The 56789-nt window shown below is 56.1% G+C and carries 58 protein-coding genes (1 of these 58 running past the window's edge); 23 read left to right on the top strand and 35 right to left on the bottom strand.

Annotated features, from left to right (window positions below; translation table 11 throughout):
- From K9B37_RS22055 to K9B37_RS21940, 24 genes are all read right to left on the bottom strand, one after another.
- Positions 1 to 1516, bottom strand: the 5' portion of a protein-coding gene (locus tag K9B37_RS22055; protein WP_224315698.1) for a secretion/conjugation apparatus DotM-related subunit. Its footprint begins 35 nt before the window's first position; 1516 of the gene's 1551 nt are visible here — the first part of the coding sequence; the start codon lies at positions 1514 to 1516; its stop codon lies off the left edge, out of view.
- 3 nt (positions 1517 to 1519) lie between these two features.
- Positions 1520 to 4240: a P-loop NTPase family protein gene (locus K9B37_RS22050; RefSeq protein WP_224315697.1), complete on the bottom strand. Its 2721-nt coding sequence runs from the start codon at positions 4238 to 4240 to the stop codon at positions 1520 to 1522.
- A 59-nt stretch (positions 4241 to 4299) separates the two neighbouring features.
- Positions 4300 to 4686, bottom strand: a complete 387-nt coding sequence (locus K9B37_RS22045) for a hypothetical protein (protein WP_224315696.1) — start codon at positions 4684 to 4686, stop codon at positions 4300 to 4302.
- Entirely contained in the window at positions 4683 to 7658 is a 2976-nt protein-coding gene (locus K9B37_RS22040; protein ID WP_224315695.1) for a putative type IV secretion/conjugal transfer ATPase, read from the bottom strand. The genes K9B37_RS22045 and K9B37_RS22040 overlap by 4 nt, the downstream gene beginning before the upstream one ends.
- The gene (locus tag K9B37_RS22035) at positions 7651 to 7986 is read right to left on the bottom strand and encodes a hypothetical protein (RefSeq protein WP_224315694.1); all 336 of its coding nucleotides are present in this window, start codon (positions 7984 to 7986) and stop codon (positions 7651 to 7653) included. The genes K9B37_RS22040 and K9B37_RS22035 overlap by 8 nt, the downstream gene beginning before the upstream one ends.
- Positions 7986 to 8252 carry a hypothetical protein gene (locus tag K9B37_RS22030; RefSeq protein ID WP_224315693.1) on the bottom strand — a complete coding sequence of 89 codons (267 nt, stop codon included), beginning with the start codon at positions 8250 to 8252 and terminating at the stop codon, positions 7986 to 7988. The genes K9B37_RS22035 and K9B37_RS22030 overlap by 1 nt, the downstream gene beginning before the upstream one ends.
- The gene (locus K9B37_RS22025; protein WP_224315692.1) at positions 8249 to 9415 is read right to left on the bottom strand and encodes a DotG/IcmE/VirB10 family type IV secretion system protein; all 1167 of its coding nucleotides are present in this window, start codon (positions 9413 to 9415) and stop codon (positions 8249 to 8251) included. Before K9B37_RS22025 ends, K9B37_RS22030 begins: the two co-directional genes overlap by 4 nt.
- Positions 9416 to 9425: 10 nt before the next feature.
- Positions 9426 to 10436, bottom strand: a complete 1011-nt coding sequence (locus K9B37_RS22020; protein ID WP_224315716.1) for a DotH/IcmK family type IV secretion protein — start codon at positions 10434 to 10436, stop codon at positions 9426 to 9428.
- A gap of 5 nt (positions 10437 to 10441) precedes the next feature.
- Positions 10442 to 11098, bottom strand: a complete 657-nt coding sequence (locus tag K9B37_RS22015; RefSeq protein WP_224315691.1) for a DotI/IcmL family type IV secretion protein — start codon at positions 11096 to 11098, stop codon at positions 10442 to 10444.
- Positions 11095 to 11394 carry a hypothetical protein gene (locus K9B37_RS22010; protein WP_224315690.1) on the bottom strand — a complete coding sequence of 100 codons (300 nt, stop codon included), beginning with the start codon at positions 11392 to 11394 and terminating at the stop codon, positions 11095 to 11097. Before K9B37_RS22010 ends, K9B37_RS22015 begins: the two co-directional genes overlap by 4 nt.
- Positions 11391 to 11882: a thioredoxin domain-containing protein gene (locus tag K9B37_RS22005; RefSeq protein WP_224315689.1), complete on the bottom strand. Its 492-nt coding sequence runs from the start codon at positions 11880 to 11882 to the stop codon at positions 11391 to 11393. Before K9B37_RS22005 ends, K9B37_RS22010 begins: the two co-directional genes overlap by 4 nt.
- Before the next feature lie 375 nt (positions 11883 to 12257).
- On the bottom strand, positions 12258 to 12926 hold the full coding sequence (locus tag K9B37_RS22000) for a nucleotidyl transferase AbiEii/AbiGii toxin family protein (protein WP_224315688.1): 669 nt from the start codon (positions 12924 to 12926) through the stop codon (positions 12258 to 12260).
- Positions 12905 to 13420: a hypothetical protein gene (locus K9B37_RS21995; RefSeq protein ID WP_224315687.1), complete on the bottom strand. Its 516-nt coding sequence runs from the start codon at positions 13418 to 13420 to the stop codon at positions 12905 to 12907. Before K9B37_RS21995 ends, K9B37_RS22000 begins: the two co-directional genes overlap by 22 nt.
- Before the next feature lie 44 nt (positions 13421 to 13464).
- Positions 13465 to 15690: a DotA/TraY family protein gene (locus K9B37_RS21990; RefSeq protein ID WP_224315686.1), complete on the bottom strand. Its 2226-nt coding sequence runs from the start codon at positions 15688 to 15690 to the stop codon at positions 13465 to 13467.
- 3 nt (positions 15691 to 15693) lie between these two features.
- Positions 15694 to 16161, bottom strand: coding sequence for a hypothetical protein (locus K9B37_RS21985; RefSeq protein WP_224315685.1), 468 nt, complete (start codon positions 16159 to 16161; stop codon positions 15694 to 15696).
- The gene (locus K9B37_RS21980; protein WP_224315684.1) at positions 16145 to 16645 is read right to left on the bottom strand and encodes a hypothetical protein; all 501 of its coding nucleotides are present in this window, start codon (positions 16643 to 16645) and stop codon (positions 16145 to 16147) included. Before K9B37_RS21980 ends, K9B37_RS21985 begins: the two co-directional genes overlap by 17 nt.
- Entirely contained in the window at positions 16632 to 17663 is a 1032-nt protein-coding gene (locus tag K9B37_RS21975) for a hypothetical protein (protein WP_224315683.1), read from the bottom strand. Before K9B37_RS21975 ends, K9B37_RS21980 begins: the two co-directional genes overlap by 14 nt.
- Positions 17660 to 18628, bottom strand: coding sequence for a hypothetical protein (locus tag K9B37_RS21970; RefSeq protein WP_224315682.1), 969 nt, complete (start codon positions 18626 to 18628; stop codon positions 17660 to 17662). The genes K9B37_RS21975 and K9B37_RS21970 overlap by 4 nt, the downstream gene beginning before the upstream one ends.
- Positions 18618 to 19397, bottom strand: a complete 780-nt coding sequence (locus K9B37_RS21965) for a hypothetical protein (RefSeq protein ID WP_224315681.1) — start codon at positions 19395 to 19397, stop codon at positions 18618 to 18620. The genes K9B37_RS21970 and K9B37_RS21965 overlap by 11 nt, the downstream gene beginning before the upstream one ends.
- Positions 19398 to 19403: 6 nt before the next feature.
- A complete protein-coding gene (locus K9B37_RS21960) occupies positions 19404 to 20075 on the bottom strand; it encodes a hypothetical protein (RefSeq protein WP_224315680.1) in 672 nt (223 codons plus the stop codon).
- Positions 20075 to 20293, bottom strand: a complete 219-nt coding sequence (locus K9B37_RS21955) for a hypothetical protein (protein WP_224315679.1) — start codon at positions 20291 to 20293, stop codon at positions 20075 to 20077. Before K9B37_RS21955 ends, K9B37_RS21960 begins: the two co-directional genes overlap by 1 nt.
- A 77-nt stretch (positions 20294 to 20370) precedes the next feature.
- Positions 20371 to 21321: a helix-turn-helix domain-containing protein gene (locus K9B37_RS21950; RefSeq protein WP_224315678.1), complete on the bottom strand. Its 951-nt coding sequence runs from the start codon at positions 21319 to 21321 to the stop codon at positions 20371 to 20373.
- A 346-nt stretch (positions 21322 to 21667) separates the two neighbouring features.
- A complete protein-coding gene (locus tag K9B37_RS21945) occupies positions 21668 to 27409 on the bottom strand; it encodes a strawberry notch C-terminal domain-containing protein (RefSeq protein ID WP_224315677.1) in 5742 nt (1913 codons plus the stop codon).
- A gap of 273 nt (positions 27410 to 27682) precedes the next feature.
- Complete coding sequence (locus K9B37_RS21940; protein ID WP_224315676.1) at positions 27683 to 28930, bottom strand: hypothetical protein; 1248 nt, start codon at positions 28928 to 28930, stop codon at positions 27683 to 27685.
- Between the two features lie 519 nt (positions 28931 to 29449).
- On the opposite strand from K9B37_RS21940, the gene K9B37_RS21935 reads away from it, so the two are divergent.
- Together K9B37_RS21935 and K9B37_RS21930 are read left to right on the top strand one after the other, a co-directional pair.
- Entirely contained in the window at positions 29450 to 30151 is a 702-nt protein-coding gene (locus tag K9B37_RS21935) for a ParA family protein (protein WP_224315675.1), read from the top strand.
- Positions 30141 to 30485, top strand: a complete 345-nt coding sequence (locus K9B37_RS21930; RefSeq protein ID WP_224315674.1) for a hypothetical protein — start codon at positions 30141 to 30143, stop codon at positions 30483 to 30485. The genes K9B37_RS21935 and K9B37_RS21930 overlap by 11 nt, the downstream gene beginning before the upstream one ends.
- Before the next feature lie 65 nt (positions 30486 to 30550).
- Here the strand turns inward: K9B37_RS21930 and K9B37_RS21925 are convergent, their stop codons facing one another.
- On the bottom strand, positions 30551 to 31780 hold the full coding sequence (locus K9B37_RS21925) for a site-specific integrase (RefSeq protein WP_224315673.1): 1230 nt from the start codon (positions 31778 to 31780) through the stop codon (positions 30551 to 30553).
- A 454-nt stretch (positions 31781 to 32234) separates the two neighbouring features.
- On the opposite strand from K9B37_RS21925, the gene K9B37_RS21920 reads away from it, so the two are divergent.
- The 9 genes from K9B37_RS21920 to K9B37_RS21880 all read left to right on the top strand — a co-directional run bounded on the left by K9B37_RS21920 (position 32235) and on the right by K9B37_RS21880 (position 38429).
- Positions 32235 to 32762, top strand: coding sequence for a hypothetical protein (locus K9B37_RS21920; RefSeq protein ID WP_224315672.1), 528 nt, complete (start codon positions 32235 to 32237; stop codon positions 32760 to 32762).
- Entirely contained in the window at positions 32750 to 34120 is a 1371-nt protein-coding gene (locus K9B37_RS21915; RefSeq protein ID WP_224315671.1) for a type IV secretory system conjugative DNA transfer family protein, read from the top strand. The genes K9B37_RS21920 and K9B37_RS21915 overlap by 13 nt, the downstream gene beginning before the upstream one ends.
- 122 nt (positions 34121 to 34242) lie before the next feature.
- Positions 34243 to 34713, top strand: coding sequence for a single-stranded DNA-binding protein (gene ssb / locus K9B37_RS21910; RefSeq protein WP_224315670.1), 471 nt, complete (start codon positions 34243 to 34245; stop codon positions 34711 to 34713).
- Between the two features lie 231 nt (positions 34714 to 34944).
- Complete coding sequence (locus K9B37_RS21905) at positions 34945 to 36129, top strand: type IV pilus twitching motility protein PilT (protein WP_224315669.1); 1185 nt, start codon at positions 34945 to 34947, stop codon at positions 36127 to 36129.
- Positions 36126 to 36656: a YcbK family protein gene (locus K9B37_RS21900; RefSeq protein ID WP_224315668.1), complete on the top strand. Its 531-nt coding sequence runs from the start codon at positions 36126 to 36128 to the stop codon at positions 36654 to 36656. Before K9B37_RS21905 ends, K9B37_RS21900 begins: the two co-directional genes overlap by 4 nt.
- A 24-nt stretch (positions 36657 to 36680) precedes the next feature.
- Positions 36681 to 36950 (top strand): hypothetical protein, encoded by a 270-nt coding sequence (locus K9B37_RS21895; protein WP_224315667.1) that lies wholly within the window; start codon positions 36681 to 36683, stop codon positions 36948 to 36950.
- Positions 36925 to 37395, top strand: a complete 471-nt coding sequence (locus K9B37_RS21890) for a hypothetical protein (RefSeq protein WP_224315666.1) — start codon at positions 36925 to 36927, stop codon at positions 37393 to 37395. The genes K9B37_RS21895 and K9B37_RS21890 overlap by 26 nt, the downstream gene beginning before the upstream one ends.
- A 96-nt stretch (positions 37396 to 37491) precedes the next feature.
- Positions 37492 to 38082, top strand: coding sequence for a hypothetical protein (locus tag K9B37_RS21885; RefSeq protein WP_224315665.1), 591 nt, complete (start codon positions 37492 to 37494; stop codon positions 38080 to 38082).
- Between the two features lie 77 nt (positions 38083 to 38159).
- Complete coding sequence (locus K9B37_RS21880) at positions 38160 to 38429, top strand: hypothetical protein (protein ID WP_224315664.1); 270 nt, start codon at positions 38160 to 38162, stop codon at positions 38427 to 38429.
- 3 nt (positions 38430 to 38432) lie between these two features.
- Here the strand turns inward: K9B37_RS21880 and K9B37_RS21875 are convergent, their stop codons facing one another.
- Positions 38433 to 40580 carry a type IA DNA topoisomerase gene (locus tag K9B37_RS21875; protein ID WP_224315663.1) on the bottom strand — a complete coding sequence of 716 codons (2148 nt, stop codon included), beginning with the start codon at positions 40578 to 40580 and terminating at the stop codon, positions 38433 to 38435.
- 181 nt (positions 40581 to 40761) lie between these two features.
- Here K9B37_RS21875 and K9B37_RS21870 point away from each other — a divergent pair, with 181 nt between their 5' ends.
- Complete coding sequence (locus tag K9B37_RS21870; RefSeq protein ID WP_224315662.1) at positions 40762 to 41376, top strand: hypothetical protein; 615 nt, start codon at positions 40762 to 40764, stop codon at positions 41374 to 41376.
- A 12-nt stretch (positions 41377 to 41388) separates the two neighbouring features.
- On the opposite strand, the gene K9B37_RS21865 is transcribed toward K9B37_RS21870, so the two are convergent.
- The 5 genes from K9B37_RS21865 to K9B37_RS21845 form a co-directional block, all read right to left on the bottom strand.
- A complete protein-coding gene (locus tag K9B37_RS21865) occupies positions 41389 to 42624 on the bottom strand; it encodes a type II toxin-antitoxin system HipA family toxin (protein ID WP_224315661.1) in 1236 nt (411 codons plus the stop codon).
- Complete coding sequence (locus tag K9B37_RS25000; protein ID WP_224315715.1) at positions 42617 to 43000, bottom strand: helix-turn-helix domain-containing protein; 384 nt, start codon at positions 42998 to 43000, stop codon at positions 42617 to 42619. Before K9B37_RS25000 ends, K9B37_RS21865 begins: the two co-directional genes overlap by 8 nt.
- A 167-nt stretch (positions 43001 to 43167) precedes the next feature.
- Complete coding sequence (locus K9B37_RS21855; protein WP_224315660.1) at positions 43168 to 43638, bottom strand: HigA family addiction module antitoxin; 471 nt, start codon at positions 43636 to 43638, stop codon at positions 43168 to 43170.
- A 39-nt stretch (positions 43639 to 43677) separates the two neighbouring features.
- Complete coding sequence (locus K9B37_RS21850) at positions 43678 to 44043, bottom strand: hypothetical protein (RefSeq protein WP_224315659.1); 366 nt, start codon at positions 44041 to 44043, stop codon at positions 43678 to 43680.
- A 147-nt stretch (positions 44044 to 44190) separates the two neighbouring features.
- A complete protein-coding gene (locus tag K9B37_RS21845) occupies positions 44191 to 44562 on the bottom strand; it encodes a hypothetical protein (RefSeq protein WP_224315658.1) in 372 nt (123 codons plus the stop codon).
- A 127-nt stretch (positions 44563 to 44689) separates the two neighbouring features.
- Here K9B37_RS21845 and K9B37_RS21840 point away from each other — a divergent pair, with 127 nt between their 5' ends.
- The 9 genes from K9B37_RS21840 to K9B37_RS21800 all read left to right on the top strand — a co-directional run bounded on the left by K9B37_RS21840 (position 44690) and on the right by K9B37_RS21800 (position 49758).
- Positions 44690 to 45706: a M23 family metallopeptidase gene (locus tag K9B37_RS21840; protein ID WP_224315657.1), complete on the top strand. Its 1017-nt coding sequence runs from the start codon at positions 44690 to 44692 to the stop codon at positions 45704 to 45706.
- Entirely contained in the window at positions 45703 to 46149 is a 447-nt protein-coding gene (locus K9B37_RS21835) for a hypothetical protein (RefSeq protein ID WP_224315656.1), read from the top strand. Before K9B37_RS21840 ends, K9B37_RS21835 begins: the two co-directional genes overlap by 4 nt.
- On the top strand, positions 46146 to 46466 hold the full coding sequence (locus K9B37_RS21830; RefSeq protein WP_224315655.1) for a hypothetical protein: 321 nt from the start codon (positions 46146 to 46148) through the stop codon (positions 46464 to 46466). The genes K9B37_RS21835 and K9B37_RS21830 overlap by 4 nt, the downstream gene beginning before the upstream one ends.
- A gap of 4 nt (positions 46467 to 46470) precedes the next feature.
- Positions 46471 to 47025 (top strand): hypothetical protein, encoded by a 555-nt coding sequence (locus K9B37_RS21825; protein ID WP_224315654.1) that lies wholly within the window; start codon positions 46471 to 46473, stop codon positions 47023 to 47025.
- 22 nt (positions 47026 to 47047) lie between these two features.
- Positions 47048 to 47407 (top strand): helix-turn-helix domain-containing protein, encoded by a 360-nt coding sequence (locus K9B37_RS21820; RefSeq protein WP_224315653.1) that lies wholly within the window; start codon positions 47048 to 47050, stop codon positions 47405 to 47407.
- Positions 47404 to 47682 (top strand): hypothetical protein, encoded by a 279-nt coding sequence (locus K9B37_RS21815; RefSeq protein WP_224315652.1) that lies wholly within the window; start codon positions 47404 to 47406, stop codon positions 47680 to 47682. Before K9B37_RS21820 ends, K9B37_RS21815 begins: the two co-directional genes overlap by 4 nt.
- 64 nt (positions 47683 to 47746) lie before the next feature.
- On the top strand, positions 47747 to 48520 hold the full coding sequence (locus K9B37_RS21810) for a hypothetical protein (RefSeq protein ID WP_224315651.1): 774 nt from the start codon (positions 47747 to 47749) through the stop codon (positions 48518 to 48520).
- A 66-nt stretch (positions 48521 to 48586) separates the two neighbouring features.
- Positions 48587 to 48937, top strand: coding sequence for a hypothetical protein (locus K9B37_RS21805; RefSeq protein WP_224315650.1), 351 nt, complete (start codon positions 48587 to 48589; stop codon positions 48935 to 48937).
- Positions 48938 to 48969: 32 nt separating this feature from the next.
- Positions 48970 to 49758 carry a DUF5131 family protein gene (locus K9B37_RS21800; protein ID WP_224315649.1) on the top strand — a complete coding sequence of 263 codons (789 nt, stop codon included), beginning with the start codon at positions 48970 to 48972 and terminating at the stop codon, positions 49756 to 49758.
- Positions 49759 to 49771: 13 nt separating this feature from the next.
- On the opposite strand, the gene K9B37_RS21795 is transcribed toward K9B37_RS21800, so the two are convergent.
- Positions 49772 to 51217 (bottom strand): protelomerase family protein, encoded by a 1446-nt coding sequence (locus K9B37_RS21795; RefSeq protein WP_224315648.1) that lies wholly within the window; start codon positions 51215 to 51217, stop codon positions 49772 to 49774.
- Positions 51218 to 51310: 93 nt separating this feature from the next.
- Between K9B37_RS21795 and K9B37_RS21790 the strand changes: the two genes are divergently transcribed.
- Positions 51311 to 51487: a hypothetical protein gene (locus tag K9B37_RS21790; RefSeq protein WP_224315647.1), complete on the top strand. Its 177-nt coding sequence runs from the start codon at positions 51311 to 51313 to the stop codon at positions 51485 to 51487.
- A gap of 21 nt (positions 51488 to 51508) precedes the next feature.
- On the opposite strand, the gene K9B37_RS21785 is transcribed toward K9B37_RS21790, so the two are convergent.
- From K9B37_RS21785 to K9B37_RS21775, 3 genes are read right to left on the bottom strand one after another with little or no spacing between them, the layout of a single operon-like run.
- On the bottom strand, positions 51509 to 53461 hold the full coding sequence (locus K9B37_RS21785; RefSeq protein ID WP_224315646.1) for a DUF3732 domain-containing protein: 1953 nt from the start codon (positions 53459 to 53461) through the stop codon (positions 51509 to 51511).
- Positions 53462 to 53463: 2 nt separating this feature from the next.
- Positions 53464 to 53952, bottom strand: coding sequence for a three component ABC system middle component (locus K9B37_RS21780; protein ID WP_224315645.1), 489 nt, complete (start codon positions 53950 to 53952; stop codon positions 53464 to 53466).
- On the bottom strand, positions 53949 to 55112 hold the full coding sequence (locus K9B37_RS21775) for an ABC-three component system protein (RefSeq protein ID WP_224315644.1): 1164 nt from the start codon (positions 55110 to 55112) through the stop codon (positions 53949 to 53951). The genes K9B37_RS21780 and K9B37_RS21775 overlap by 4 nt, the downstream gene beginning before the upstream one ends.
- Before the next feature lie 1271 nt (positions 55113 to 56383).
- Between K9B37_RS21775 and K9B37_RS21770 the strand changes: the two genes are divergently transcribed.
- Positions 56384 to 56593, top strand: coding sequence for a hypothetical protein (locus K9B37_RS21770; RefSeq protein WP_224315643.1), 210 nt, complete (start codon positions 56384 to 56386; stop codon positions 56591 to 56593).
- Positions 56594 to 56789: the final 196 nt, after the last annotated feature.

Raw genomic sequence — 56789 nt, 5'->3', positions numbered from 1 at the left:
CAATGACTGCTTCCCTGGCCGGATCGTGCATGCCCTTCTCTCGGAGCTGCTCGATCGTGCGCTCTGTCGCATAGAGGCTTGCTTCGGCTTCGATCGCTTCGGCAACCCCCTCGAAGTACGGGTCCCTGATTGCCCGCTTGACCGCGAGCTCGGTGTGATAGTGCTTCCAGATGCCGGCAGCATCAGGGACCGGCAAATTGCCACCAACGCAACGAAGGAAGGTCCACAGCGGATAGTCATAGAAGCGGATCCAGCGAAAGCTAGCTGGAGTGAGAACGCCGAGACGGCGAGCTCCATTCGCCTTCTCGTCGATGGCAGCCGCAATCACGCAATGAAGATAAGCATGCCGTAGGAATAAGGGGGCGATGGTGGCGATAAACGCCCGTCGCTCTCCAGCAAGCTTCAGATTTTTAAGACGCTCAGCCTCGGTCTTTCCCTTGGGAGGTGTCCTATGGCAGGTCAGGAGCTCCAAGAGGCCCTTCCTCGCCTTGATGACGCTGGGCAGGGTATCACCGATGGTCTTTGAAGCATCAGTCCCGGCCTTTCCAGCCGGACGGTTGAGATAGTCCTTCAGGGTAAAAAGCTCTTTACCCTTGTACTTCTCAGCGAACTGCGCACGCTCGATGCGCTCCATCGCATCGTTCGCGAAGCCAATCACCAGGCTGGGACCCATCTTGCGCTTGAGGGCATTCAGATCCCGCCAAACGTCTCGGAGGAACCGATCCGTTTCCTTGATGACCACATCGAACTCGGTACCGGTATCGACGACCGCCTCATAGATCCGTCGCATGGCCGGATAGACGATAATGACCTGGTGAAACCCAAGCTCCTCCTCGACAAAGCGCTTCAGCCTCTCGGTATTAGGGATGGGATCGCCATCACCGACAGGCTCTTCGTCGACGAGACCATTGCGAGGACCTAAGAACGACAGGAGCCAGGCCTGGATCCGCTCGTGGTCGGTCCTGATCACCGTGTCGCCTTTCACGATCTCAGTTCCGACGAAGGCCTTTGCATCACGGATCAGCTCCACGGCCGTGCGCGGCATCCGTGCGATCCCCTCATCGAGAGGCAGATCCAAGAGATCATAGTCAAGAAAGAATTGGTTCGCTGGGTAGTTGACCGCCTGCCGTTTCATGACATCGCGATGGTTCGGGATCTTTCTGTCCTTGTGTCCGATATAGTGATCGAGATGGTTGTTCCGAATCTGGTCTGCGCCGGCGAGCCCCAGAATGAGTATGATGCTTGCGAAGACGATCCCGAAGGGAATGGACGACACGTAGATCGATAGAAAAGGCAGCGTGTCGGCCGTATGAGTTTCGATCGCAACCTTGAAAGTCTCCCCCCAATAGCTGAAATCATCCCAAAGCGATGCGGTCTCGGCCCAGCGGATCCAATAATAGATCGGTGCGATCTGCCGTTTCAGAATGAGCCAGGCGACCCCAAGGAAGATGACCAATACGCCCAGAAGAAGGGCGATCAGCATCTTATCGTTCGCTTTGTTCGGAGCTTGGGCCATTGCTTACTCCACTGAGCTCAAAAGGCGTCGTGCCTGGCCGTCGAGCTCCGCAGCCCGACGCCGGTTTCTCCATTCGCCCTTTTCCTTGGTCGCGCGAACCTCTCCGAGCTCTTCGAGGAGAACGCCGGCATTTCGTATGTAGTCGGCCGGAAAACCCCGCTCCTGCATCCACGTGATAATCTGCCGTTTCTCGGACGCAATGCGATGTTCGATTCGAGCCGACTCGTGCAGATCCGCAGCCATCTTGGCGAGCCTGCTCACGATCGGCCCTCTGGCCTCTGGTGTCAGCTGGCTTGGGTCCCGTTCTGCGATGTTCGTCGAGAACCGGAGAAATACGTTGTTCTGGATGTACCAGCGCTGCTCTTCGGAAAACCCGGCCTTGTCTTTGTGGCGCTCAGCGATGACGGCTTCTAGGCGGCGGAGATTGATGCGTAGGCGTTCACGGAACTCGCTCGCATCCACGCGGCCCCACTTCCGCAGATATTCGAGTTCGGCGGATTGATGCTCAAGCCTTCTCGAAATCTCGTCACGTTTCGTCGACGGCACCGGAGGGACCATGACGAAGTGGTTGAGACGCATGGTCGAAAGTTTTTTAATCGCTCCCGTGTAGTAGGCGAGGTAACGGACGACACGGACGCTACCTGATCGAATCCCGCTTCCTTGATCTTTCGTACCGATAATGAGCGTGAACTCGCCGTCTCTCTGGCCTGCCAGATCGTTGTAATTGAGCCGAAGGGCGGATTGCAGCTGGACGGATTCATTGCGCACGAAGCTACCGTCGATGTTCCCGCGACGATAATCCATACTCCCCACGTTGAAGAAGTATGCGTTCCCAGCTGCTCCCGATAGCTTCTCCCAGGTTGGAGACTTCTCGCCACCGGTGGTGCGTCCAATGTGACGCAGATTGGTGTTCTCGAAGGTCGCCTCCCCCTCGGCCTGATTCGCTTTGATGAGCGATGAGTAGTCCTGAACACCGAAGGTCATCGAGAAGCCGTAGGACCGGGCCTGTGCCGGCGCGACCGCGAAGCCCTCGACGACGTAATACCCGTACTCATCGAGAATGACGGGCAGCGGGATCTCGGCATTGGAGGCGCGGGCATCGATGGTTTCCCGAACCACGCCCTCGAACGGCACGTTTAGCATCTCACCCATCAAGGCTTTGATGCCGGTCACGGCCATCTTGCCAAGCTGTTCCATCGACTGCTTGGAACGCTCAAGGGCAGGAAGCGTCACATAGAGGATGCGCCGGTTCAGAGCGATATCCCTAAAATTGATCTCGCCAACCTCCACGTTGTAGATGTGACCATAGGAGAACGTCAGGTTTCCGGTGGCACGCACGAGCTGCATGGTGATGTAGCCATGCTGTTCCAACACCTTGTCTCGGGCACCCCCACCTGGTGCCTTCTGCTCCTTCGGTGCATTCAACTCATTGAGTTTCTGGGTCACCAGGGACGCGTTGATCTTCTCGGAAAACCGCTCTTCTGCCGTCTCCTCGAGATGAAGGATCTCCTGCCTGATTTCTTCGAGCTCAGAGGGTGTCCGATTGCCCGCCTGCAGAGCCCTCCGCAGCCGTTCAATCTGTTCAAGTTCGGTCTGTGCCGATTTCCAGTATTCGGTCTCAGCGCGCCTCATATCCTCGACGGTGAACTGTCGCACAGGATGAGGCTGTGCAGGCGTCGCAGCTGCATACCCCGGCAAGTTGTCGAGATAGAGCAAGAGTGGCTGAAGGTACCGCTCCCTCAATAGGTCCCAATCCCGGCGCTTCACGGGATTGGGATGGCGCTTCAGATTCACGATCTCCCCTGAGGCATCGACGAAGATCCCGAAATGGACGAAATTCTCGATGTTCTCCAAGAGGTAGAAGTCACAGAGCAGCTTCGGCGAGAAGAGCACATAGCCCCTCTCGGCCAAGAATGTCAGCGGCTGCATGATCGCTTCCAGGAACGATATCGCTCGCCCCTGCCACATGTCTGAACCACTCCCGCCGCCCGCGGAATCGAGAAGCGAAATCATCAGCTCGGCCTTGGCAGCCGGAGCGCCGCTAGCAAGGGGATTATAAGTGTTGGAGGCTCTGGTCTCGCTGGCGCCAAAGGCGTTCCGGCCTGCCATCAGGTAATTGAGGGTGTAGAAGTCCTCCTCCCGGCCCATCAGGCGAGCGATGCGCAGCATCTGCTCGAAGGTCTTGGGATCTGCCTTGCCGTCGACGAGGATAGTGCCGGAATCGAGGGTCAGGGCATTGTGAAAGAGGCCCAACATCTCCTCGGTCTTACCCGAACCGGTCGTGCCGATCACAAGCCGATGGGTTTTCAGGTCGTTGGCTTCAGCCCAGACCTCCCGACGAATGCCCCGACGATCGGGAAACTCGCTGCCGAGATAAAACATTCCATTGCCGGGCTTGCTACCGCCTATGGTCGCATCCCGAAACGTCCTCTTTGTCCAGGTAGAGACGAAAGCGGGAACCCGGAGTGGAGCTGACCAGCGCCGAGTTGCAAGTCGCATATAAACCAGAAGGAGCACAATCCAGACGACGAGGATCAGTTCTGGCACGAAAGGCAGTGGAGAGGTGAGCAATGCGACGCCGGCGAGAAAAGCCGCAGCCTTTGCAAGGCTTGTATGGGAATCGAAGGTGCGCTCAACCCGCTGCCAGAATGGAAGGATCTCCTCCCGATACCTGGTTGGATTGACTTCCTCTCGGCGATCGAGGCCAGCGGTATTTTTCAGCATGGCAGCTCACAGCAATAGCCGGCCGCGATGAGGCGGCCGGCAAAGAAGGTCCTGGCTGTTTAGTTCCCGCCTGTTGCCGTCGTGGTGATCAAGCCGACGACGACAGCGAGCATGGTGATGATAGCGCCGATCACGATGCCCGCGACGGACCGCCCCACATGCTCTCTGCTCTGCTCGTCCTGCGAGGCCTGATAGAGCTTGTAGAGGGAAACACCTGTGAGGGCGGTACCGCATACGCCGGCGATGATAAGAATGATATCGAACAGGCTTTCAGAGCCCGTTTTGATCTGAGACACCTGAAGGTTGGAGCTCTTGGCCTTGTCCCTGGCACTCTGGAGCTGTTGCAAAGGGGCGGTGACATCGACCTGTGCAAACGCCCGATAGGGGATCAATACAATAATCCCGATATAACCTTTCAATAGAAGGTCAAAAAAATACTTCCTCATGCTGCTCTCTCCCGTGCTTGTTGAGGTTGTGAACGTTGAAAATACTCATCGAGAAGGATACGGCCGACGCGTTCGACTAGGGCTTCCTCGCCGTCGTCGCGTTCCTTTTCGATTCTCCGCCAGAACGACAGTGCCGAGGCATCGGGGAAACGCCACGCCAGGAATTCCAGAGCCTCTTTCACGCCGATTTTGTCGTAGAGATAATCTCGAATGAGGCGGTCCTGGCTCTTGGTCGTGAGTGCCCAAAGCTGGACGGGGCCTAGGAGGTTGGTCAGCGTGACCCAGCGCTCTTCATCCGACAGCTTGAAGCGTGCCACGAAGTTCGCGCCCTGCCCTGGTCTCGGACCATGGAGCTCGGTCTGGAGCTCGCGTTTCACCGCATCACTGTAACCGAAGATCTCCTGTGCCTGTTCACGAACTGCACCGGTCTCTGCGTTCAGAATGATGACCGTTGAAGCCATCTTCTCCAGGCCTTTGAAATCCTCCAGGCGCTGTGAGGCGAGAATGATGTCAAGGCCCCACTTTCGGCCTTCTCTCGCATCGGCATCAACCTGCTTTAGAATAGTCTGCTGACCGCCAGTGATATGGAATTCGTCCATGCAGAGACGCTTGGGTGCTTCCTGCATGGAGGCGTAGGCCCTGCGCCAGTATTCTTCATAGTGCTGACGGACATCTCTCGGGATCTCCATGTCGGCGATCTCTTCGGATCGTCCAGCGATCTTGCTGACGATCGCCTGACGCGCCAGCATATACATGATGGTGTTGTTCCTCTTCGCATCCTGATTATCGCCACGGTCAACAACGTCGTTCAAATCAATGGAGACAATCCGTGTCTCTCCAAGATCCAGCCGGGTTGAAAACGCGAAGATCGGATAGCGCTCGATGGCCTCAAGCACGACGGTGCGAACAAAGTCGCAGAAGTCCTTTGTAAAGTCAGCAGCCGTTGCCTGCTCTGAGAGAACTCGGGCCACGTCTTCCATGCGGGGACTCGCATGACGCTGGGCTCGTATCGCCGCCACGAAGTCGCCGGCAGCAACCAGCCTGTCGACGATCGACCACCAGGTAGTCTTGGGGGTGAGCAAGCCCCTCTGAGTATCGTCCAGGCGTTCAAGGGCCTCGTCGATCCTCGGATCGAGACCCTTTTCATATCTGTTCGGGGAGGCTGAAGCCTCCATATCGCTCTTCAGGCGATAGATTCGGGAAACGATGTGGCCCACAAGGGCACTGACCCGCTTGTCCTCCACACCGAACAATTCCAGGAGGAAATTTGCGATGAAGCTCCTCTCGCGCGCCAAAGGGGCTCGACGGCCAAGTCCGAGATCAAACGGATTGATGGCATGGTCTCGATCATTGAGCAGTCGAACATATCGAACTTCGTGGCTTCTCTTCTGAGGGAGAGCATTGCGGATCAGATTGATGAATCCGCTCGACGAAACACCCACATCGATAATGCCAATGAAAGGCAGCTCGCGCCCACCGGCATAAGCCGCCATATCAAAGTTCATCCGGTTGAGAAGGACTGACTTTCCAGATCCCGGCGTGGCATAAATGATCATTAGCCAGAAATTCTGACGCGCCGAGAACACCTCGAAGGGGAAGAGGCGGCCCTCTGGCGTAATAAAGAGGGTTTGACCACTTTCGAACGCTGTCGCCGGCCGATGGAACGGCATCATGTACGAGAACGCCGAGATGGGGATCGTCGTCTCGGGAGCGACCGTAGCCCGCGTCGTCATGCCCGCGACACTTTCGGTCAGTGCCCTCATCGGTGACGATGGGATATCGGTGACGAGAGGATCACCCCATGAGCCCAAGGAGCGCACAAGGAGCGATCGACGGCTCTCCAGGACCTCTGCTGACTCGTGAGGCTCCGTCCAGGTCGCAGCAATGACCCGTCCGAGGACAAAGGTTTCTTTGTCCCCCTTGGCCAGCTCCTCCATCGCTTTTATGTTCTTGAAGTAGTTTTTGTTGACGGGACTTGCCCAGGCTAGAAGGCCAGCCAGGACCTGCTTGAGACCCGCTTTGAATTCTCCGCCCTCCCAATGAAACGTTACTCGGAAGGGGATCTTCGATTCGTTGCGATTTCTGAGGAATGCCAATAATTCAGCGAAGGCCCTCGGCTCGCGAGGGAACATTCTAAATATGGCGAGAGCGTACTTGCGAGACCCGATCTCGATCGTTCTCAAATCGCGTGAGGACCTGGCGACGACCGGAAGAATCTGCCGGCTGGCTGGGGGAGCGAACAAACCGGAGAGATCATCGTCAGAGACCACCGTGGGGAACCGCTTCTCACCGGTAGCATGCGGGCGCCAGGATTTGGGCGTCTCGTGATACATGACGCCGCGCCTGATCAGCGCCAGGTCTTCACGCACGCCCTTGTCATCGGGTCCAAGGACCGTCGCCTGGACCTTTGCGGCGCTGAGGGCATCCACAACCCTTGCCACGAATGCCCCATGAACTGCCGTAAGGGATTTCAGGCGAAGGAATGGGCTCATCGCACTAGGTGCTTTGGCAAATGCCGCAGCATCAAGGCTCTTCATCTCCCTCCGCTCTTGCTCGACCTCATCGGGGAAGCCGGCCTTCGGCTGGGTCCAGCAGGCGATCGTGATGGTTTCCTCTACGACCTTGTTGGTTAGCGTCCGCTGGTATTCGTCGGTCACGACATTGACGGACAATGCCTTCAGATCTGCGCTATCGCGCAGAAGATCGATAGCCTCGGAGATCTGTTCTCGATTGTTATACGACCGCTCAAATGAGACGGCCATGGTGTGGCCGGCCTTTCGGAAGACCGAAGCGATATCGGCACCGAAGATCTGGACGAAATTCTCAACGGCCTCGTCAGGTGACAGGATCGTCGTGACCCCATCGACACGGATCAGGGTGCACATCGACCCATCGTGACCAAAGAAAACCGGGTCCGAGTTGGTATTGTCGATGGCCGCAACATCACAGAATTGGTCAACAAATTTAGGCATTGGAAGCGCCTACCTGCTTGTTAAAATACAGGTGAAGAAAGGGGAATCTGTCACGAAGCATGCGCTCGCCGGCCGGGCTCAGAAGCGCCTCCATGGCTTCCTTGGAAGCCAGGCCCTCGAGTCCCATCTCACCGAGCGTGACCTCGATCGCAGTTTGGAGATGCGCCGCGTCATTCCAAAGGATGTCGTTGAGGGATTGCATCCCGATCCGCTCGATATCGGCGAGGTATTCTCGCTGAGCTTGGGTAGCCGTGAGATCATCGACGGTGTGATCCGCTTCGCGAGACGGCAACGAGGTTACGAGGAAAAATTCCCGTTGTTCGATCATCAGTCACCCGTAAAGATGAAGGAGACGCGTGCAATGATGATCGTCGCGATGGTGATCAGTGCTCCGATGATCACCTTGAGAACATTGCCCCAAGTCTCGCCGGATTCGCCAAGCTGTGTGTCCCGATACAGCTTGAGCGCTCCATGCCCAGACATGGCGATACCGATCAGCCCGAGCAGAATGATAATGCTATCAGCCCAAATGCTTGTGAGCTGAATGATATCCTTGAGAACATCTACAAGGGTGCGATCTCCGACCTCGTTCAAAGCTTCACCTCGCTGGTGAAGACGACGCCAACACCCATTCCACCGGGCGTGGAGATCGTCGGCGGCCGGTTCATGCCCTGGCGGACCTGTGAGACAAGCTCCTGCCCCATCGGTTGCACCACAGCCATTCCGGCCTGGGTGTAGTTCACCGGGTTGTTGTTGGAGGTTACGGTCCCGTAATAGGGCATATACGAGATCGAGCGATTGCCACTGAGAAGCGTCTGTCCTACCTGCCCGACACCCTGTAACAGGCTCGACAAGGCGAGCGCCCCATAGCGCTCCAAGGTGTGCATATCGACGTTTCGGGCGATGCCCGTCCGCGCTGAGTTCTCGTCGATGGCAAAGGCATTGATCTGAGCGATGCGCCCAGAAGGCGAGATCAGCTTCGTGAACTTGATCGATGCCTGGTTCTGCGAATAGGTCACCTGACCTTCGACCCTGGATCCGTGCAGCGGCCCGTTGGTTCCATTCTCCCGATTGTCGAAGATGGTCGCATAGACGACGGCCTGGGGATCATCCGAGTTGAAACCCAGCATTAGGCGCGCATAGACGATATCTCCAGGCTTCGCGAGCACGGCAACGCCAAAATCGCCTGGAATCGATGCGCCGGCATTGGAGCTCACCTGGACCGGCTTCGGTTCGGGCTTTGCAAAGCGGACGACAACGAAGTTTGCCTGCGGCACCTTCTGTGCGTTCTCGATCTGAGACTGGATCTTCTTCGCAATCTCGTCTGAGATTGTGGGATCAGTGACCGGTGGATCGCGATACACGATGCGCTCACGGTATTCGATCCTCGGCTCGGCGGCGGTGGCCGGCTGGACAGCGCTCGCTGCGGCAATCTTCAAGGGGTCCTTGTCGTCGCCGGCCTTGAACGTCTCAGTGATGACGGTCTGGGCAACGAAGGACTTTCCCTGTCCGGCTGCATCGGCCTGTTGCTTGTTGACCGTTGATCTCCGATCGCCCTCGTCCTTGCCCACGGCCTTCATATTGTCGTCTTTAACGGTAGGGACCCGTGGGATTTCGCTGCGAGCTTGCCCGCCGCGATCGATCCCTCCGCGTGCTCCGTTCACCGCATAGAACAGACCGCCCACCAGAAGGACGATGGTGATGCCTACAATGGTCCAGAGCGACCGGCCGAAGAGTGACTTCTTTTCGTCTTCCATGGTCTTGCCCTCAGAAGTCCACGACGACGACGCGCTGCGCCCCGTCGCTGGTACGAGCCAGGATGCGTGGTATCGGATGATCGAAGCGCCAAACGCTGACCCCACCGTAGCTGGCGCGAGCATCGTGGGCGGGGTTCATGACGACGAGTGGGCCTTTAAGGTACAGGGCTCCGCCGAAGAGCCAGGCATTGGCCGATGGATCTCCCGAAACACGAAGCTCTCGCGCGCCAGGAGGTGGCGTCCCGTTTAGAAAGTCGTCCAACGACGAGTCCGGCCGGAAACCTGCCTCTCGGGGCTGCCGATCACTGGCTGCCGCAAGGCCGGTGGCGCTGCCACGTGACGGCGCTGCGCCCTTGACGCGCACGTCGATCGCCATGTCGACTGTGGCGCCCTCTTCATCCGATCCGCTCTCGACCTGAAATGTCAGCGGGGAAGCGGAACGTTCCAGCTTCACGACCAGGTTAGCCCAGGTCCAGAACCGGCAGGGCATCAGATACAGAACGTGAGGACGGCCCTCCTTATCCGCCTGAGGGGGCTTTTCGGCACTTGAGCACCCAATCCCGTTCACGGAAAGCATCTGAGGATCGTAGGCGAGATCCTCGATCGGCCAAGGATTCCCCTTCTGATCCAGAATGGTCACCGCACTCACGATGCCTTGCGCCAAAGAAAGCCGGCTGGGAACGCTTCCGTCCGGAGCTTGAGATATCAAGAGCTCCTTACGACGTGGGGTCGGTGGCTTTTTGCCGGAATACCCCGGACGCCTCAGCGAATACTCAGAATCCAGGCTTCGATCGCGAAGCTGCCCGACCTCGCTTCTGTTGAGGATCAGGGAGCTGTTTTGCTGCGTCAGGGCACCTCTGAGGCGATTGATGTCCTCTGGCGTCACCGGGCGAACGGCACGTGGGGGTGGCTCCGCTCCCCCTGTCTGGGCTGCTGCCTGGTTCTGAGCAAGAACGTGTTGAGGCAGAACGGACCATGCAAAGACAACAAACGCAGCGGCCAAATATTTGCGGTGGCGCATGAGCATCACAGCTCTCCGTCCTTGAGGAGCTGCTGACGCGAAATCACGCCGGCAGCGGCAATACCGTTCGGGTTGAGGGGAGAAGGTTCGATACGGACGATGGTGAAGATCAGGACCCGGTTCTCGGGTTTCACCTCGATGTTCGTCCGGTAATAAATCGTGACCGGAACCTCGACCTCCCAAAAGTACCTGCCATCGCGAAGGCCTTCCTGAGAGATTACGGGTTCAGCGCTGGAGACGGCGCTGACGACGTAATAATCCTTCCTCACGCGCTGGAGGATGCCGGATGCTTCGAAAGCCGAGGTGTAGTTCGAGCGACCGCTGGGCGTGAAATAGCCTTCCAGCGCAGAGTCGAGTGAACGACGCCAGTTGATGTAATCATATGAATTCAGCGCGAGAGCAGCACGGAGGGCGAAATCCTTCACGCGCGCTGCGCTGATATTGGGCTCAGTCAGCGGGATCGCAGTGCAGACGGATTGCGCATCCGAAGTCCATAGAAACTGCTTGACCGGATATCGATATGTCACTGCGTAGAGCAGAAGAAAGCACATTAAGATGGCGAGGATCAGCGATGCACCAAGGAAATAGATGATCCTCCACTGATTGCGCCCTATCAGCTCGGCAACCTGGTTCTCGGCATGGACTTGGCTGATCGTCTTCACAGCAGACCCTCCGGTTCGACTGTCCGAACAACAATCGGCTGACACCCGAAGACAGAGCCGTCGGCAACGTAGGGCGTGATATCGAAGCGGCGGGTTCGATCCGCAGCGATGAAGACAACCCCGAAGGCAAGAAGAGAGAACGTGAGAGCTGCGCTAAGCATCCAGATGATGCGTGTCTGCGCTGCAAAACGTACCTCGTAATGGTACGGGGTACGACGGTTCACCGGAACCTGCGAGGCATTGATGGGAGGAGAAGCGCGCCCTTGTGCGAATGCTCGGGAGAACGCTCCGCTCACGGCTTCCCCTCCCTGAACGTGGCGATGATCTTAGGACCATCACCCCGTTCAATCCCAGACTGGAAGTAGATGGTTCCATCGGGTCGCGGCACGAACATCAACGGTACGCCGGCCTGCAACCCAAGGGTCTCGTACATCGTCTTGAAGGCGCTAATTGTCTCGAGAAGCTTTGCCCTGATCTCGGGGGACGGGGTAATTCCAGGGAGCCGTCCTGCGAAGGCCTCAGGCAGGCGTGGACCGCTATTCTCATCCTTCAAAAGCTCTGCAACGATGCGTTCGCCGCCTGCGGCCGGCTCCAAGACCGCCATCGGGAGCCATTTGATAGGGATCTGCTGATCGAGCTCGTCGAAGGCCTGATGGCAATAGGGGCATCGGGGGTCGAAGAAGATATAGGCGGTTCGGGCCGCACCTTGAGCCCGGCTTCCGGGAACCCAGGACAATCGTTCGAACAGGTCGAGGACCTGCTTCGCTGTCGCTGGGTTCTGCATTGCCGTCTTCGCGATCTCAGCGCCGCTTGCCGACGGCTGCTGAGGCAGAGGCTGACGCATCGGTTGCGGTGGCGGCAGTTCAGGCCGTTGTGCCGGCGTTGAAGGAATCTGCTGCGCTGGTGCTGCTGGATAGTATGCAGGTGGGGCTTCTGCGATGCGTTCAGGTTGGCGATGCGTCAGTACGTATGACACCGCTGTGATCCCGGCCAAGCCAAGGATCGTACCCGACCAAATTACCTGTTTTCCAAGACCTGACATCCGCAATCCTCTCCCGTGGACATGCAACGGAGAATTGCCGCGTCAGACTTAGAATGTCAACTTTTTTAGGATACAGATTTTATGCTACTTTCCTTGCGGAAGGATGCTTCTGGGACCTCATAACCCAGGCTCTGGGGAGCGAGTTGGGGCCGGCCCTCCCCGATCGAGCCAATCCAGGAAATCAGCTCTTGCCTCTTCGAATGAGATGCTAAGCGAACGGTCCTGAACCTGCTCGAAGCCGAGGCGACATAGGTCGGTACTGACGCTGTGCTGGAGAGCGGCGCGCTTAGCCATCGCGACAGTTCTCAGGCCTTCATCGTGTTTGAGCATCGGAGAGGCATGCATTACCGCCGAGAAGTCGTAGAGATCACGGCCTTTGAAGCCGGCAGCACGATAATGCAGCTTCTGCCCCAGGATCTCCTTGTCTGGCATCGCCAAGAATGGGCCTTCGATGACACCCGGCAGGGTCATTTCCAAGGGCTTGAGATCCGGGAACACCGGGGCGACCAACAGAAAATCGATTTCCCCAGCGGCGAGCTCCAGGCGGAGATGGTTCGGAGATTCAACGTAGTCACGGAGGCCATGCAAATGCCTATCGTGAAGGCGCGGAGTGAGCAGGGATAGGTGCTGCAGATCGTTCAGGAACAGATCTATATCTCTGCTCGATCGATGGCCGTAACGCAGCATCAGCATCGTGCCGCCGCCCCACACCCATTCTCTGCGCTCGATCCCGGCGTTGACCAACAACGCCTCGGCGCTGCGGATCAATTCCTGCCAGGCTGCCACGCGGTCAATTCCTCAAGGGACTCTCCAAAGAGGTCACGCGCCCGTGCGTCCAGGTCCTGGACAGACAGGCCAATCTCGGCTGCAAGTTCCAAGAGGCGCGCAAGCGGGGTTTCCGACAATCCTTGGTGGACGCGAATTCTTTCCGGGTCTGAGGGCACGGCTCCTTTGAGGACAGCCTCAAGACGCGCGGCTGTCAGCGGCCCGTAAGAAGTGCTTCCGTGCGAGGCGACGGACTGAAGGGCACTGCTCAAGCCCTGACCCAGCTGGGACTTCGGGCGGATTGCCCGTGCAGCGAAGACCGTCAGTTGCTCATCGTCCTCAAAAACCTGAGCCTCATCGAGCCGACCCTGCCCGACCAAGGCCTTAACAGATCGATCAATCAGGTCGTCCACGACGTAAGCAAGCCCGAAGGCGCGCGAAGCGATGTCGGCTGCCGTCGGCATTATGCCGGCCGCATTAAACCGCCAGACCGCTCTATAGACGCGCTCGTCCATGTCATCCACCGATGCCGTCACAATATTATAACCAATCTATGCCACTACGATAACCGTGACGCTCGGTCTTGAATGAGTTTTCGAATCCCCTGACCTTGCTCCTCCCCGCTTCGGCCTGCCCCACGGAGCGCTGCTCGTGTTGCCAGGGTGCCGAGGGCGGTCACACCGAAACCACCGCCCGGCAATTGTCCCATCGGATTGATCCGATTGGTAATGGCCTCTGTCGGGTTCGCTTTGACCATGCTCGACATGCCAACCCCGATCCAGCCAAGCGCATAGTCACCAAGGCCTGGAATGAGGCCACAGATGTGCAGCATCGTCACGACCATAACGGCGAGATAAATGAAGATGCTTCCGAGGAAGATGAAGACGCTTGCCACGTTAGCCGTCGGTGCCACCATGTTCATAATCCCCGAGAAGATCACATTGATGAAGTCCACCGAGACCCGCATCAAGATATAGGCGGTGATCAATCCTATGACGATGAATATTGGACGCAGCAAGACACCAAAAAGAGTGAGTAGAACGTTGTGATTCGACCCAATGAACGAGCTCTGGCGTGCCGGTGCAAACCAAATGATGACAGCAACGGGAATGGCGAAGATCGCCTCAACAGCCAAAATCGCCCAGCCGACCACTGCTCCAATGAAGTAGAGCAAGGGTATGTAGGGGATAACAACTGTGAAGGCGACGCCTAGCAGAAGAAGGGCCGTTGAGATGGGGTCCAAGAACTTATCGAGAGTGGCATTGAGCACTGCAACAGCCTTGTTGGGAATGAAGCTGGCGAGAGCAGTTGCACCCTTGATCGCAGACCCCGCCGTGAGGAACCAGCTACCGACCTCTTGGAAATCAAGCATGGGATCGCGCCAAGCATTCGTCGCCGGCCCACCACCCATGATGCGAACGAACTTGTTGTAAACGGTCGAAAGGATCTGACTTCCGTTGCTGAAATCCTCTTGCCCGATGGTCTTCACATCGCGCGCTGCCGAGGCCACCCCGGCGAAAGTGGAATCGAACGTCGAAAGGTAGAGCAAGTCGGCCTTGAGCCCGAGGAAGGTTGCCTCGTTCACTGTCGATCCACCCCACCAGGAACGGCCGAAAATCCGGTCATACCGTGCCGGCATCGCGGCATCGAGCTCGGTCGCGTTGGTCCCAGAGGAAAGGCGAACATAGACCTGGCTGAGCAGACGCTGCCAGTTGCCAGCAAACACCCAGCCGTTGCGCTTGGCCTGGTCAAGGAGCTCAACTCCCAGCTGATCAGTCCTTACAGAGGATCTGAAGCTCTCGATATGCTGCTGAGAATAGGCCCGTTCGGCTTCATCAACTGCCGTGGAAATCATGTCACGGATCTTCGACTCGTTCCGCTGCTCGGAAAAGATTGATTGCGCGATCGTTTCAGCGTCGCCATCGAGCTTCGTGATCGCTGACTGCATGGCCTGGCCTGCCGATGCTATCGTCGCTTGATCTAGGAGCTCCGAGAAGCTTTTGGCCGACATGATGGCCCCATTGGACTTGGCGGCGTCGATCAGGTTCGTAAGGGTAACAGTCCCACAGGCCGAATCTGCGCCCGAGAGTCCCCCACGGCTGCCAGAAAAGGACCAAGCCCTGGTTTCATAGACATCCCTGGTATTGAGGATATCGATCGATCTCTTAGTGACCTGGTCGCGAACGGGGCTCAACTGCCCGCTGACGCCCAAGGTGGTAGCAACCTTGTTCACGTGAAGTTGGCAGAGGTAGCCTGCTGTTCTCGATTGCAGAGCTCTCGCGAAATCCTGCCTCACCTGCACCATGAGTGGAGATGCACCGATCTTCTGACTTTCGGCTGTATAGTTGATGCCAGACAGGGCGGATTCCGCCACTCTGGTCCAGGCCGTATCTCCAAGACCTGAGCCCAACACAAGAAGCCAGATCACAATCAATTGGGCGATGGAAAATCCACCACTCACGGGAATGAGAAGAAACGCGCCGACGGCTGACCTGATAAGCGTGTATTTGGTATCGGCAGAATTTCCCAAGACCTCGCCATCTGAAGCGGTGTCAGCGATCATCGAATAGGTTGTGTAGAGAGCAACTATCGCTCCGAAGATCATGACCGCAAGGTTTAGAACTCCGATAAGCTGGGAAAGCATTGTCGTCGAAGACTGAGATAGTCCAGTCCCGTCGGCAACCGCTCGCACGACTGAGCCGAAGATCCGTTCCAGGATCGTGACGGCGTAGTCGTCCTGGACGGGCTTGAAGATCCCCGTGTCGAAGGCGGTCTCGGAGCTCATAGGTTAATCCGCCTCACGCTTCATCTGATACAGCGATACGTTATCGAGATTCCTCACCTCGGCGATCTCTCCAAACAATTCTTGCTCTTCGAGCGGGAATTGACCTGTTTCTGAGAACCGCGAGCCGCTCTGGTACTTTGCGTCCCCATCATCACAGATGAGGCCCACGCCGGCGCATGCAATCGACAGGTCGGCTGCCGGCCCTAGAAATCCTTTCATCACGACGATCTTGCCATCGTGTTCGCCGGCATAAGCCCACCGTGCAGGAGCGCCTGGCTCATCTGCCATTTCAAGGAAGACATGGTACTGGCAGTATTCGTCCGCGCCCTTGAATTCCAAGGTCTCCAACGCAGTCGCGAACGTCTGTGTGGCGGGATCAATGAACAGCTGGTGAGCCCGGCCATCGATCATCCGCGCAATGACGGAGCCCGTGCTTCCATTCTGAGCGGCGGTTTCAGCGCGTTGCGTCATAACGATTCTCCTCCAAATCATTGATGAGTCCTGGAGCTGTCTGTCCCGATGGGCCGAAGCCGGTCGCCTGTCCATCAGCGGAGACCGTGAGCCCCAGGCTTCGAACGCGCTCTTCCGTTTGCGCATCGAGCTCCAGAAGGCTTGGATCAAGGTCGAGTGCAGCACCCGTCAGGCGCAATGCCTCGGCTCCAAGCCCTGTGTCCTTTTCTACCGCCCCATCAGCCGAGAAGGCCCCATCTGCCGACAAGCGGCGGGCGTCTCGGAGGAGATCCGGCAGTTCCTCTTCACGCTCAAGCCCTTCCGCGAAGAACTTGGTGGCAACAGCTTCAACCTGTTCCTCTGTGTCACGCATGCGCTGGTCTTCCCGGAAAGAAAGATCTGGCATGTCCAACAGGTGGTCCGACTGGCCCGCGAAGGCATCGTCATCATCGACCGTGACACCGGCTTGGAAAAGATTTTTCAGGATATGGTCAGTGTTGCTCATCCGTCGCCTCCTCCGTTCGCTGCGATGTTTCGCCGGCGAGAAGTACGGCCATGACAGCCGACACGCGGTCGTCGATCTCCGTGTCGATCCTTTGAAGCCTTAAGGATAGCGCTCGCAGTTTGGTGAATTCCTGGAGCAGGCCGCGCTCATGCTTGGTTGCGAGCTCCTTCTGCCAGGCCTCGAATTTCGGGCCACCGCCATAGACTTCCAGTAGCTTGTCGATGGCCTCGACCGCAGATCCGGCGCTACCCCCATGGCTGGCACCATGGTAGGCGGCCCTGACGGCTGCCAGTGACATGAGCGCCGGCGACCGTAGGGCTTCGGCCCGCCTCGCCTCCAACAGGCGGAGACGCGCTTCCAAAGGCCGATCAGTCGCGAGTGATTTACGAAGGGGAAGTCCGGCTGCATGGGACAGGAAGCGCCCGGCGTCCTCGTCGCTCCCAGACAGCAGGCTTTCCACATCGACCTGTGCCGGCGAGTAGCTCGAGATCCTGGCCTTGATCACCTGGTCAACATCCTGTGCCTTGCCAGGCCCAACATCAACGCTGTCCAACTTGAGCAGATCGGCAGCGCCTTTCGAGATGTTCTCGATCGAATCCAAGGAGGCACCGATAAGGTCTGCCGATCCGCACGGATCGACCGACTGCCCACGGGGTCCGAACCTCTCTTGAGCTGTGAGGATCGCTTCTCGCTGGTTTTGTTCGACGTACACTGACGCGGACGCCTCCTGAGCCTTACGCGTCACTGTCACCTGCCGCTCGCTGTTGACATCCCCGTTCTTCGTGAGGACTTTCACGGCCGAGATGATTTTCTCGATGTTCAAGCGGTTCTGCTCAGTGATCACATAGCCCGCTTGATCCACTCTCTGATTCAGAAGCTGGTTCGCCTGGTCGAAACGAGTGAGCCAGAGATTGTCATCGACCGCGATGAGACAGAATTCCGCATGGGCTTGACCGCCCCAGACGAGGCCTGCTGCCAAAATAACGGAACGAAGACGATGCATCGCTCGATTGCTCATGGTTCCGTTCCTTCCGAGCCCTTCTTGATGGTCAAGAGGTTGTCGGTACGGGCAAGGGCATATCCGGCGATGGCGAGCTCGGTGTTTATCCTTTTCTTAATTCTGACGAGCGTTGAAGCGATGGTGGCAGCCTCGATCCGCACGGCATCGAGGAGTATTCCGCGCTCGTGGGATGCGGCCATTTCGCTAGCCCACCGCTGACCGCCATCGTCCCCGATCCAGGTTTTGTTGAGCTCTTTCAGCTTATCGTCGACCTCCTTATAGGAAGCGACGTTAGCCATCGTTCGTGCCGCGATCGACTGAAGCGCTGCCTCACGCATATCTCCGAGTCGACTGACCTGTTCGCCGAGCGTGTTGCTTGTGCTCGTAGTACGCTCTCTGGGAGGCCCGATCACGAAGTTGATATAGTTCGCGGCCTGGGTGCCGCCCTCGAAGAGAACCGCGGCTGATTGCGCATCACCATCCGCGCGTGAAATCCAATCCTGCGTCGTCCCTCCGCCAGGTCGCGCCACGTATGACGATGCCAATGTCTTCGCCTTGGTGCCGGCATTCCGCGCGGCTGACGCAAAGTCCTCGGCTTTCGAAATGGTCGTACAGGCGCTGTACCCGACTGACTTGTATCGCTGGGTCGCGTCCAGGACCTGCATGTTCGTCCGGTGGCTGGACCAGGCCGAAGCCGAAGCCTCTGTGCCCTTCTGTGTTGCCGTCGCATTCTGCTCACCTGAAATGCTGTCCTGTTTCGTCGCCACCTTAAGAGCCGACAGAAGTCGCTCCGTTTGAAGATTGGCCTCCGTGACGACCTGCGACTCAACGCCTCCGATTTTCGAGAGCACGTCGGCTTCAACGGCAGCAGTCTTCCCGGTCACGCGAAGCTCTACCCCAAGGCAGAACTCGGCCGAGGCCTGGTGCGATATGAGCGCCGAGGAGAGCAGAGCGGCGACGCCAACGATATACCTATTGACCATCAAGCTGCCCCTCCATGCCGGATAGCAATATTCCGAACAAAGCTTGGCGTGCTCCTGAAACGAGCGCTGCCCGTCTGCGGTCATTGAGCAATGCTGCTCGACCAGCGAGATCTTGAGCTTGAACATTCACCGTCGGCATCGGCGCTACGACATCGATGTAGTCCGCTCCGGTGAGGACTTCCTCAGAACCGTAGGAGCGCCGTGCAAGGAACACTGACGCATCCGAATCCCCTGCCGCATACCCTCCGGGACGCTCCGACTGGCAAATTCCAGCCGCCATCTCTTCGCGACTGCAATAGTAGGTGAGCCGATTGTCGATCGAATCCGCCAACCGGCCGGCGAGATCGCCACCGGATTTGATCCATGTATCGTCGACCAATCCTGTTTTCTGGCGAACCGTCTCAAGGGTTTCGTCCACTCGCGCCAAGGCCCGAGCCGAGCCCGTAACTCGGCATGCGTTGTACCCTTGCCCTGTGTCATAACTCTGCCGCTGACGGGCCTCGTTGATCTTCGCCGACAAGTCCGACTGCACCTGGGCGGACACTGAGGCCTCCGCGCTCTTGCGCCATGCGATCGATTGTTGATCGCTGGCGGTCTGTGAACCTTTGGTCTCGACCTTCACGGCTGAGACCAGCTTTTCGAAAGCAACTCTCCAGTCCAAGAGACCATCAGCGAGCGTGAGGGGTGATGTTGCAGTCTGCGCCTGGGCGATACTGGCCCAGCCGGCGATGATAGCTGCGGTGAGCATCACGGAAGCCGACGAACCCATGGAATGCTACCTAGTCCCAAAGATGCTATCGGCAAAGCCGGAGCCAGACTTCGGAGCGACGGACGTAGCCGTCGGCGTTTGCTTTGTCTGACCTTGAATCGTGAACTGACTCGACGGCGGCGTTTGTTCAACCGGTGTTTGATTGGTCGTCTGCCCCCCATTGCTGGGGACTTCGGAGATCCGCGAGAAGTCGTATTGGCCGACATTCGGAATGTTAGGAAGCTGAAGCCCACCGGTGGACCCGCCAAGGATCGATGATAGCTCACTGCCGATGGAGCTCGAAAAGTCGGTGATGGTGGATCTCAACCGACCGAGGAGCTTATTCATCTGCTCATTCAGGACGCCACATAGCTGTGTCTTGGCCTGATTAAGGAGATTTTCAGCCGTGCCAGCGAGGCCTCCCTGAAGAAAGCCGGCAGCGTCAGGGATCAGGCTCGACAGGTCGAACGATTTGAAGAGGTTCGGGTTGATGCACGAATTGGCGCCGGTGAAGAATTCCGGAACGTTTACCTTCGCCGCATCGATCAACGCGATCTGCTGCTGAAGCGCTGCGTCCGAGGCTTGCTGGATGGAGCACCCACTGGACTGTTGGCTCGATTGGGCTGCCCCCTCCCCGACCATCGCGATGAAGACCATGGCTGCGGTGGTCGCCAGGATGGCTAGATACCGTATCGTCATCAGAAGTCCCTCCCACGACGCTGGATGACTTCGTCGACGAGCTGCACGCGCTGCGGGTCAAAGAAGAGACTGGCAACGTGACGCGCGGCATTGATTGTCTCGGTGGTCGCCGCCGTGAGGCCATTCTTGCGACCGTTCGATAAGAACCTCGTTAGCTCGGGGAGCGGCGGTGCCGTCACCGTCCGAGCTGGAGGAGCATTGAGGGTCTGGTCGGACATTACGCAATGTCGCCTTTTGTTTGAAAACGACATTCATTAACATTCCCCCAGCCTTCGGGCAATCCGGCGAGAAGCCCTTAGATCTCGGTGTTTTCGTCAGGAAGCCTCGATGGAAAATACCAACCTCGGCCGCCTGGCTGGCTGCGTAGGTCGGTGGCTTGCCGGGGAACCTTTCCATGATCCCGGTAGAACTTCGCCCATGCCTCCCATTCCGGCGTATCTTCAAGCACCCAAACCCTCTCTTTGGCGCGTTCACTAGCCTGGATCGTCTTCTGATCCATTTCCTGGAATCCAACCCATCCCCGATCTCTCAGCCAGTTCTTGGGGGCCTGGAGCTTCCGATTGATGTTTTGGCAGTAGCGGACGTAACGATCTGCAGTGTCTGCGGCGGCAAGCCGGTCTGGCTCTTTCAGCTTGTCGAAGATGGTTCTGATGTTCTGCCAGTTGTTCGTCGGGTCTGAGGGCCATGCGCTTCTGAAGCGGTGAAAGGCTTCGTCCGAATTCTTCAAATCTGAAATCGAATCCCCACCCAAAGCCCCCTGGGGGGTAAGGGGGGAAGAATCTTTGATAGGTTCTAATAATAGGTTCGGGCCGCAATCTGCGGCGGGGGGAGCCGCAACCTGCGGCGGGGAGGACCGCAATTTACGGCTGGGGGGAGCCGCAATTTGCGGCGGGGGGGACATCCCCTCGTTTTCAGATGCAACCTCGGTGTCAGCAGGTGAGCGATTTGCCTTCAGATCGCTAGTCATTTTCGCCTGGTCGAACATCAGGCGAATGAGCTTGCTTTGCTCTCCGCCGTCGGCGCGTGGAGGCCTCGGGGTCCGCTTGATGAAACCCATCTCCTCAAGGGCTTTGAGATGACGATCGACGCTATCGACTGATTGCTCCGACTCCTCGGCGATGGTCTCACGACCGGGCCAGCAATAGCCGTTCTCGTCGGCGTAGTTCGCGATCGACATCAGGATGGCTTTTCGAGCCGGTGAGCCTGTCTTTTGGTTGAGTGCCCACGTCATAGCCTGGAAACTCATAGGCTGGCCCCCGGCAATATGCTGGGGACAACTCCCTCAAACCCTTTATTTGGAACAAATCGGACCATGATTTTCCCTTGAAATTTGGGCGCAGAAAATCGTGGCGCGAAGAGCGCAGTTTCCTCTTGAACTGTGCGGGGGGAGTGCTACATTGCCGTTAGGTTTTACGTCGGCAGCGGAACTGGTAATTCCGTTGTAGCAATCACCCCAGAGAGGCCGGCCTTCGCGCCGGCTTTTCTATTTTTCCACCCTCATTCCTTCCTCCATTCGAATCGTCATTAGCGGCACCTAGCCTCTGCTTTTTCGCCCAAAAGGATAGGTGCGTCAATTTTTACACCATCTCTGATTAAGGAGACATTCTCAAACTGGCATGCTCGATGACCAGCGGCTCCGGGTCCGGTTGGCTGATGAGCCGTCTCCGTAGCTCGGTACCCACCGATTCGAGCGCGTTAAGCATATCACACATGCCCCCATAGGCTCTTAAGCCGCCAAAGCGTTCGTTCCCCCGTTTGATCAGGTCTGCAACGTTTGCACTGAAACTCTCCGCGTAGATCGCTCCACCCTTCAGCACAGTATTTTCGCGGCCAGACGGCGTGGGCATCCGATTTGAAGCGTGGCTCGTGAGATCCGGCATTTCTTTGAGGAGTTCGCATTTCCGCGAGACAATGACTCCCACTCCCATCCGGTTCATGTTTCCATGCGGCCGGATAACGATGCTTCCTCCACCAAGGCCTTTACCAATCCTTGCAAGGGCATCGTTCTCTTCCTGAGAGCGTCCCCAGAGCTGCCGGGACGTGATCGAATCGTTGGGAGCGAACGGCATCTTCCCATCCTCAAGTGCTGGTGGATCTGCACCAACGATCAGCATTCCAGGCATTGGTGATCGAATCTCTCCCTGAAGTCGCGCGAAGATCTGTTCGAGATCTTGGTCGACTGCCGTGACCAGGCGGTCCGATGGATCGCCGTCGGCGATCACTTTGGAGATCAATGAGGAAATGACAGATCGCTCGCGTCCAAAATAGCTCTGATATCGGTAGCTATCAGGTGGGGACACTAGGTACCCGTAGAGCTCCGTGGCATCATGTGCGAACAGCACCGGATCAGTTGCTTTGATGTCCTTCGCGATCAAGGCCACCGATGAGCGTAGTCCTGCCAACAGGTCCTTCTCCTTGCCTTGCTTAAGCAGAATCGCGTGCTGAATGTTGCCGGCGTCATCGGTGAAAATTGCCTTCTCACCAAAATGTCGCCCAGCAACGCGAACCGCCATGAAGAGGTTCCCTTGGAGGGCCAGCCTTGATCTACGGAGATCCCCAGCCGGCGCACGATCGAACATCGGCTCGATGGCTTTCGAAACCAACTCCGGTGCCGGCAGCGACCGATCGAGATCCGCAAATGTGTCCGCGAGCCACTTGGCACCCATAACCTGTGCAAAGGGTGACGCTGTATTGTCGAGAGAAGCAAAACCGGTGCTGATAAAAGCCTCGGCCATCTGGGGCCGATCAAGGCTAGCTCTTTTGACCCATTGAACAGGATCGAGAGACGACTCTTGAGCAGCCAATGATCGGGAGCTTTCCTCGAGAGCGGCTTGGATGCTGGAGAGTGTAAATGTGATCTGATGCTGCTCACCAGGAACCATCGCGCGAATCTCCCATTTGGCGATGGATAGCGGGTCCCCTTTCTCAACCGGCCCATACACTCCTGTTACAGCCATCGGGACGGGCATAGCCAACTCGCCTGGGCCTCTGTTGTCTAAAGCGCGCTGCCCGATCGATGTTCCGGCGAGGGCAGGACAAAGATCAGGTGGCAACGCGAGCAATGCCCCTGGCGTCAGCCAATCGGAACATGCTTCGAGGAGAAGAGCGTCGCGGACTGCTCGAAAGACGGCCCGCTCCAAACCTTCCAGTTTCGAGATATCTGCAAGGAACCATTTGCGATCGAGGTTCCAGCTGGTCGAGCTCCCGAACAATTTTTTAAAGGCACCATCGAAGTGCTCCTGTGCGCTCTCAACACTCAGAGGAGCTTTTTTCAGGAGATCGTCGGCCGCCCCACGACCGAACCGCGTATCGAAGACAGAATGAGACAAATCGAGGGGCGCCGGCATCATTGAATTGCTGGCAGCTGTTCTCCATCCGGCAACGTCGAGTAGCTCTGGCGCAAAGCAATGCCGGGAGAGAGTTTTATCGAACCAGAGCTCACGGCCAAGTTTATGTGCGTCAGTGAGGGCCTGATAGGAGAGAGGCAGAACCTTCTCGAAATAGGCCAGCTCAACAAGCTTGATCGGCCGCTGCCCCATTCCGGCAGAATTTTCGTCGCCAGCTAGCAGAACGCTCTTGGTCGTAACTCCAGCCCGCCAATCATAGTGCGACAGCTTCAGAGGGTTGATGCCGCGAGCTGACAGGGTATCTATTTCCAATTGGAAAGCGCTGTCGAGATCCGCGAGTACCGATTCCTGCAACGCGATGGGAAGACAAACCAGACGGCCAAGGAGCTTTCTGACAACCCCCTCCCCTTCAGGATTGATGTCGAGCCGTTCAGCGAGATCATTGTGCTCCTTCAGATACTTCTCGACGACGTTCTCACCGACCGGGTTGAAGAGGTCCAAGGCCTCCGAGATATTAGACTTATTCTCACGGGTAGCAGTCGAAGTCGCAGTTAGATTGCGGTTGTGACGGTTGAACAGCTGGCATAGCCGGTCATCGGCCGCAAAGCCGGTCATTGGAACCAAGTATTCTGGCGCATGAACTTGTCCAAACCGATTGATCCGGCCTTCGATCTGACGTTCGGCTGTCACCTCACGCTGCAATTGGAGCTTCAGCATCGTTCGAGGACGAAGGTCGATACCCGTCTTTGGGGAGGCGTGGAGAGAAATGCCCGTTGCACCGGAACCGTTCAAGAACTGAACATCGACCGCCCCATTGTTGAATCGCGAGACGGCCCCGATCCGATCGTTCTGCTTCCATGATGTAACCTTCCAGCGCCCATCTGGCGTCCTTTCCAGGCGACGGGAGCGGCCGGAAATCTCATCGGTAGGGATTCCGTGGGACTCCAGCTCCTCCCGTATGTGTTCGATCGGGCAGACGTTGAGAAGTGAAAAGTCCTCGCCTTCCACCTCTGCGCAGAACCTCTCAATGAGCGGTTCGAGCATCGGAAGCTCAATCTCAGTCGACTCACCAAGACCATCGACGATGCGGGCTTTCTTGAGGGACTTGGCATTGCGCTTCAGAACATCGCCGATGTCAGGAAGCTTGTTGAGGATGACTTCGGCCTCCTCGCCCTGATATTCAGCCAGGAGATCATCAAGGAGGGCTGCCCCGGTACTTTCAAGGGCAACGACCACTTTCCTTCCAGAGGCTAGAGTCGACGCGATCATATCAAGAGCAAAAACGCCCTTGCAGGCCAGCATGAGATACTGGCTGTAATGATGGAATTGGGTGACAGGTGAGGTTGTTTCGACGACCGTTTTACTTTGAGTGGCGGCGGAACCCGCATGTGCGCGGCGGGCCACGGCTTGAGCGACAGCACGAGCCTGGTCGCCGAGTTCTACCAATTGTTCAAGGAAGTGAGCCGCACGGTCGACCTTCTCACGGACTGCCGCGAGTTTGGGTCCGTCAAGTGCCTCAAGAGATACAAATTCCCTGACACCTCCGGTGGAATTGATTTCGCGAGAAATCATCAGACCTTCTCGCGCCATTTCCATAGAAAGGATTTCTTGCAGGGCAAGTGGATTGGACTCGATGACGCTGATCAGATGCTCAGGCGATAGACCGGTATCGGGTAGGACAGCCTCGTAGAGGCGAACGTTCTTCCCCGATTTGAGCGGCGTCGCGGAAGAATATACGACCTTTCCCCCTGCTTGCCAGACTGCCGACATGAGCGCGGTCGTCCTAAGACCGCTGATACTATCTTCCCCTGCGGCCTTGTGAGCTTCATCGAGGAGGAGCGTCGGAGGGCGCCCGGCTGCGGCGAGCTTTGAGACATATTCCTGGATCCTCTGGAACTTCCATTTGCCTGAGCTAACCTGGAACTGTGAGTAGGTGATACCGATAAAATTGGTATCGATAGGAATGCCATTGGAGTTGAGGCTGTCGAGATCTTGCGACTTGGTACGGAAGAGGATTGAACCATTCTCATCGCGAACCGTCGCATTGGAATCGGCATTGAAAATCACAGGGGTGAGAGCGCTCGATTCGTGTAACTCCCTCACCCCCACCCCGAACGCATCGGGGATATCGCGTGTCAGGAAGTCCGAAAAGAGGGAGGACTTCTCAGTCATGAAGATGACGGGATTACCTTCGTGAAAAGCCTTCAGGCACGCTCCAGCTAACGAGCGTCCTTTGCCAACACCCATCAGATCGGCGATCAAGAATCCTCGTCCCTTGCTGTGAGCGAAGCACATGAGTGCTAGTGCGTCGACCTGCTCGGGAGAAAATCGATCGGCGAGGGCTGTTTCCGTGATCCCCAATTGTTGCGCGACATAGGTATCGATCGAAGCTTCCAACGAACTTTCAAGTGTCCTCAAGGCGCTGGATATTGGCCCCTGGAGAGTCTTCTGGATGACAGTGGTCCCCTCCCCTACTTGGGAGAACGGTTCATAGCGCCGCGTGAAGAGATCTTCTTCCAGGTCATTGACCAGGTCGACCTCATGGAGTTCGTCTTCCTTCGACTCGGTTTCGGAGACTACGACAGGATCATTCTCTGCGGTGGGGATGTCGCGTTGCTCAGATGGAGCTTCCGCTGCCTGCGACTGTCGGCGAGATCTCCTGGCAGGTTGGACTGATACCGTCTGCTGAACTGAGGCAGTTTGCTCTTGTGATTGAGGAACATCCGCTTGGACAGTGTTCTCCGCTTCAGCAATCGGTGCGAGACTTTCAGCCCACAGGAATAGATCCTCGAACGTTTCAAACACCGGGACCTGATCTGGCCTGGTTTCACTGATCTCAGCCAGTGGGCGCAGCTCTGATCGTTTGCCCTTCAGAACGTATATCAGCGTCGGAAAGTTAGTTCCCATACGTGAATACAACGAACCCTCAAGCCCGACGACATGGACCTCCTCAAAGGCGCAGCGTGCATATGTATCAAAGGGCCTTGTTGCGTCGTTGATCCGCCCTGGATTGACCATATCGGCCGGCAGAATGACGAAACCTCTGGATTGATTGCCAACTGTCAGCTTTTCCAACGCCTTGATGGCAATTTCCTGTTCCAGCTTTGAAACCGAGATCGATCCGTTGAGGATTGGAATCTTATGCCTTTCAACGGAGCCGAACGGGGGATTGGCGAGGACTGCGGTGAAGGCTCCTGGAACAGCCTTCTCGAGCTCCAGGAAATCTCCCCTTTCGATCTCAAATCCAGGGAAGGTGTTCGAAAGGCGCTCGTGTCGCCCCTCTTCGAGTTCGATGGCATGGATAGCCGCCCCTGTAGCGGCCGACACGGAAATGAGTGTGCCATTTCCAGCCGTTGGCTCCAGGATTCTGTCGGAGCTGGTAATACCAAGTGCAATTTGTGCTGCTGCTGCGACAGGGTACGGAGTCGAATACTGCTGATAGACCATCCGCGTTCCACTGCGTTCGTCGGCGGCGGTGAGGCGCGGTAGGGCGTCGTTTGCCCTTGTGGACAATGCCCTCTTGACATCGAGGGCGGTGGACGCAGCCAGCCGGCTTGATATCGCAGCTTCAATTTCCTCTCTCAGATCGGCTACGCTGTAACCCAACGTTTCGCCACCTGCTGCGACGAGATATCTTGTTAGGTCGTCGCGCTGAAGGGGCGAACCGCGAAGCATTGCAACGGCGATATGAGCTGCACACTCGCGGAAGCTCGTACCGTCTGTGGCGCGGAAAAACCTGGATGGTGTATTGATCTCATACTCGCTGACGATGCGACCATTTTTGGAGACGAATGACCTTTCCCCACCTGATGCTTCGATGATGTCCTCGCCAAACCGATTTGTGATAAGAAACCGCCCTTCCCCATCGGCCGAAAGACTTGGGTAGAGTTCTTTAAATCGGAGATAGCGGTTTGTGATTTCGGCCGTGCTGTCGAGATCGAGATATGCTGCTCGCTCTTTGAAGCGATATGGAGCGATTCCGACCATGCGCCAGAACTGTTCCGTGGGAAGTTTCCCGGGATCTAGCTCCCATGCGAAAGCCCTGTCGCCGTTCTTCGAAGATGCTTCCGTTCGTGGCCCGAGGATCAATCCGAACCGCTTGGCTGCTGCTAGGAATGCTCCGTACTTTTCCGAGTCTCTAGGAACGATGAAGCAAGCGGATAGTTCGCTGCGCCCCACCGCTCGCGGGGGGCGCACGATTAGGCCAACCCCGTCGCGTCGTGCGTCGGGGGCCATCAATAGCCGAGGCATCGTTAGATCCTAAAGCGAGGGTCCCGAGGAATAGGCCAGGTCCTCTTCCGGCTCCATGATGTGATCATCAAGATCAATGCCGTGATCGGCCTCGTTCTCTTTGGCAAGCCCCAGGCTTGCAGCAGCTGACACAACAATGTCCTTCAGACGGTTGACCTTGTGGTCGGCAGCGACTGTTGGCTGGGAAAAGCGAATGAACTTCGCTGCTGCCGAACTGAATTCCTCGCCTTTCTTGCTTTTGAAACGAGCGCAAATCGTACCAGCGAAGTAGCCTTTATCGACAAAATTCGCCAGTTTACCGTCATAGGAACAATCTTCGTTCAGGTGCTCCATTGCATTGAACTTGATCATAGGCACCACGGTGACTCGGATCGCGCCGCTCTGTACCCCATTAAAGATTGTGTCACGAATTTTGGCAGATTCCTCATCTGCGACCTTAATCAAACTCGGATCGTTTCCTAGGGTTTTTGTGCAAGCTGCCAATGCAGAGATGTTGATCAATCGATTCTTAGCTCTCACGTCCTCACAAGAGTACGTGCGATCTTCGAGCATGAAACTCAGCCCATCTTGAGAAGGCTTGGAGTGTCCATCTTCTTCGATGAATGGAACGAACATTTGCGACACATAGGGTTCATCCGATCCAGATGCGTCTGTTAGGTGAATAGCGACCCCTGTGTATGCTCCATTATCCGTCAACGTCCCATGGATGTTGGTCAGGCGGCCAGACAGCATGTTGTAAACTGCCATCTCGTCAACATCAGAACCGGTAACCGCCAGACTAGGAATCGTTATCGTCACCTCATGGGCAACGCCCTTTCCCTCCCCTTTCTTCTGACGACGCTGAACCTCGATCATGCCGACGAGTGGAAGCTCTTGAGCCGGATCATTCACCACTGTCTCGGGCCAGCGGCCAATGATGATACCGCTGTTTCTGTACTGGCGCGCATCCGAGAGCTCTATTACGCCACCAGGCGGTACGAATGACTTTTCGGCCGGGTTTGCCAGGTCACTTACGGTCGGACGCTTCTTAAGGATGGCTTTGGCCCTTTTCGACCGCTCCTCATCGGGTTCGTCGCTGCGTGTATAGAAACTTTTCGTTTCCCCCTCATCCGATAGCCGGGCCTTCACCAGCTCGCCGGTGAGGAGGTCGGTTCCGTGAATGAAGCCGTCTTCGTAGGACTCTACCTGGATTGTGACGCGGCCCCGACGATCAGTCTTAGGACCCGAATTACCAATCACACTTTTAAGCACGCTCATAGGTCTTCCCTCTCAGGTTTTCACAATAGGGGCATCGGGGGTGCGTCCGTCGCCTGGCCTGAGAGTAAACATTATAACGAAAAAGAAAAGAGGCGACAAAGCAGCCCTGAACCCTTACCTGTAAAGGTCTTCAGGGTTTCATCAGCGCACCATAATATGGCTGTCATTGAGAGCTATATAAGACAGCTTTAAAGGAGAGCTATAAATGCAAGCTTTAAATGCGTTCTTCTTCCGAGGCCCCTCCCCGTGCTGCTTTTACTGCTTAGAAAGCTGTTGCAGCTGCTGTAGCACTAACAGCTGATACAGCTCTTGTAGCGTTAACAGCGTTTACAGCTCTTAGTGCTATTACAGCCCTATGTTAACGCTTTTAAAACGTTTATAGCTCTTAATGCTGTTGCAGCTTGTATTTATAGCTACACGAGCTATAAGAGCTACAATGTCGCCATTTTACAGCTTCTGGAATATGGCGACAAAAGACAGCTACAAGAGCTACAAGAGATTGCATTGTAGGAGGGGCACATGCCCGTGATTTCCTTCTCAACCCCCAAAGGGGGGGTCGGAAAAAGCACCGCAGCGATGTTGTTGGGCCAAGCCCTCGCTCATCGTGGGGCCAAGACTTTCATTGTCGACACCGACAAGAACCACTCGATAGCAGGATGGTCTGCGAGGGGGGGGTCGATGCCGAACCTTCAGATCAAGGCGACTCAGGATGCTGAGGAGGTCGTCGACATCATTGAAGCCGAACGGGAGCAGAATGCCTTCACCATCGTCGACGTGGAAGGCATTAAATCGATGCTGATGTCAAACGTCATTATTTGCAGTGACTTCGTTATCATGCCCATGCGTGAAACGTTCCTGGATGCCAAAGCGGCGAAGGATGCTGCGAAACTAACCTTGTCGCAACGTAAGGTCGCTCGACGCGATATCCCATTTCGCCTTCTTTTAAGCCAAACCGGTGCTATCAAAAGCCGTGAACAGAAGGATATTATCAAGGAGGTCCGGGATAGCGGATTGCCAATGTTTAAAACTGAATTGGCACTTCGGACTGGATCCTTCGCCGCGATTTTCTCCCATACGGACAGCCTCTTTTCGTTAGACCCTAAGGAGATCCGAGGCCTTAAATCAGCTCAGGACAACGCCATGGCGTTCGCTGATGAGGTGATCGCGTGGGCACGGCAGGTTCGTGCAGCAGAGGCAGGAGATAACCGCAATGCAGCCTAATCGTAGCCCAATCGGTTTCGATGATGTAGCGGACGACCTTTCGGACTTTGCGCCGTCGTCGTCGCCAGCGCCGACAACCGGCAAGCGGCCCTCGCCACGTATAACCCCCGAAGCCAAAGAGATCGCTCAGGAGGCGGGCTTCGTCGATCGTGAACCCGTTCAGGTCAGAAAGCGCAGACAGAGTTTCGAAGGGCCACAGCAGCCGCTCTCTATCCGGCTAGAAGTCAGAGAATACAATGACTTCACAGAGCTTTGCGATGAGCAGCGCTGGATATCCTATCGTCAGGCGGTGGTCGAGCTGGTGAAACACTATAGACGCACCAAAGGGAAGTAGCCGACCCCGGTTTGAGCGCTTTCACACCATGAAAGCCCCCGGATCTCGGGGGTTTTCCTTTGATGTCACTTGGTAGAGGGGCCTTGGTTGGTCTTCTTGGGCGGAGGCGCCTGCTGACGATCAGGGGGATTGTTGACTTCGTTTTCGCGCCAGAACTGCTCGATGGAACGTCGGGCCGATTCTGCGGAAGAAGCCCCGGCCTCAGGATCCCCGGTAGACGAATCTACACTGACGGCGCGAGCGAAGACAGAACCAGACTTGGCGACCAAGCGGGCCAGTTTCTTCAGGCTCTCTGTGGCAACTCCAAGCGGTGTTCGGCCGGGAGGGCAGGGGGCCGATGGGTTACCCTCGACCGGCCGCACAGCGACGCCGCCTTTGCTGGCGCTGGCGCGTCTCCCGTAGTGATACAGAGCCGTCGTGCCTGAGACGTGCCCCATCGCCGCCGCGACTTCACCATCCAGGAAGCCTAGAGCTTCCTTAGCGTCAGCGCAGAACTGATGACGGAAGTCATAGACCCGGAGCCGCTTCCACCAACCGGTAACGAGCTTCTGCCTGGCACAGCGTCTCAGGATCTCCTTAAGGGTCCGGGAGGCGTTCGCCTGGAAGTCATCCCATGACCGTCCCTTGAAGCGCTTGATCACCCGGAAGGCCGTCTTCACGTATTCTGGATCGTCTCGCCAACCGGGCTGGACCTGGAGCAGACGGGCCGGACCATTGCCACGGGGAAAGGTTCTAGCCAGCTGCCGAAGGTCTCGATTGACGCCAGGCAAATCGAGGGTAGGGCGATACTTCGAGTTCGGCAGTTCGAGCAGTCCTGACAGATTGTTGAAGAGCATGCCGGTGAGCTCGCCTGGTCTTGCTCCCGTGGTCCTCATCACGACGAGGACATCAAAAAGCTCCTTCCAGGACCGTCGCCCATCGGCCTCCACCACCTTGCGAATTGCACGCATCACGTGTGTGGGAACGGCCTTGCGATATCGTGTCCGCTTCTTCGCTTCCGGTGCGTAAATCGAAAACTCTGCATGCACCAGATCTAACCGATCAGAACCAAAGAGCTCGACTGCCCGAAACGCTGCCGCGTTCCGATACCACCGAAATGACGACCGGGAGAGCTGGCCCCTTCGAGGCTGCATGTAGCGGTGAACGCCGGCGATATAGCCAGGCCACCGGAGCCTTCCGTCCTTGTCGCGCCACGCCAGCTTCTCGAAACGCGACGCTGCACGTCGATATTGGTTGGCCGTCTCAGGGAGCCGACCGTCCGTCCAATCCGAGGGTTTCCGATAGAGGTGTGCCATGCGTTACATGGTAACAGGGGGAATGGAAACAAACAAGAAGGCGCGTGAAACCCGAGATCAGGTCATGCTCTCTATCGGTTAGAAATCAATGGAGATCCGCGAAAATGTCGTGGTTTCGAGCGTAAGAGAATTTGTTTACAACCTTGGGGGTGGCGGCTAAAAGCGAAGCAATGACATCCGGGGGGAAGCCGATGACATCCGGCGCAAAGATCCGAGCCGCCATTCTCATGATGATCCTTGGAGCCGTACTCCAAGCATGTTCGACGTTACCCTATGGGCAGGAAGATGATGCCGCTGAATTGAACCGGTGGCTCCATTCGGAAATTTCGCGGCGCGGAATCGATCAGCCGGCGAGGTCACTCTGATGTCCGATGCATGGGATGATGATGTCCTGCTAGTTGTGATGCCAGACTCCCTATTCGTCGTGACGAATGGCATCACCAGGAGACATTCCGTGGTCGCCCGATACGGGGTCCTGTCCAGTGCGGACGATGGAAAGATCTTCGACTGGACGCCGTATCATCTGAACCAGCGCGCCTCGGAGATCACGGTGACGAGCTCGGAACGCCCGGTCCTCCATGGCTGGGATGCTTGCTGCGCCGTGAGCCAACTGATCTACTTTTGCAATCGTCGTAGTGACGAACCGCTCCCCTCGATGGTTCGGCTGGTGATCCCTGGATATGAAGTCGAGGAACTTCTTGACGAGCGACCGTGGCCGAAGACCACCGACGGCCTGGTCGTGCCCCCCATCGTTCCCGGTACAGTCATCCTCCCGGAAGACGAGAGCCACATCCTCTCAGCTGGGGAAATGGTGATCGACATCACCGCTTGGGCTCGTGGTGAACCTGGCACGCTTTGGTCCAGGGCGCGTCCGAACGTGGTCCAGGATCAAGCGGCCGAGTCCGTGGTGTTTGGCGACCCCATCGGATCGAGCCTGCCCCATCGCTCACTTGAAGATTGGATTACACAATGTTGCGCATGATCGCAGCAGCCCTACTGGCGGCTTCTTCCCTGGTCGGCCCGGCCAGCGCCGGTGGCGCGGATCTCGGCGGTCCTTCTCTCGCTGGACCTGTCTTCAAGAAAGGGTCTCCTAGCGGCACGAGCGAGCCAGCGGTACCGGGCGGAGGCCCTACGCTGGTTCGGAACCCTGAGGCGAGCCCATCGAGCGCATCAGGCGCTTCGCGCGCACCGGCAGAAGCAAAACCTGTCGATCGCGGTACGTCGAGCGCACCGGGATCTGTCATCCCGACGGGAGGCGCGCAAATGCCTGTCCAAGAGAACAAGGACAAGGGCCTCCAGGTCCCGCCAGCCGGAATTCTACCCAAGCCAGTTGTGAAAACAGCGGGGGTGGATGCGGAGGCGAAAGTTAAGGCAGCTGAAACCACCTCGAGAAGCACTCCGTCAGGACCGGAGGCGAAAGTGTCGCTTCCGCCGAAGGCAGAGGTCACCCCGTCGAAGAAGGATGCCCTAGCGACAACAGCTGCGATTTCGCAGCCCGTCGTAAAAGGAGCTGAAACGACCACCGCGCGAGCACGAGCTCCTGAGCCGGTGGTCGTCGTTGATGCCTTCGTTCCCGATCCGTCGCTGACGATCGTTCCAGAGCTCGACATCTACGATGCGGACAAGGCAGAGGGAAACGTCGTCACCCTTGATGCCCTGCGCAATCCGGACAGTGCCTTCTACAAGTCCCACAGGACCTTTATCGGTGGGGAAGGGCTCCGGGCCTCTATGATCGAGAGCGCGGCCCGCGGCGTTGGTGTTCGTGCTGGTTCAGCTTATGAGAGCCGGCGCATCAATCAATTGTTAGAGAGTCGGTGGGCCGAGGTGTTCGATCGCCGGTTCCAGTTCGACAAGCTTATGGCAGGGGGTGGCCGAGTCATCCCACCCGTCATCACCGAGATCAACAACGTAGAAGAGCGAGCCGGGCCACGCTTCCTCTATCTCACGATTGGTGCCTACGAGATCGTAAAGGATGCCGAGTTGGCGGTTCGCTCTCCGACATGGCGCGACTACCTGTTTCTGCCAGTATCAGATCCAAGGCCACCCGAAGGGCTTGAGGCAGGGGACCGATCCGAGAAGTCGGCCTGGACGGCAGCCGTCGAGGCAGGATGGGAGGAGGGCAGGCGAGAGGCACGCGCCACTTTCGCGCTTCAGCTCAATCGGCTCATTCGCGATTTCACCGGCATGCAGCGATACCACTACTTGGCTCGGCGTGGCGCAATCAGCCTGCCCCAGGTCACAACCACTTCCCAGCGCAGCAGAGTCGAGGCCGGTGGTAACCGAGTCTTCATCGGTGAGAAAACCCTGCGCATCGCTGTGTCACCGAAATTCAGTCGGTAGGGGAGGGCGGTCGAGTGAAGGCTGATCGCTTCCATGCAGACGGAAACTCTATCGGCCCACCGGAGAGGCCGTTGGATGTCGTGAGCTCCGGTTCCTAGCTCCTACCCACGAAAGGACATCTCATGGCGGGCAGTGTGAATAAGGTCATTCTTGTCGGAAATCTCGGAAAGGATCCTGAGATCCGTCGTCTTCATAGCGGAGACCCGGTTGCGAATTTACGTATCGCCACCTCCGAAACTTGGAAAGACAAGGCTTCAGGAGAACGGAAGGAGAAGACCGAATGGCATTCAATCGTCATCTTCAACGAGAATCTGGTGAAAGTCGCCGAGCAATATGTGAAGAAGGGCGCGAAAGTCTATGTCGAAGGGCAACTTCAGACGCGGAAGTGGACCGACCAGGCTGGGAATGATCACTATACGACTGAAGTGATTCTTCAGCGATATCGCGGCGTTTTGACGATTCTGTCGTCAAGGCCCGACGATGATGAGGATCGCTTGAACGAAGACCGAGATGCCCCACCGCCGGCCCCGATGCGCTCATACGAGGACATCAAGAGCGGTCGTTACGAGATCGAAGACGACATTCCGTTCTAAGAGGTTGGTGCTGTGAAGAGAGGTTCCCCAAGGACAAGACTTGTCGACATCATGGCTTTCAGAAACCGGCCGGAACGACGGGACTCGAGAGGCTATGAACAAACAAAGTCCATCACTCTCCCGACCCTGCAATGTTGCTACGGCGGCCAACCCGTCTCTTACAAGGATGGGGAGCTGTTCATTGGCAACGAGAAGGTTGATCGCCAGAGGCTTCATTGAGGGTTTGTGGTGATGCTTCAGTTCACCAACTGGAAGGGCCAGGACCGGTATATCGGCAAAGAGGCCTTCCGTCTTGATCAGAAAGAAGACCTTCAAGAGCTCCTGATCTTTGCCGTTCATCAACGGGCGTCCGATGTCATATTTCAGACTGGACGCCCGGTATTTGCAGAGATCCATGGTCATCTATTCGCACTGACCAGGTTCCAGCTTCAGAACAACGACCTGCACCGAATCTTCCTTTGGATGACAGGCCAGCCGAATGCCGTCGGCCGGCTCGATTCAGGTGAAGAAATCGACGCAGCCTTCAGCATCAACGATCGCAGCCAAACGGACGATTTTGGAGAGCCAGTAAGTCTCCGATTCCGTCTCAATATAACGGCAATGCAGTACCAGGGTGCCGGCGACGGCTACCAGGCTGTTCTCCGTTCGATTCCAAGCACCGCCCCGACCTTTGACGAGATCGGGTTCCCGGCAGACTTGATACCGTACATCGCTCCTTCGCAAGGGGCGGTGCTGATAGCTGGTCCTACAGGATCGGGGAAGACGACTACCTTTGCAGCTTGCATCAGACACGTCCTGGAAGGGCACACAACAATTCGTGGGAACATTCTCACTTATGAGAGCCCCATCGAATATTCCTACGACAACATCGTTTCGCCTGTTGCGACCATCGCGCAGCATCAGATCGGCCAACATATTCCATCATTCGCAGCCGGGGTAAGAAACTCGTTGCGTCGCAAGCCTGGTCTCATCGTGATCGGGGAGATGCGCGACTCCGAGACAATCGAAGCCGCTATGGAGGCGGCGAATACGGGACATCCCGTGTATTCAACTGTTCATGCCAATTCTGTTTCGTTGATCTTCAAGCGCATGATGCTGAAGTTCTCAGCTGATCAGCAGTTTCAAGCCTTTCACGATATCCTCGATACGACAAAGGTCCTCATGAGTCAGACCTTGCAGCCAAAGATCGGCGGTGGCCGTTGCTGCTTACGGGAATGGCTTATCATCACCGACGAGATCGCACGCCAGATCGAATTGGCAGGGCCTGAGAGGCACGTGCGCCTCATTCGTGAGGTCATGGACTCAGACGCTCGGCAGATGCCGATGAACCGTGCTGTTGCATCCGCCGTGAAGGCAGGACTGATCGATGATCCAACCGCCGAGTTCGTGCTTCGCCGTTACGGATATCTCACATGATTCAGATGACCCGCAGGGCCGCTCTTGTCGGTCTAGGCTGCGCTCTTACCTCTTCGCAGGCCTGGGCAGAGCCGGACCAGGCTGAGCTTCGTCTTCGCCGCCCTGCCACGGGTGAATTCCTCGTAATTCGAAATTGGCCGCTCACCGAGGTCGACCACCTGCGAGCAAGCCTCCTGCTCCGCGATGTCAAAGACGCCGGGGAAGCTGTCTGGGTGGATCCGCTCCTCATCGAGACGCTGGCTCGCATTAACGTGCTGGCTGACAGGCTGATCGGATCGGCCACGATCACAATTACATCGGGATATCGGACCATCCGTCATAACTCGGCTGTGGAGGGTGCGGCTCAGAACTCCTTCCACACAAGAGGGCAGGCCGCCGATTACCAGATTGCCGGTATTACGGCTCCGGCATGTGCTCAGCTGGCTGCCATGGTCGGGGCGGGGGGGATCGGGCTCTACGACAGTTTTAACCATGTAGACACGGGTCCCGATCGGACCTGGGATCAGCAATCCAGACGTATTCGATAAGGAGGCGCACATGATAGATTGGCGATGGACATCCCAGCCCCTCAAGTTCTTTGGAATTCACGCATCGATCGTGATTTTCCTGCCGCTTATCATGTTCGCGAGCAAACTCGTGCCGATGAGTGTCATAATTCTGCTTTTGTTCTTCTACTTGATTTTCCTCTATTTGTGCAAAAGGCAAGCGATGTCACCTTTGCAGTATTTGGTGGCCTTAGAGGTTCGCTATATTCGCCGATGCCAATGGACTGTCCGATAAGCTTCGGAGCGTTTCATGGATCTGACAAACGTTTTCTATGACACCCTCTCGACAAGCTTGTTCCGATACAAGGGAGGGCTCGATAAGTTCATCGACAGCTATGTTGCGGCTGCCGCTGTCAAGGATGTGGATGGGTTCCGGCAAGCTTTCCGCTTCGGCAATGGTGGATTCTCGCCAGCATGGTTACTGCCCTGGTTTATCGCACGGGAAACTTCTGCCCTAGCGGCATATCGATTTAATTGGATAGGTCACTATCTTCAGGTTGAGTGCGAACCGGTTTATAAGCGTGAAGATAGTATAGCCTACCTGGACAAAATCCGTATGGTTCCGAGGCAAGAAACCCAGAGGGACATCGGTCGGCATTTTGCCTACCTGTATGTTTCAATCGTGGTGGATGCTGTATGGGACACCCTCGAATCGACAGACACCCTTCGGTTTGCATCCTCTCTTGTGGTGCGATCGCGGGGGGAGAACAAAAGCGAATGAAGAATGGCGATCGATCCTAAGCACCTGAGGAAATATCTGGCCCGAATGGATGTCCAACAGGCTCTCGCTCAGGCGGACATCGAGATCGATACTTCCTTGAGCGACAAAGAGCTGGTCGCCGAGTGGAATTCCAATCTGTCGTTTGTTCTCGACGATTCCTTAAAAGACGCTCTGACCAATCTCAAAGACATTCCAGGCCTCTCCGAACGCGTTGTCAGCCACGGCTACGTTCCCCAGGCTGGGGCCTGGACGATGCCAGCCAATGAAAGAGAAGAGCTCCTGACGATCCTTGAGAAGCGCTTCACAGACCGGCTTAAGCCCCTCGTAGAACGGGCAGAGGAGATCCTGAAGCTGGCAGACAAGTTCAGAAAAGCGCCGGCCAAAGATCGAGAGAAAGTGCTCGGTGAGATCGAAAACTATGATGCCCAGATGGATTATCTGTGGCGCTCGGTCTTTGTCGATGCCAGGCGAGCAGCTCGCAAGGAACTCTCATCCCGCATCGGGCGCGACCACCCAGATGCGAAGCGGCTTTGGGAACAGGCTGAAGCTCGGATGTTCCCGACTGAAGAAATGAAGAGAGCTCAGACTATCTACCGAGAGTTGCAGAAAGAGCTTGAGCAGCAGAATGATGCTGCGAAGAACGATCAGTCCGGTCCTTCGAACAACAATCCCCGAAATTCAATGTAAGCAAAATCAGGCCTGCTTGATAAATTGACAACTCTGAGCAACAATATCACATAAGAGCGCTTATGAGAGGTTGAGTTGTGATTTCCGAGCAGCAGGTCCTTGCCACGATTGTTCAATTCAATTGCCGTGGCCAGCAGCCGACGAGTAGAGATATTGCATCACGCGGTTTCGGTCTTTCCCAACTGCCTGATCCGACAATCCACGATATTCTCGTTCGCATGGTGGTTGATGGGCGCCTGCTGGCCAACGTCGAGTTTTATGATGAGCTCGACGTTGGCGACCCAACAGAGGTCGTCACCTACAGGGTGCCCTCGGAAGCCATCCCTGTGAAACTTGCGGCCGAGTAGCTATTAACGGCCCTTATTGGTATCGATCCATTTCGACAGCTTGATACCATCCTTCAGAGCTGCCTCCGGGATCTTCTTTCCGGTTCGAGCCTCAATCCCCTTCGCAAATTCTATTGCCTTCTCTGACGCAGGCCGTGGACCCTGCTGGGCGTTTTGATCCTTGGGCAGTTGAGCATCGAGGAACGTTTTGCAGACTGAAAAATCAGTGTTGTAGCCCTCTGGCAAAGAGACGTTCTTGGAAGCTGCCATCTTCTGAGCGAGAGCTATCATCTTGTCCGAAGGCGCTCGCGGGCCACCGACGGCCGACTCTACAGGACCATTGCCCGAAGCGATGACGATCTCGACAATTCGACCTGTCGTCCTGACTATCTGATTGACAACTTCCTCAGCTGAGATCTTGCCCTCCAGTACCGCATCGAGCCGCATTTCCATCCGAGCGGTAAAGCCGATATCGACGATAGCCGGTACTTTTTCGCGAAAAAGCAGATAGATATCGAGCGCTTCGGCCGAGGGTACCAAAAAGCCTTTCTCCTTAAGGAGCCAGCCTTGACGGATCAGCCCCTCGACGATCGCCGGCCGCGTGCCCGGCATGCCTATTCCCTCAGCCTTCTTCAAGCGTTCGCGTTCTTCCCCTTCTGGAACGAACTTCCAGGCTTCCTTCATGACCTTCGGTAAATCACCTGGTTTAATTCGAGACGGTGGCTTGGTCATACTTTCAGCAACACCAGAGCCTGTTGCATGGCCCGAAGCACCGTCAGTTAACATGGGCAATGCCGACACCTGGTCATCTTCCTCTGTCTCGCTGTCATCATCAGAGGCCAATGAGGACGGTAAGATAGCCTTCCACCCAGGAGATGTGACCACGCGGCCGGTTGTCTTAAATGTCTCTGCGCCTGATGGTGTCGCCACCGAGATCTTGATCACGGTTTGATCGTAATGATGATCAGGTCCGATTGCCGCAAGATAGGATAGGGCGATCAGATCGAAGAGTTTGCGCTCATCATTGTTGAGCTCTGCATAGATCGTTGCAAACTGATCGGCGACGTTGACATTTGGAATGATGGCGTGGTGCGAGGCACCCCCGTTCCCTGCATCGGAGAAAACCCCTGATTTTCCTTTTCGAATGTTCGGGGACCAGCCGGCTGTCGCAGGATAAAGGCCCTGAAGCACCTTCAGAAGAGGAGCAGCATCGTCGATGAGAGCTTCGGGCAGATAGCGAGATTCCCCACGAGGATATGTGATGATCTTGTGCTTCTCATAGAGTGATTGAGCTACTTCTACTGTCTTCTGAAGATCCAAGCCCACTTTGGATGCCCGCGCTAATAGCGTCGTAATATCCAAGGGGTTTTCGGGCGATTGGATTTTGGCTTCCTTCTTGCAGGAAACTGTTCCCGCCCAGCGCGACACCAATGCTGTCAGCGTATCGGCTTCCGAACGATCGAAGATCCTCTCCCTGCCTGAGAGATCGTGCCGAAGCCGGATGTTATGTCCTTCAGCGTGAATCGTCGCCCATACGCTGTAGTATGGCCTCGAAACAAACTGTCTGATTTCCAGCTCCCGCGCGCAGACGATGCCGAATGTCGGGGTCTTCACTCGCCCTATCCCAACCGGTTTGCCAGGCTTCCAGGTAGATGGTCGCAAGTGCCGAGATCCCACACGAGTGAGCGTCAGATTATAGATCTGATCCGCCTGACGACGAGCCTCGGCCGCCCGAGAAATGTGTGCGTAGTCAGTATTGGGCTTTGCTGAGCGAACAGCTTCCAGGAGCGACTTCTTATCCTCGGCTGTGAACATCGCTCGCAGGACAGGGCCTTTGAACTTGAGGACCTTGAGGATGTCGTCAGCGATAGCCTGCCCCTCGCGATCGCAGTCGGTAGCGATGACAATTGACGACGCAGATTTTGCCGCCTCCCGAATGCGCTGAAGCTTTGAAGACTTTCCACCACTTTTATCTGGCACCTTCGGGTAGAAGCCGTCGGGCGGCACCAGCACGTCGTCGGTCCACGTCTCCCAGGCAGTGTTGACCTCTCCGGGTTCTGCCAATCGGAACAGGTGCCCTTCGGCCGGCAGTATCGTGATGCCCGGTTGCGATCCGAGCGCCGCCATCATGTTCTTTGCCTGAAGCGGCTTTTCGCAAATAATCAGCTTCATGAACTGGTGTCCCTTTGAAGGATAATTTCGCCAAAAACAGATTATATAAAAAATGCGACATTGAAAAAGAATAACATTTCATGCCCTGCATTAGCCTTTTCCTCAATCAGAGCGCGCAGACCCCCTTTATTACCGGGGGCAGGTCCCGCTATCTTCCGCGGCGATGGAGAGGTGAGTTTTGGTGACGACCGAGCCAAAGAAATACAACACGCAGCCACGGACGGCGTTCAGGCGTTTGATGATCGACCACTTTGGCAAGGAAGAGATCAAGGTCGCATGCAGCTACTTCGATATCGGTCGTCAGACCTATTGGGGTTGGGACCAGAAGGGGGGGCCACCACCCCGACTGAAGGGGCGTATCGCTGACTTCCTTGAAAGCAACGGCATCGCCCTCCCGGTCGGTAAGACCGTCGACGACTTTCTTCGAAAGAAGAAGAGGAGCGGCAAGGGGAAGGCCAAGAAAGACGCATCGCCGATTCCCAGAATGGACGAGCGCATCAGGCGCCGGCGAGAGGCCATGAATTCAGCTTTCGCCGCTCACTTCCGACAGGCGCTTGCGACCTTGGGGCCGGACACCTACCACTCGGTACTCGAGATGGAGCGCCCGGACATGAATCTGTCCAATGCAGCTCGATGGGCTTTCGAGCTCGGCGGGGTTCCACCGACGCAATTACCGACCTACGTGCGCGCCCTCTTCAATCACGGCTACTTTCGGACCAAGGAACGAAGCCCGTCGTTCTCCGAAGTGCTGATGATGGCGCAGGCCTGGCGGCTTCCCTCGTCTTCGGAGGACTAATCTCGGACCCCCTCACCACTCCTGGTACAGAGGGACCGTTTGCATGTGTGTTTCTATCGCGTCTTGTACCTTTTTCGTCAGAGGGAGATTTTTCTTCTCTGATGGCCACAGGGCTTTGAATCTCTCGACGGTCTCGGCTGCCGCATCCATGACCAGCTTTTCCGACAGCCTGGCTTTGCCGGCGAGCGAACGCAGCTCGTCGGCCGTCAGCTCATTCATCCGTTTCTTGCGGGCGTATTTCAGTGCTGCCCTCTCATCATCGATATAGGGCACCGTCGAAACGAAATCGTAGGCTGGCGAGAGGTGGGGGTTGCGGCCATCAGGATAGATCAGTGACCAGTTCTTGAGATGCATATCCGCATTCCCGATCAGCGTATTGAAAACTAGGCGTTTTATGAACTCCGCTACGTCTTCATCGTCAGCAGCGATACCAAGAACCTCAGCGATCGAGCGATAGCTGCCCTTATCGTATTTATCCCCAGGGAAGACTCCGAACACTTGTGCAAAGTCTTCAATGTGGATGGCACCCTCAGCGCTACGATCAAAGCGACGAACCACGAACGCTTTGCCCTCAATCGTTTCGATGCCTTTGGGCAGGCCCTCGATGGATTCCAGGTCGACGAGCTGGACTTCCGGTACATTCATGCCGATGCTCTTGGCGAGCGTCATCATGCTGAACTCGTTCTCCGGTACACCACTGTAGTTAGCCGCTGGGAGCTTGACGATCCAGGATCCACCCACGCCTGTTGCAGGGATTGTAAGGCCGCGTCCTCGCCCGTCGGCTTTCACGGCAGAGAACTTCAACTGAACGCCCGCCAGGGAGAAGCGTAGAACGTGCTCTCTACGTTTTTGTTCTTTGGCGTCGGGCTCCTCTCCTCTCGCATTTGGCGGCCAGGCCTCGCCATCGGCAGGACGGACGGTAACGGCACCAGGAAGATCTCGGCCGAGGACCCACAGAAGGTAAAATTCGCGCTGCTCTTTAACACCCGCTTGCTCAGCGAGATATGAGCGCATGTGCCCCTCAGGAAGAAGATTCGAGAAGAAGGGTGGCAGCACGGTTTGAGTGGGCCTCGTCTCTGTGATGAGACTGCCAGATCCAGTGTAGAAAGACAGGCTAAGGGTCGATCGCTCTAAATCGTCTATGTAGGACTGATTGAATGCAAAGATCGCCCGATCACCTTGTAGCAGAGTAAGCGTTGCAATCGGCGTATTGTGCAGGAGAACTTCCAGAACTGACACGTTAGGCATCTTCGTCGTCCTCAAGCGTTGAGGCTGTCCATGATTGAGTGTTCTGGCTCTCCTCAGGCGGTCCTAGAGCGCGGCCGTTAAACTTTAGACCCTGAGCGTATGCCCAATTCGCTGAGGCAGCGGCACGGGCAGCTGAGATACCTAGCACCTCAGATCTGGTCGCTTCTCTTGTCATTCCCTCGACGGCCGGGACGTACTTTCGCGGCACGAACATTGGCTCCAAATCAAGTGCGCGTGCGAGTGCCAACATGCTCGATACCCGTATGTCGGCCGAACCCTGTTCAATCTTTGAGATGTGGCTCTGTGGAACGCCTGATTTGGCACTCAGCTCACGTTGACTCAAACCACGCGCTTCACGTGCCGTCTTTAGGGCCATCAGAAAGGGGCCTATGGAATGGCTCATGATCTATCTCTATATATCACTCTATCCGTATGATATATGAAAATAGATCAACTATTCAAGTGGCTTGATATAGAAAGTTAGATCTAAACTGACTATTGATCTACAAAAATAGATCGCTCAAAAGTTTCACGGGTAAGAAATTAAGCCTCTTCGCGAGCGACAGCCTCAATCTTACTTCGCAGCTCATGAGGAGGCCTCGATCGGCAAAATGGCACGATCCGATCGAGATCCGACTCCGTGGCGGATGAGGTTCGAGCGACAGCAAGATCGTAAGAGATTTGCACGTTCATCCAGAAGACGGGTGCGGTCTGTGGCAGGAAACGGCTCAACCGTAATGCGACATTTGCAGTGATAGGCTTTCGCTCAAGGATGATCTGCTCGAGAGTGGCCCGCCTGATCCGACAGATATGCGCCACCCTCGCGATCGACAGCCCGCTATCCTCAATAATGCCCTTTAGAATGCGTCCCGGATGGAGAGGCAGGACAGTGTAGAGCGTGCCGGCAATGGGCGCACCATCGCTCCCGTCCCGACGGCCGTTGATGTACTCGACCAATTCGGCGTGTGACGGGATGTAAGAGACCGGGGACGGACCTGGCAGTTTTGAGACCATTGCCGTGCTCCTATACGTTCCCGGTAAATTTAGATTCTATCATTTCGGCTTCGTCCGTCCTGAGGCAGCGCGAAGAAATTCAAGGATTGGGGCTTGAGTTTCAAAAAGACGCCCGTGGGACGCCTGCCAGGCCCGATATTGATAGAGAAGCGATTGAATCATGATCATCAGGGCCAGAACGCCTCCTCCGATCAGGGTCAATAGGTTTCCCAAGGAAATCGCGAGGGCCACGGCGAGAGCGGTCAAGCAGATAGCCACGACCTGTAATTGGCGCGCAGACTTCTCCAGTGATGCGACCTGACGAGAAGCGGCCTCTATGACCGGCCCAACATCGACTTCAAAGCCACAGCTGCTGCAGGTGAGGAATGTGGAGGATGTGCTGTCGTCGATTGGCCGCTCGATCACCAGCCCCTTTCCGCAGGACGGGCACCCTCTGGTCTTAGTAAAGGCATCAAGCTTATCGCGTGCCCATTTGTAGGCGCCGCCTGTTTCACCGTGAGGCCTGAGGGGTGATCGGGGAAGGAGAACCTTCTTCCAGAGCGACATGAGCCACTAAACCCCAATAGAATCTCGAAAGGACCGGAGCTCCGAAGAGAATTCGTTCCGCGCAACCGCAACATTATTCACATCGCTAGGATCTTCAATTCCTCTCGCTTCGTAAAGCAGACCGATATCGAACAGCGATATCTGGAATCGAGCCAGGTCGTCCGACCATTCGACGGTCGCGAAGCCGTCGGCTTCAACATCGTCGAGTTCGAAGCGGCCTACGTATCGGCGACCATCAGCTTCGACCGAAACGGAGCGGCGCGCAGCCTGTGCGCGCTCCGCGATGTCAACAAGACGATGCAACAAAGTCGCAGTTCCTCTAAAGACTGGGGGAAGCTCGCGCTTTAAATCCTGGATCACTCTTGGATCGACCGTCATCGCTGTTTCCTTTTTTTCTGGGAAAAATTTCGACTGGATATTGTCTCAAATCGGAAATATGTTCAACAAAAAATAGTACCCTGAAAAATACGACAATCTGTGATCAACCCTATCTGGATGTGGTGCGATGCTACTGAGCGATTGGAAGGCTGAGAAGACGGGCGAGATCGGTAGCCTGGCCGGCTCATCCCTCGCTGCTGTTGTTCTCGTTGCCCTCGGAGCTTCCACGGCTCTTGCCGTAACCGAAGGTGGCGGTGGGGCCAGCGGGACATGCCTTCTAAGGCCGTCCTGGTCAGAGGGTGGTGAATTGGTCACCAGCCCCTACGGCGTCGACAGGACCGGTCGTGCCAGTGCCGGCTTCCACCAGGGTTTGGACATTGTGAATAGCGCTGGGCGTGGCGACCCGATCTACGCCGGCGTCAATGGGAAGGTTCAGCTCGTCAGATCTGGCAGTGGTGGAAACTACGTCGTTACCGAAACGGGAAATCAGCGTTTCATCTACATGCACCTCGACCGCTTCGGGAAAGATGCCGAAGTCGGGAAGTCGATTAATCCCGACTCCGAAGTAGGAAAGATGGGATCGAGCGGGGCCAATGCTGTCCACATTCACCTTGGCATGCTCATGCGTGGGGATGCTCTAAGAGGGAGCGGTACTTCCTCGCGGGTATGGGCATCGAGAGGCGGTAATGGCGGAACGAAAGGCTCTCAACCGCTGACGTCTCAGGAAATATCGAGTGCCGTCCCTGACGCCTGGTACTTCGTCAACCCGGAGCCCTTCCTGCATCATCGCATCAAGTTTAGGCCCGGTGTGCTGAGCGCCTATGGCGGGCAGATGTCGAGACCCGACGGTATGACGCTCCCGAAATCTTGCTCGGTGTCCTCTGACGAGTGGCAGTCGTCACCGTATTCGAGCAATGGCGGCGTCTCACAGAGCGAAGGGATGGGGTCGACTCTCATCGGCGGAGCCGGAACGAGCGACTACGCCACCGATACCGTCAACAATTCAGAACGCAGTTTCTACGCAGACATCGCACGACAGGGCCACGCGGGACTCGAGATGTCGACACAAAAGGCAAGAGCCGGACGGCGAGAGCTCGATGTGGCTCTTGGTCTCTTAATTCTGGGGGAGCTTAAAGGAAAATGACGAACTGGAGAGCAAACATTCAGGCGAAGGCCACCCATACGGTTGAGTGGATCCTGACACTCGCGGTTGTCTTCGCGATGATTTCAGCCGTTGCAATCGCTGTAGGGAAGGTTTTTGCCGCCACCTCAGAGGCTTCATTCCCTCTAAAAGAGGGACGATACGTCCATGCCGGGGAATCGTGCAGCTCTGATGAGGCGCAGCTCATCAGCGCCAAGAAATGGGCTGGCCTCGACTTCACCTGTGAGGTTCGATCGGCTCAGAAACAGGGTCCCAAGGAATGGGACATCGAGCGCAGCTGCTACGACGAAGACGGCTCCGACGAGCCAACGATCGAGCGCATCAAGATCAGAATACAGTCCGATAAGCGCTTTACGATGTCCCTGAAAGGCATGGACGGCAAAAGCCACGACCATCAGATGGCCTGGTGCGGAGCCGTGCGATGAGAACACTTGTTGCCGCAATGGTGATCTGTCTCGCCTGTCCAGCATGGGCAGCAGATCCGGTTAATGCCCCAACCTCAATCGCGCCTATCGTGAAGTACGTTCCCGATCGGAGCCAAGCGGATCTGGAAAAATACAACGACCCGATTCTTCAAAAAGGTGTCGATATATCGGCCATTGAAATCGAGGTTCTGAGACGAAGGCTCTCTCAGGCGGAAGAGCGGGTTGAACTGCTGGAAAAGAACCAGCGCCAAAGCATCTCGGCACTCAATCAAGTGATCGAACAGTTGAACACCGTGATCAAGGCCCAGAAGAAGTGACGTCATGAACGACCTTGGAACGGTGCTGAATAATCTCTCCACGGCCTTCCCTCTGATCGTCCAGCTGATCTTTATCTTGATGGGCCTCTTTGGATTGCTCGTTGGGTATGGGGGACTCAAGGATCTCTATGCCATCGCGAGCGACCCGTATCATGCGCGAGGCGGTGTCGGTCATGGAGAGGCCATTGGTAAAATCGTGCTCGGAGCGGCCCTTATGGTGGCTCCGGTGATCCTGTGGCAATCGGCAAATACCTTTGTCCTTGGAGGGCAGCAGACAGCTAATCTGTTGTCCTATGTCCCGACGCGAGCCGACGGCTACTGCAAGCAGGTTCACTTCTCGATTTCCGCATTCCTTATGATCGTTGGGGCCTCAGGGCTGTTTCACGCGGCTGCGATCATGTGGGGCATGGCTAACGGGACAAGGAATGTCGGGACAGGGCAGGCCATTACGTACTTCGTTGGCGGCACGCTGTGCTTCTTCATCAATGATGCGGCCAAAATCATCGGGAACACGATCGGATTCGGAGTGGGGTTCGATCAGCTGTGCCAGATCATGTAGGTCTGAATTCAGGAGTTTTACAATGCAGGTAGCAGAACATCCAAAGAGAGTTGGGTCCATCGATCTACGAATTGGCGAAAGGATCAAGCAGGCCCGCCTCGTACAGGACAAATCTCAGGAGTGGCTGGCAGGCCGGCTTGGTGTCTCATTCCAGCAGATCCAGAAATACGAGAAGGGAGCGAACAGGGTCTCGGCAGGCCGGCTGATGCTGATTGCCGAGGAGCTGAAGTGCTCTCTCTCCTGGTTTTTCGGGGGAGAGCCATTTCCAAATGACATCCCAACCGTCGATGTGGTGTTGGCCTCGAAACTGGCGAAGCTACCTCCAAAACACCGCGCGGCGATCGAAAATCTAGTCGATGTCCTTGGAGCTGAAGTACAATGAAACCGCAAGGCATGATCGCCATTCTGACCGACAGCGATGGTCGTGTTCAAGCCACTAAAGCCGATTTCGATCATCAGAGCTACGGCGGTCTCAAATTGCGCGAAGCCCAGCTCAATAGAGCCCGCGACGGCCTGGGCATGGAGTTTATCAGGCGAGTAGCTAGCCATGCCGTATTTCGCAATATCGACCACTTCGAAGCCAACCAGATCATTGACCGCTTGGTCGTAAGAGAAGGCTGGAAAGTCACAACCGAAGGGGTAGGCTATGACGAATAAGCTGTCCTCAAAGTAGAAGTAAGTCATGACAAAACCCCCGCGAACGAAGGGTGGCGATGCGGTCATGAACAGCCGCATTAGCTCCCTAAATGATCTCGATGATTTTCCTACACCCCCGTGGGGAACACGTTCCCTTTTTGAACACGTGCTCTCCCTTGAGGCGCGTGACGAAATTCGAAAAGGGCTTGTGCATGAGCCATCCTGCGGACGCTGTATCATGTCCGACGTGCTTGCAGAGTACGCCGGCGAGGTCGTTTGTAGCGATATTGCAAACTACGGATTTGGAGCCATACAGGCAGATTATCTTACAATGCCGTCCCTGCCTCAAAGGCCGTCTTGGGTTATCTTCAATCCACCCTTCAAGTCCGCTCTTCAATTTACATTAAAGGCACTTGAGGAAGCCGAATCTGGCGTTGCCGTACTTGCACGGTCGAATTGGAAGGAAGGGCAAAAACGTTACAAGAGACTCTTCCGCGATTGCCCTCCCACTCTCGTTGCTCAATTCGTGGAACGCTTGCCCATGGTTCGCGGACGCTGGAATCCGAATGCTGAGACAGCAACGAGCTACAGCTGGTTTGTTTGGGAGAAAAGTAGGTTTTCTGATCGATCAGTTTCCGAGAGTAATACCTATTCTGGAAGTTCGAAAGCTATCTGGATTCCCCCCGGTCAACGACAAGCACTCACGAGGCCGGATGACATCACACGCTTCGCCTGGCGCATCGCTCCACCAGCAGCGTCAGGTCCTGTAATCGAAACGGATCAGCTTGGTTTCGACACAATATGGTTGGGATGCGGGAACGTTCCCACCATCGCTCACATCCCCACGGCAGGAATGTGATAAGGTTTGGAACGTAGATTATGCGCCCAGAATTAAGGCTCGGCGTTCCTACCTGGGAGAATCAACATGGGCGTTGATCTGAAATTGTTGCCGCTGCTTAGCCCCGGCACCTGGGCCGCCCATGATGGGATCGGTCTGGAACGGAGGGATGAATTCTGGCCCAAGATTGAGGCACTTGAGCAAGCGGAGATTCCTGAGCCTTTGCGCTGCTACCATGCCAGAACGTCTGATGACGCGGAAGGTTATGGCAGGTTGGAAAAGACGCCATTCGGCACCCGCTTAACATGGACCACTGCAGCGCGCCTCATGACTTTGGCGAGCGAGCATGAGGTGAAAGATAACTGGAAGAACCGAGCGGCTTGGGCCTACCTCGCACAGATGCCGCCAGAGCATCCCATCGTTCTCTACTGGCACTAAGTCTGTCATTTCCTAAACTGGACCATCAATCGATGGCTGCAAACACCGCGATAGAGTGGACGAAGCACACATTTAATCCCTGGTGGGGATGCACGAAGGTCGGCCCAGGCTGCGATCGATGCTATGCCGAGACATTCGACAGGCGCGTTGGCGGGGATCATTGGGGAGCAGGAATGCCGCGCCGGCTGGTCAAGGATTGGTCAAAGCCGCGTCAGTGGAACCGTGAAGCCGCGAAGACAGGCGAGCGCTCTTGGGTATTCTGCGCATCCATGGCTGACATATTTGACAACGAAGTGCCGGATGAATGGCGTGAACGCCTTTGGGCGCTGGTGCGTGAGTGCCGAAACCTCAATTGGCAGTTCGTTACCAAGCGCGTCGGCAACGTCAAGAAGATGCTGCCGATCGATTGGGAGCTCAACTTCCGGCATTGCGGGCTCATCGCGACAGTGGTGAATCAGGATGAAGCCGACAGGGATATTAGCAAGCTGACATCTCTCAAGCCGACTGTTGCATGGATCGGACTGTCCATTGAGCCGCAGATCGGACCAATCGACCTATCCCCATGGATTGATAGCCTCGATTGGATCATCACAGGCGGCGAGAGCGGACATGGAGCTCGTCCCTTCAATCCCCATTGGGCATTGAGCCTGATCGAGCAAGGACGCAGGGCAATGGTACCGGTTTTCGTGAAGCAGATGGGAGCGAATCCCATCGACCTCAAGCTGATCGACCGTAAGGGCGGAAATTGGGACGAATGGCCTGATGCTTTGGCGGTGCGCCAGATGCCGCGCGTGTCATTTCCGACTGATCTTCCACTTTGACCTTACAGAAGGTTCAGTTTGAAGCGGCCCGCTGATCTGCTGCCGCCTCGATTTTGGCAGAAAGCTGCCGCTTTACCCGCCTGGTCGGCCCGGTCGTCTTCTGATCGGGAAGATAGTACCTCATGTAAGAGGAGGCCGTTTCGATATCCTTTTCGGTATGTCCGAGGATATCCGCAAAGTATGCTGACTTTGTCTTGGATTTCGGCCGGAAGAAGTTATCTGCCACCTCCGCATAGAACGAACGAATGTTGTTCGACTTGAGGATCTTTGCATCCGAGATATGCTTTGTGTCGTCAGGCTGAGGTTTCGGCCATAGATCCTCAAATATTTCATCACGTAGATTAGGCCACAAGCATTGCGGATTCTGCTTAATGAGCAAGTCCGCTTTAAATTCAGCATGACTCATTTTCTGCCAAACCTGGCCTGGTTCACTATACCGAAGCGCCTTCCATCCGAAGATGACATCCCTTGCCTTCGTGAGAACAGGAATCGCGAACTGCTTGTCGAAAGCTGTCCCATCCCGACCGCGAGTCTTGGCTTGGCCGGAGAAGAGTACATGCCAATTATCGAATCCACGCCCAACCTTGGTGGAGGTTACAGACCCGGCCGAAGCATCAAGCGATAGAGGCTCTATCTCGCCCTGGCAGAAGACTTCGAACGGTCGCCGACCCGTCAGGAAACCGAGCGCGAGGCCGATCTGGACTGCGCGATAGCGATCGATCGTTTCGGCCACTTTCTTTGCGTCGAGGTCGAGCGATGCCCACGTCCCTGGTGCCTTCGGCAACAGGTCCTCTGCGCGCGATCGAATAGCATCCCACTGAGGAATTGCTACAAGATCGTGATGCTGTTCAATAACCCGATCTCGATATGCCGTCGTCACGCTTTTCTGCATGTCCACTGGCGGGGTTACGAGCGCTAGCAGCGCCTCGTCATCCACACCCTTCTCCCTCAGAGCATTCCGATAAGCGGAGGTTGTCGTCAGGATGGTGGTTTCTTTCAGCGTGGCGATCATTTCAGCCATTTCGGCATCCCAGAGCGAGCGCACCGTGTTCTCGAGTGCAGCTTTCGCCCTGGTATTGGCTTTGCCAGGCTTTTTTGGTGCAGCTTCGTCGATAGCCTCTGAGACAGCCTCTGCGAAACGTTCGATTCGATCAGCGCGGGTTTTCTTGCGCCCGCCATAGGCGCGAGGTTCATAGGTGCGGAGTGGGTCAGATGACACTCGATCCATTGCCCTGATTACGGCAAGGGCCGGATGATCCTTTCCCAGCGCAGTCTTCACCGCGTTACGATAGTGGGAGATATAAACTGTCCGAGTCGTGATCGCTCGATTTGCGAGGGACAGCCATTCAATCGCCCAGAGCGCACCGACACGTTCGGGTTCAGCACGAAGCCTTTCGACGAAAGATTCGATTTGGGCTTGAATTGTAGAAGGGCGTCCAATTTTGGCTCGCGGTGCCATAATCACTCTCTGGCCGTTTGACTTTAATTAAATTATCTGACTATCCTTGGCAGCGCAAGTGCAGTTTATTTAAACTCTGGTTGCGAGGCGCCAATGTCGCTGAAAATCACCGATGTAGAGCAGTCCGAAACTGCTGAAGATCCCTTGGTGCTCGTTGCAGATTGGATCCGAGCCTGGCTTGGAAGATCTCAGGAGGTCGGCGCTGCTACCGACAAGGATATGGGAGAACTCCTCCTGAAATATATTGATGAGCTTCGGTCATCTCCCTGATACCCTGACACATACTAGTGGTTAGAGCCATGAATCCGGAACGAGTGCGTCACCATCCCGCCATTCGGCAATAGGCACGACGCCAACAAGTTCTCCCCAAACGTCAGCGCCGGCATGGTCGAGTACAATTGCCTGCAACTGGCCCTTCGCCAGAACGATCTCGTCCGCGATGGCTGAGAACACTCCCCGGACGGCAGCAATGTCCTGATTGCGCGTTCGACCCGGTGCGTCCCGGCCCGGTTTGTCAAATCCCGACGGGAAGTAGACTTGGCTTGGTTGGTCGTAAACCAGGAAGCCCGGAACACAATGATCGGGAAGCTCCCGGAAGAAACGCTGGAGCGACAGCGTTACCGCGACGTGATAGGCGAGCCAGTTTGCACCACTGCCGATTTCCCATAGGTAGTCCTTGCGGTCGGGATGCACGACGCGCACAGTCAGGTCATCAATCAAGACCTCAATCGGTGCGTTTGGCCACTCCCCATCCAACTTAGGAAGGATAGAGGCCGCGATTTTCGCAACGTACAGAAGCGCGTTGTCGGTCCGCCTACGCACCTGCTGCTCGGAATAAATTGCCCTTTGCTCGTCGATCAGTCCCTGTAGACGACCAATTTCTTCCGCCTGCGCGCCACCGTCCTCTGCGCGCTCGAACGTTTCGAGCGCCTGTTCCAGGCGGCCAAGGAAACGCTCGACCCTGTCTCTTCGGTAGGTTGCTTCCCTGACCTCGTCAGATCGGCGTTCAAGGATCGTGATCTCTTGGCGAACGGCGACCAACTCTTTCGTCGCGACGTCCAGGTCCGACCTGATCCGTAGACGTTCATTGTCGAAGGTGTCGGACAGGCTCGGTTGTGTACGCAACTGGATTTCGATCCCCGCCAGGGCCTGCACGAGCGCGTCGATTTTCTCGCGGCCATCCGCAAGCGCCGCTATCGGGTCATTGGCAGCTTCCGTCCTAGACTTGAGCCATTCCGCGATGTCCAGCCGGTCCTTCTGGATTCGAATAGCGCCACCGTACTTTCTGCTACTCTCGACAAGGCGTTCCACTTCTCCAAGGTGTTGCCGGAGGACGGAAAGCCTCGCAGCGGTTTCAGATTCTCGGTTTTGCAGAAGCTCGAGCTGACGCAGCGAGGGCTCGATTGTGTCAACAGTCGCGAATGATGTTCGAGTGTCGGCGCGCGTAGCCTCACGGAGGAGATCGATCGTTCGGTTAGGGTCATCTTCGGGTATCGCCGTTCCTTGCGGCAGAAGCCCGAGTTCTAGCGCCTGTCTAATCCAACCGCTGGTTTCTGCCTGCCATGCCCGGACTGCTTTCTTGACCGTAGACAAAGCGGTTTCTGTTTGCCGAAGAAGACGCTGCAGACGATCGATCTCCCAACGCGCAGCAACCATTTCCGGCGTCAAAGCGCCCAAAACATAAGGGAATATGGCCTTTAGTTTTTCTCGGTGTTCAGTCGTGTCGGCTCCAAAATACAGAGCCAGCGGATTCGCGACGATATACTGGGGCTGAAAGTTGAAAGCCATCAGGTCGCGAAAGCTTACGCGACTTTGATAGGCCACATCGGCATCCGGATTGATACGGAGTCGCGAAAGACCGGACAGTTCTCCGAGCTTCCGCTTCACGATGTCCGCCGTCGTGTTCTTTTCTATGATCCGATCAGGAATGTCGATTTCATCGCCTTCGAGGAGATACATGTCCCCCGTCTGCTTTGCTTCGCCCGGCTCCCGTCTTGCTAAGAGCTTTTTTCCCTCAAGGGTATCAACGACGATGCCAAACCACTCGCATGTCTTTCGTATAGTCCCCACCGGGATGCTGCATTTTCCCGATGCCAGGCAGTAGTCAATGATCGGAATGACCGCTGATTTTCCGGTTTTCGATGCGCCCGTGATGACGTTCACCATCCCGGGTTCGAAATTTAGGACACGCGGTCGATGATTAGCCTTGGGCCAGAGGATCAAACTCAAAATCTGAAAATGCATGTCTAGGGTTCTACCCACAAAAGTGCGAAGGCCTGATCGAGCGTCAGCCTGCCGAACCAGTGACCGAGCTTGTCCGCTCCGGCGGCGTGATACTTCAACCGTTCGGGCGGTTTTGGAGGACGCGCTTCGTTACTCCGGAGCCTGCCTGTATCGTAGGAGAGGTGCATGAGTCCGCTGGAAATAGCCGCCCCCACTGAGGACAGCGTCAGCTCTCGCATCTTCAGGGCGCGCTCCTGTACTGAGATCAGAAGCTCGCGCTCCTCGGCCAGCTTTTTCGTGAATTGTGAAAGGCCGGAAGAATCGTAGGTGGACCGGATTCGGTCGAGCGTGGGCGCATGGTAAAGTAGCGGAAGCACTACAAAGAATGAGTGGAACTGAGCAGCCTCGACCAGCCGCTCTTCCTGATACGATTTCCCAAACCGCCACAAAAGCAGTGCTCCCAGCGCAGGGTTCTGGACTAGCGCCACCGTCGAGAGAGTGGTGGTGATCATGCTGCCTCTGGGGGGAACAAGGACTTATGATCCGGATGCCAACCGACCCTACGGTCGTCGGCAAGGCAGTTATATTCTCCAGCAACGAAGTAGCTGGGAAGGGTCTGCCCCTCCAATGGCATCTTCAAGTCAGCGCACCTACGATAAAGCTGCCGCCCCCATCGCGGCGGGTCCAGATGCCCATGAGTGTCCGCAAGCTCGTCAGAGGTCATAGTATGATGGCGAACGAGCGACTGGTCGAGCTCATCGAGACTGCTGTCGACGATATTCCCTATGTCCGCCCAAGCGACCTTATCGGCCATCGTTCGAAGAAAGTCGCTAACTGCCGTTGTCAGGAGCGTATCCGAAGCCTCGACGGCCGCAAGTTGGCGCACGAAAGTTGGCTGCCTGCTGAGAAGATCGGCAATCTGGTTCTGCGCCGGCTCGCCCGCGGCCGGGACAAGAAGTTTCGAGAAATCGTGTTTTCTGATGAACGCTCTTAGCTTTCCCCGAAACGCGACCGCGTCCAGGATCGGTGCCTTCTTCTTGCGAATTAGGCTCTCGACGTCAGTCTTAGCCATTCCTATTGCGGCAGCACAGAACTGATCCAAGCTTTCTTCGGGGAGTGTCACGAGGAGTTTTTTCCGGATCGCGTCGATTGGATCTTTCTCGGTACGCAATTCAAAGAGCCTAATCACCTTGAGGCAAACTTCGTCGCCGGCGTCGAGAAATTTTGTTATCAGCGGCTCCACGCCGACGCCCTTCTTCCCCTTGAAGGTTTTCGTCTTGAATTTCTTGAGTAGCAGTGCCGCTTTGTCAGCATCGTTGGCGTCATGCAAATCGCGAACGAGATCGCCGATCTTCAAGGGCGTGACGTAGTATCGGAACACAATCGCAGAATTGAAGAGCGATGTGGGCAGTGACGCCCAATTCGATAAGGTCTTCCACAGCTCTGCTGATCGGTCCGAAGCGGGATTACCAGACAACGCACTTTTGGACTGCTCGAAAATCAGCCCGCCGGACGCATCGTGGATCGCGATGTCATCAAGCTGCTCAAGCGACACCCGACAACCATTTGCGACACTCATCAAATAGTAGCAAAGCCGAACCGGCTGAAGGCCGTATCCAAGATATTGCCCTGGCACTGAAGTTTTGAGTTTTGGATATTCGTCCAATGACATCGTACCCCGGAAAGATTCGTCGCCGAGACACGCTAACTAAAAGCTTTAGTTGCACAAGACGCGCTTGAAGTAACTAACATCCTTTTCAAGTGCGGGCGTCAAATATACGAATTCACACCACCGCTTGATGCAGCAAAAACGAATGGCAGCTAGCTCGCCCATCATTCCGAAGACCGGACAGACCGCTGCCGGCCCCATTCACGACCTTCGATAGAGTTGCAGGAAGGTCAACTACTGGCACGAAGCTGCCGTTCACCCAACTTCCGCTTTGAGTTGGAGCTGGGCATCGCGGGTCGGGTACCAAGTGTTAGATTTTAACCACTAGGATCCTTGCCGAAGTGGTTCGAGATCCGTGTTTCGTCACTCTCCTGCGATCGGCTCAAAGTATTTTGAGTCGGGAAGTCCATCGCTCTCATCGAAGACGTTTGTAATTTGATCTTCGATACTGATGATAAATGCCCAGCCCTATTTTGGGCCATAATAATGTATCCAGCAAATTTCTCCCACTGCTCCTACAGGAAACGTGCGCTCCTCATCTTCCTCATCGCAGCCTATGGTTTTCACAAGCATCCTCACCTTCTGGCCTTTAGTGAAGCCAAACATTTCTAATACTTCGTCATAGAGTTTCGGGTTGTTCATTTGTGTACCTTTTACATCCAGATTAAGCAGAAAGTACTGACCCAGGCGGCTAGGCCGACGAAAGCGATTGTGATCGCGGTGAGGTCGAGCGTTCCTTTACCTTGGGTGTCGGTCTGAGGGGCCATGGCTTATTTGTCCTCTTTGACTTGGAAATCCTTGACGATTCCGCTGAATGCGTTGCATTCGGAACACGAAGCTGGAGACTCGGGGCACCATTCGTGGTCGCTGTCGGGGTCGGTTCCTTCAGGAGTGAGAGCGGCCCAGGCGGTGAGCTTGATGCGGATGCCGTGATCGAAGCCGCATTGTGGACATCTGAGGCCCCATATGGCCGTTACTGATTGCTCATCGAGCTCGTCGACGGGCTTTGGGGCCTCCGGAAGGCTCTTTGCCGGGGGTGTTCTCTCCGATGCCCGTGCAGCGAGGGCGGATGCGTGTCTGAGAGCGCCTTCGGCTGATTTATGGGCTTTGTGGGCCTTGAGGGCGGCGCGTGGAGCGCCGGCGTGTCTGAGGAGTGCTGTGGCGTCTCGGAGGAGCTGGCAGGCCAGTTTGATGCGCTGTGCATCGTCGTGGGTTGGGGCTGGATCTGAGGCGGCTCGCCGGCGCGGCGGTGTCGGGGTTCGGGAGCGGCTTTGATGGCAGAGAGCACCGCAATGCGGGCACTCGCCATCGGGGACACGTTCACCGGGAGCGATGCGCCGTTCGAGATCCGCGACGGGCAGGAGTTCGGTTTCAGCGAGGGCAGCGCCGCAATTGGAGCAGGCGAAGCGAGGCGAGAGATCGAGCACGAGAAAAGCCTTTCGATACAACGCACTATCTATTTAATTAAACTACAGCAAGCATAGCAGAAGGCAAGCACAATTAAATTAAACAGGCAGACAATTTAACAAAAATGCACAATCCACAGATTTTAATTAAATAGAATGACCAAAGTAAAGTCAAAGTATATCTGCAAGATCTAGCGAAGTAGAAAGTAAGTATAGATCAGCACAAACAAGTATTATTTAATTAAATCAAGTAATCATAGAGTGTGACAAAAAC

The organism is Microvirga puerhi (assembly GCF_020089865.1).
In the GTDB taxonomy this organism is placed as follows: Bacteria; Pseudomonadota; Alphaproteobacteria; order Rhizobiales; family Beijerinckiaceae; genus Microvirga; species Microvirga puerhi.
This window is presented reverse-complemented; position numbering and strand designations above follow the sequence as displayed.

Bases quoted from the DNA above. Each gene is read 5' to 3' on its own strand.
- K9B37_RS22050 (WP_224315697.1), bottom strand. From the start codon at position 4,240: ATGCTGAAAAATACCGCTGGCCTCGATCGCCGAGAGGAAGTCAATCCA.
- K9B37_RS22045 (WP_224315696.1), bottom strand. From the start codon at position 4,686: ATGAGGAAGTATTTTTTTGACCTTCTATTGAAAGGTTATATCGGGATT.
- K9B37_RS22040 (WP_224315695.1), bottom strand. From the start codon at position 7,658: ATGCCTAAATTTGTTGACCAATTCTGTGATGTTGCGGCCATCGACAAT.
- K9B37_RS22035 (WP_224315694.1), bottom strand. From the start codon at position 7,986: ATGATCGAACAACGGGAATTTTTCCTCGTAACCTCGTTGCCGTCTCGC.
- K9B37_RS22025 (WP_224315692.1), bottom strand. From the start codon at position 9,415: ATGGAAGACGAAAAGAAGTCACTCTTCGGCCGGTCGCTCTGGACCATT.
- K9B37_RS22020 (WP_224315716.1), bottom strand. From the start codon at position 10,436: ATGCGCCACCGCAAATATTTGGCCGCTGCGTTTGTTGTCTTTGCATGG.
- K9B37_RS22005 (WP_224315689.1), bottom strand. From the start codon at position 11,882: ATGCAGAACCCAGCGACAGCGAAGCAGGTCCTCGACCTGTTCGAACGA.
- K9B37_RS21995 (WP_224315687.1), bottom strand. From the start codon at position 13,420: ATGGACGAGCGCGTCTATAGAGCGGTCTGGCGGTTTAATGCGGCCGGC.
- K9B37_RS21990 (WP_224315686.1), bottom strand. From the start codon at position 15,690: ATGAGCTCCGAGACCGCCTTCGACACGGGGATCTTCAAGCCCGTCCAG.
- K9B37_RS21985 (WP_224315685.1), bottom strand. From the start codon at position 16,161: ATGACGCAACGCGCTGAAACCGCCGCTCAGAATGGAAGCACGGGCTCC.
- K9B37_RS21980 (WP_224315684.1), bottom strand. From the start codon at position 16,645: ATGAGCAACACTGACCATATCCTGAAAAATCTTTTCCAAGCCGGTGTC.
- K9B37_RS21975 (WP_224315683.1), bottom strand. From the start codon at position 17,663: ATGAGCAATCGAGCGATGCATCGTCTTCGTTCCGTTATTTTGGCAGCA.
- K9B37_RS21970 (WP_224315682.1), bottom strand. From the start codon at position 18,628: ATGGTCAATAGGTATATCGTTGGCGTCGCCGCTCTGCTCTCCTCGGCG.
- K9B37_RS21965 (WP_224315681.1), bottom strand. From the start codon at position 19,397: ATGGGTTCGTCGGCTTCCGTGATGCTCACCGCAGCTATCATCGCCGGC.
- K9B37_RS21960 (WP_224315680.1), bottom strand. From the start codon at position 20,075: ATGACGATACGGTATCTAGCCATCCTGGCGACCACCGCAGCCATGGTC.
- K9B37_RS21955 (WP_224315679.1), bottom strand. From the start codon at position 20,293: ATGTCCGACCAGACCCTCAATGCTCCTCCAGCTCGGACGGTGACGGCA.
- K9B37_RS21950 (WP_224315678.1), bottom strand. From the start codon at position 21,321: ATGAGTTTCCAGGCTATGACGTGGGCACTCAACCAAAAGACAGGCTCA.
- K9B37_RS21945 (WP_224315677.1), bottom strand. From the start codon at position 27,409: ATGGTCGGAATCGCTCCATATCGCTTCAAAGAGCGAGCAGCATATCTC.
- K9B37_RS21940 (WP_224315676.1), bottom strand. From the start codon at position 28,930: ATGAGCGTGCTTAAAAGTGTGATTGGTAATTCGGGTCCTAAGACTGAT.
- K9B37_RS21935 (WP_224315675.1), top strand. From the start codon at position 29,450: ATGCCCGTGATTTCCTTCTCAACCCCCAAAGGGGGGGTCGGAAAAAGC.
- K9B37_RS21930 (WP_224315674.1), top strand. From the start codon at position 30,141: ATGCAGCCTAATCGTAGCCCAATCGGTTTCGATGATGTAGCGGACGAC.
- K9B37_RS21925 (WP_224315673.1), bottom strand. From the start codon at position 31,780: ATGGCACACCTCTATCGGAAACCCTCGGATTGGACGGACGGTCGGCTC.
- K9B37_RS21915 (WP_224315671.1), top strand. From the start codon at position 32,750: ATGTTGCGCATGATCGCAGCAGCCCTACTGGCGGCTTCTTCCCTGGTC.
- ssb (WP_224315670.1), top strand. From the start codon at position 34,243: ATGGCGGGCAGTGTGAATAAGGTCATTCTTGTCGGAAATCTCGGAAAG.
- K9B37_RS21905 (WP_224315669.1), top strand. From the start codon at position 34,945: ATGCTTCAGTTCACCAACTGGAAGGGCCAGGACCGGTATATCGGCAAA.
- K9B37_RS21900 (WP_224315668.1), top strand. From the start codon at position 36,126: ATGATTCAGATGACCCGCAGGGCCGCTCTTGTCGGTCTAGGCTGCGCT.
- K9B37_RS21895 (WP_224315667.1), top strand. From the start codon at position 36,681: ATGGACATCCCAGCCCCTCAAGTTCTTTGGAATTCACGCATCGATCGT.
- K9B37_RS21890 (WP_224315666.1), top strand. From the start codon at position 36,925: ATGGATCTGACAAACGTTTTCTATGACACCCTCTCGACAAGCTTGTTC.
- K9B37_RS21875 (WP_224315663.1), bottom strand. From the start codon at position 40,580: ATGAAGCTGATTATTTGCGAAAAGCCGCTTCAGGCAAAGAACATGATG.
- K9B37_RS21865 (WP_224315661.1), bottom strand. From the start codon at position 42,624: ATGCCTAACGTGTCAGTTCTGGAAGTTCTCCTGCACAATACGCCGATT.
- K9B37_RS25000 (WP_224315715.1), bottom strand. From the start codon at position 43,000: ATGGCCCTAAAGACGGCACGTGAAGCGCGTGGTTTGAGTCAACGTGAG.
- K9B37_RS21855 (WP_224315660.1), bottom strand. From the start codon at position 43,638: ATGGTCTCAAAACTGCCAGGTCCGTCCCCGGTCTCTTACATCCCGTCA.
- K9B37_RS21845 (WP_224315658.1), bottom strand. From the start codon at position 44,562: ATGACGGTCGATCCAAGAGTGATCCAGGATTTAAAGCGCGAGCTTCCC.
- K9B37_RS21840 (WP_224315657.1), top strand. From the start codon at position 44,690: ATGCTACTGAGCGATTGGAAGGCTGAGAAGACGGGCGAGATCGGTAGC.
- K9B37_RS21835 (WP_224315656.1), top strand. From the start codon at position 45,703: ATGACGAACTGGAGAGCAAACATTCAGGCGAAGGCCACCCATACGGTT.
- K9B37_RS21830 (WP_224315655.1), top strand. From the start codon at position 46,146: ATGAGAACACTTGTTGCCGCAATGGTGATCTGTCTCGCCTGTCCAGCA.
- K9B37_RS21825 (WP_224315654.1), top strand. From the start codon at position 46,471: ATGAACGACCTTGGAACGGTGCTGAATAATCTCTCCACGGCCTTCCCT.
- K9B37_RS21820 (WP_224315653.1), top strand. From the start codon at position 47,048: ATGCAGGTAGCAGAACATCCAAAGAGAGTTGGGTCCATCGATCTACGA.
- K9B37_RS21815 (WP_224315652.1), top strand. From the start codon at position 47,404: ATGAAACCGCAAGGCATGATCGCCATTCTGACCGACAGCGATGGTCGT.
- K9B37_RS21810 (WP_224315651.1), top strand. From the start codon at position 47,747: ATGAACAGCCGCATTAGCTCCCTAAATGATCTCGATGATTTTCCTACA.
- K9B37_RS21805 (WP_224315650.1), top strand. From the start codon at position 48,587: ATGGGCGTTGATCTGAAATTGTTGCCGCTGCTTAGCCCCGGCACCTGG.
- K9B37_RS21800 (WP_224315649.1), top strand. From the start codon at position 48,970: ATGGCTGCAAACACCGCGATAGAGTGGACGAAGCACACATTTAATCCC.
- K9B37_RS21795 (WP_224315648.1), bottom strand. From the start codon at position 51,217: ATGGCACCGCGAGCCAAAATTGGACGCCCTTCTACAATTCAAGCCCAA.
- K9B37_RS21790 (WP_224315647.1), top strand. From the start codon at position 51,311: ATGTCGCTGAAAATCACCGATGTAGAGCAGTCCGAAACTGCTGAAGAT.
- K9B37_RS21785 (WP_224315646.1), bottom strand. From the start codon at position 53,461: ATGCATTTTCAGATTTTGAGTTTGATCCTCTGGCCCAAGGCTAATCAT.
- K9B37_RS21780 (WP_224315645.1), bottom strand. From the start codon at position 53,952: ATGATCACCACCACTCTCTCGACGGTGGCGCTAGTCCAGAACCCTGCG.
- K9B37_RS21775 (WP_224315644.1), bottom strand. From the start codon at position 55,112: ATGTCATTGGACGAATATCCAAAACTCAAAACTTCAGTGCCAGGGCAA.
- K9B37_RS21770 (WP_224315643.1), top strand. From the start codon at position 56,384: ATGGCAGAGAGCACCGCAATGCGGGCACTCGCCATCGGGGACACGTTC.